The sequence below is a fragment of the Streptomyces sp. NPDC005262 genome (assembly GCF_042872425.1).
Taxonomy (GTDB): domain Bacteria; phylum Actinomycetota; class Actinomycetes; order Streptomycetales; family Streptomycetaceae; genus Streptomyces.
Genome location: NZ_JBIAKK010000021.1, coordinates 1 through 55,250, shown reverse-complemented (window position 1 = coordinate 55,250; position 55,250 = coordinate 1). Strand labels below are relative to the sequence as shown.

Here is a 55,250-nt window from a genome sequence, read left to right as displayed (position 1 = left end):
GCGGGAGGTGCGCGAGGCGCCACTGGTGCAGCGACGTGACGGTCGCTGGCGTCCCGGGAAGCGCCGGGACGGATGCGCCGACGGTTGGCTCGTCCTCCGCCTGGGCGGCTTTGCGGGCCTCCACTGTGACGTCACTACTCGGGCTCTGGTCCACTTCTTGTGGAGCGGTGACGTTCGGTCACGCCAATAGGACGCGCTTGCGAAGGAGTTCGAACCCTGCACGGCCGAACATCTGGCGCTTGAGCATGTTGATGCGGTTGATGTGTCCCTCCACGACACCCGAGTTCCAGGGCTGTGTGAGGCCGGCAGTGACGGCGTCAAGGTCGCGTTCGAGGTGCTGGGCGAACCGGCTGAGACTGGTCAGGTCGGTTGTGGCTCTGGCCGATTCGATCCACTGCGGGAGATGGTCGCCTTGCAGGTGGATGACCATGTGGGCGAAAGAGCGCACGTGCTCGACGAGGGTTGTCAGTTCAGGGCAGTTCGCCAGCGCGGCTTTGAGCTGGAGCTGGTCACTTTCGGACAGGGCGTCGGGGTGCGTGAGGATCCAACGCGTGACGGCACGGGCGGATGGCGGCGGTGGCCCGACCGGCTGGGGCTTGCCACGCAGTACCCGGCTGACGTAGTCGCGGACGCTGTTGTAGCCGCGCGGATAGCCCTGCTCGCAGAGCTCCTCCCACAGTTTCCAGGCGTTGGTGCAGCCTTCCAGCCAGCGCTGGTCGAGGTAGGGCTTGTAGGCGTCAAGCGGGGTCGCACGGCTTTGCCACTGGCCGGTGAACATCTCTTCCGGGGCGGTGGCTCGGGAGAAACGCATAACGGTGTTGAGGGTCACGCCGAGTTGCCGGGCAACGGACCGCTTGCTGTGACCGGCGTCCAGAAGCGCGTGGATGGTGGCGTGCTTGGCGCGGGTGCGTTCGGCGAACCGGTGCCCTGTCGGCCAGGGCGATGACGTGGTCGGATCCGTTTCCTTTGGTGGTTCGTCCGGCGGCGTCGGGGCCGCAGACAGTCGCGATGCCGGTAGACGCACTTCTCCGCAGCCTCGCCGAGGTTGTGCCAGAGGTGCCACCGGTCAGCGACCTGGAAAGCCTGAGGGGCACCGCGGGTGGCGCCTTCGGCGAAGAAGGGAGCGCGGTCGCGGCAGATGATCTCGATGCCGGGGCGCTTGGCAAGCTACGCCGCGAGGGTGTCCGCCTCCCGGTCGGGCAGGAGGTCGATCGGACGCCGTGTCTCAACGTCGACGAGCACAGTTCCGTAGATCCGGCCCCTGGGCTGGGCGTATTCGTCCACGCCGGCCGCGCGAGGCATGGCTGCGGGCGGGTCCGGCAGCGAGGTGACTAGCCTCAGCAGGGTGTTCCCGCTGGCCGGGGCCCCGAAGGTGACCGTCATCCGGGCGCCGGCCCGGCCCGCGAGCGCGAGACCGACCGAGACCAGAGTCGATCGCAGCTGCTCGGTCCGCCGGCCGAACCGGCGGGTCAGGCCGGACACCTGCTCGGCGAAGGTCTTGCGAGGACATGAGTCCTCCATGCAGACGAACCGACGCACCCGTAACGACACCACGACGAACCTGCCGACCGCCGGTAGGTCACGGGGGAAAGCGCAGGTAGGAGCTATGTATTCGTCCTGACCAGCATCCGCATCCCGGGCAGGCCGCCCGGCGGGAAGTTGCACGGGCTTCGATCTGGACGACTTTGTCGGTCATCTCGACCGACTCCACGGACACACCGGCGATCGAGGAGAACGGCAATTCGTCCAGCTGCGGCAGCACTTCGTTCACGGCGAAGGACTGTCGACCACACCACCATCCAGCCAGGCGATTTTCAGGCGAACTTTAGTTGTCGTAGGCGGTCAGTGCGCGCATGGCTGGCTGGCCCGCATGAACCTGGCTCCACTCATCAGGCCGCCTTGGAATCGATCATCTAGGCAACCGGAAGGCGCTCTACTGGCGGACCGCCGAGATCAGTCCGCCGGGCCGCTCCTCGCGCTGCGGTGGGGTGCTGATCGGGCGGCCGTAGGCGGCAGCGCGCTCGTGCAGGGTGTGGCTGTCGGCCTCCCAGCCGTGCCCGGCCAGCCAGCCCACCGGGTCGTCGGGCATCTCCGAGACCCACATGGACGCCGCCGATCCCGGCTCGGCGTCCGCGGCGAAGCGCTCGATCACGCCGCGCGAGCCCAGTGTCAGCCCCATCCGACTGCTTGCCGCCGACTGCGTGCTGATCCGGGCCAGCAGTAGCTCCACCGCGTCCTCGGGTAGATAGATCAGTAGTCCTTCGGCGATCCACGCGGTCGGCATGGCCGGGTCGTGTCCTGCGGCGGCCAGCGCGCCTGGCCAGTCCTCACGCAGATCCACCGGGACGGTGATCCGCTCGCAGCGTGCGACGGCCCGCTCCTGGCGCAGCACCGAAGCCTTGAAGTCCAGTGGCGCGGCGGTGTCGACCTCGAACAGCCGGGTGCCCTCGGGCCAGTCGATCCGGAAGGCCCGGCTGTCCATGCCGGCGCCGAGCAGCACGACCTGCCGGATCCCGGACGCGGAGGCCTGCTGCAACAGGTCGTCGAGGAACTTCGTCCTGATGACGATGGAGTACGACACGGCCAGTCGGCGGCGTCGCGCGGCCTCGTCATCGGGCAGCGGCGAGGAGGGCCACAGGCCGCCGGCGGTGGCGAAGGCCTGTGCCAGTGGGTCGCGGAACAGCGCGTTCTCCCGCTCGGTCTCCAGTGCCCGCACCCTGGCCACCCCCACCGCCGTGGCCCACACTCCCGATGGCTGCACCCGCTCCTGCGCGTTAGTCACCGCGCCAGCCTAGATGATCGATTCCAGGGGCCTGTTGAGGGGAGTGAGCACTCCCGTCGGTCCAGACGCTGTTGCGAACCGTGGGTGTCCGAGGTGCCGTACGGAGTCGTACGGCTCATACACCTGACGGTGCTCGAGCCCGGCGAGTCGGCTCCGACCGGCACCTGGAGCATCGGCCAGGAGACAGTGACTTCGCCTTCGAAAGAGGGTGGGCTGTCTCCCCGCGACTTCCCGCCCGAGGTGAGGGACGTCCTGAGCGTGATGGCAGGATCGCTGGGTGCGGCGGCCTAGGTAGCTTGCGTTACGACAGCCAGGGTCCGGGTTGGGGAAGGGGTGCAGGAGTCGACGGCCGAAGACCGTCTGGCTCGGGGAGTGACCAACGCACCCTGGCTTGGCCGTTGGGCTGCAGCCGCCGGCTCGTGCGCAGCGCGGAGGCGGCACGACGGCGCCGTGTCGGTGGCTCTGAGGTGCCCGAACGCCGTCTCGGCCCCGGTGACGGCGGCCGCAGCGCTGTTATGGCGCGTCCTCGGCCGGGCCCCACGACTCCTGCCATGACCCACCGAACCGGCCTCATCCTCGACTTCGGCGGTGTGTTGACCACACCCCTGTTGCCCTCCGTGCTCGCCTTTGAGCAGCGCGAGGGCCTCGCTCGAGGGGCCTGCGTCACGGCGTTGTACCTCGACGAGGAGGGGGCCCGGCGCACCCACGATCTCGAGCGCGGCGCGATGACTCAGGCGGAATGGAACAGCGCGGCCGCCAGGAGCCTCGGTGTGGCTGCCGGCAACCTCATGGGACGCATCTTCGCGGATTTGCGTCCCGAGGCCGCCATGATCAAGGCCGTAGTCGCCGCCCGGCGGGCCGGTGTGTCGGTGGGGATCCTGTCGAACTCCGTCGGACTCGACCCTTGGAATCTGTATGACGGGTACGACATCGACCAGCTCTGCGACGCTGTGGTGATCTCTGAGCGCCACCGGATGCGCAAGCCCGATCCGGCCATCTTCCAGCTCATGCTGGAGATGCTCGGCAAGCCTGCCGAAACCTGTGTCTTCGTGGACGACACGGAGCAGCACCTCGCGCCGGCAGCGGAGTTGGGGCTGGCAGCCGTCCACGCGAAGGACCCGGAAGAGACGATTGCGCGGCTGGAGGTCCTGCTCGGTGTCCCCTTGGCCTGAGGGGCTGTCGTGCGTTCGAGTCGCCGCGAGCATGCCAGTCGTCGGGCACGGCATGCCGGTCAGAGCCCGGACGCCAGGCGTTGCAGGATCTGCCCAGTCGGCTCGGCGGTGGCATGGCGGTACCCGGTACCGGCCCACAGGTTGATCAGCTCGGGGTCGTCCGCGGCAGCGGCAGCTTTGCGCATCGGGCTGGTCAGGTGGTGCAGTGCGGGATATCCGGCGGGAGCGAGAGCGGTGTAGCGGTCGGTGAAGCCGTTGCGCAGCGCTCTTGCGGGACGGCCTGTGAACGCCCGGGTCACCACGGTCCGGCTCCGTGCCGGGTCGGCCAGCGCGGTCCGGTGCGGTTTGGAGGTACCGGCCTCGTCGGCGCGCAGCAGGACGGTACCGACCATGACCGCCGCGGCTCCGGCAAGCAGCGCCCCGGTCACGTCCGCCGCGGTGGCCACTCCACCTGCGGCGACGAGTGGCAGGCTCACCGCCTGGCGCACCTGTCCCAACAGTTCGGCCAGGGGCACGGGTTCCGGGATGCGCTGCGGCGTCAGCGTGCCGGAGTGCCTTCCTGCCGCCGAGGCCTGCACGGCCAGCAGGTCCGCGCCGGCTTCCGCGGCCTGTCGGGCCTCGGCGGGCGAGGTGACCGTCTGGACGACCACCGTGCCGGCGGCGCGCAGCGCGGCGATCACCGCCGCCTTCGGGATGGCGAAGGTGAAGCTGACGACCGGTACCGGGTCGGACAGCAGCAGGTCGATCTTGTCCGGCCAGTGGTCGTCGTCCTCGACGATCCCGGCTGCCAGGACGTCGACGCCATACGCCCGGGCATCGGATGCGACCCTACGGGCGTAGTGATGGAAGGCGTCTCGGTCGACCGGGACGGGGTTGGGCGCGAACAGATTGACCCCGAAGCCCACGCCGTCGGAGCGAACCGCCGCGATCTGCTCGGCCAGGGCGTCGGCGGTCCGGTAGCCGCCCGCAAGAAACCCGAAGCTGTTCGCCCGGGCCGCCGCGGTGACCAGTGCCGGCGTGGTGGGACCGCCGGCCATCGGAGCGGCGAGGATCGGGGCGCTCACCCCGAGATCGAGCAGCGGCGAAAGCGTCATATGTGTATTCCTCCTGTGGTGGCACCGTGCGCCTTGTCGGGTCCCGTGGGGGGCCGAACCCGGTCCGCGCGCCGCCGGTCGGCTCCCGGCTGCTGCAGATCGAGTGCGGCAGCCGTCGTGTCAGGCGGCGGCCGGCATGTGCGGGCTGCGAGCGCCCAACAGGGCCAGACAGTTCGTCCAGAGCGCGCCGAGCTGGGAGGCGTTGTTGTAGAGCTTGGCGAACAGGACCTGACCCTCAAGCTGTGCGGCCACGGATCGCGCTGCTTCGCGCGTGTCGCTCACCGTGACCTCGCCACGCTCGTGGGCCTCGGTGATGACGGCCTCGACCATCGCGACCTGGTCGTCGAAAATCTGCTGCAGGCGTCTGCGGACGGCTTCGGTCCGGTTGCTCATCTCCAGGGTGAGATTGCCGAACATGCAGCCTGAAACGGTCCCGCAGCTCTGCTGCCCGGCCAACTGTTCGGCCTCCGTCTCTTCGCAGAGTTGTCGCATCCGCTGCAGTGGCTGAGCGTCGCTCTCGAGGATGCGGGCCCAGTCGCTCCGCTGGAGGGCCCACTGCTCGTCGATCACGGCGAGCGCGAGGGCCTCCTTCGACTCGAAGAAGTAATAGAAGCTTCCCTTGGGTACGCCGGCCGTCTCGCAGATCTCGGCCACGCCCAGAGCTGAATAGCCGCGTAGCTCGATGAGCGAGTGCGCGGCACCGAGAATTTTCTCCCTGGCATCACTTTTGCGTCCCACCTGCTTAGTATACGACCGCTCATCTATCTATTACTAGACCGGTCGGCTAGTGAGTCGGGCGCTCCCGCGCCCCGATCCTCGCTCTGTCGATGACGACGAGCGCGTCGCACGCGTCCGCGGAAATTTCGTCGTGGTCGGTGACTGGTTCGTAGGCAGTCGTCACGCTGCCGTGTCCGGGTGTCGCTGCCGAGCCGCCGGACGGTTTCGCCAGGCCTGGTCCAGTGCTCGGCCGAACAGTTCGACGGGCTGCAGGCCGCTCACACCGTACTGCCGGTCCAGCACGAAGCACGGCACACCGCCTGCCCCCAATTCGGCGGCCTGCCGCTCGTCGGCCCGTACCTCCTTGGCGTACACGTCGGCATCGGCGAGCACCTCGCGCACCTCTGCGTCGTCCAGGCCCACTTCGACCGCCAAACTCCGCAGGGTCTCCTTGTCGTGGATCGAGCGCTCTTCTGCGAAGTTCACCTGGAAGGCGAGATTCATCAACTCGACCTGGACGCCGCGGGACTTGGCGAAGTGCAGCAGGCGGTGGAGGTCGAAGGTGTTGCCGTGCACGCGTGCGCCGACCAGGAAACCGAGCCCTTCGGCGCGCGCTTCGGACGCGGCGTACTCCTCTCTTGCGACCTGCTGCCCGCGGGTGCGCCCGTACTGCGCGGCGACGGCGTCGATGATCGGTGTGGTTCCGTCCTCGGCCTTCGGGTTGAGCTCGAATGAACGGTGGACCACCTCGACGTGGTCGCGGTGCTCGAAGGCTGCGAGGGCTCGCTCGAAGCGTGCCTTGCCGATGTAGCACCAGGGGCAGGCGATGTCGGTCCAGATCTCCACGCGCATGTGTCGGTGTCTCCATGGGTGCAGTGGGTCCTTTGGACGCGGAGCCCGCGCCGGGTCGGCAGCGGGGTCCCGTCCGTCCGGACTCGGGTGAGTCGTGTTCCGATCGCGGTGGGACACGTCGAGAGGCGCATGCCGTTCGGTCGGTCGAATGAACAGCGTGTTCCGATCGCCACCGGCTGTGGTCAGCCGACGGCACGTGGGAACGACTGCTGCAGCAGGCCCAGGCCGCCGCCGACGCCGCTGGCGAGATCGACTGGGACGTCGCGGTCGATTCCACCGTCGTGCGGGCTCACCAGCACGCGGCTGGTGCCCGCATCGATCCGCCACCGGCACCCGTGCCAAAGGGGGCCGAAGCAGCAGAACACCAGGGCGAAACGCCCTGGCGAAGCGTTCTTTCCCGCCTGGTGGAGGGGGTGCAGGAGGTGAGGGCCTGGGCCGCTCGCGGGGCGGGTTCACCAGCAAGCTCCACCTGAGCGCCGACGGCTGCTGCCGCCTGCTATCCCTGGTCGTCACTGCGGGGGAGCGGGCAGATTGCACTCAGTTCCAGACGGTGCTGGCAAAGATCCGCGTTCCGCGGGTCGGTCCGGGCTGGCCTCGCACGAAGCCCGACAGCATCACGGCCGACAAGGGCTACAGCAACGGCCCGTGCCGCGAGTACCTGAGGCGCCGGGACATCCCGCACACGATCCCGGAGAAGAGCGACAGCCAGGCCGCCCGCCTGCGCAGAGGTTCACGCGGTGGACGGCCACCCGGCTTCGATGAAGAGCGTTACAAGAAACGCAACACGGTGGAACGGGCGATCAACCGACTCAAGCAGTCCCGAGCGGTGGCCACGCGGTACGAAAAACGCGGTTACGTCTTCCTTGGCACCGTCACCGTAGTGTCGCTGGCCATAAGGCTCCGGTCCTGACAACTGCGAGGCAGGGCAAAACCGCTCGGCCGGTCTGTGAGTGCCGTCTTATGGTTCCGGGATGAGTAACTCTGCTGCGGCTGCTGTCCTCACAACCGCCGACCTGCCTGAAGCGATACGTGCGGTGCGCGCCTTGCTGGACATCGCAGACATCGGTCAGGGAGAGGTCGACTTTGAAGCCGTGATCAGGTCACCGGATGTCCTGGCGCAAGTACGTCACGTACTGCCCGACCTCCAATGGTGGGCGTCGGCTGGCAAGGAGCACGGCTCGTCGGAGGCCGGCGACAACCCTGCAGACTGCCTGCCGATCCAAGTGTTCGACTGGGGTCGTCCGCCAGACCTCGCCGAGCCCTTCATCGCCGCTCTGGGGTCAGATGCCGGAGCTGTTCGGTGGGATCTGGACGCGTGGCCTGCGGTTCCCGAAGCGAGGCTGGAGGCGATCTCGCAGAAGTACGCGTACCTCACGCTGACAGTGAATTCCCGGGACCTCTACCAGGACGATCCGTCGCAGGACCACACCGTCCACGTGCACTCCCGGGACCGGGACGGTGACCAGATCGCCCGTGTCCATTGGCTCGCCGGTCAAGTAGGCGGCCGGTTCACAGGCAGGATGGAGTCGGCGTACCTGTAACCCCTCAGCAAACAGGCAATACCGCCGTCTCCATCTGCCTCTGTCACATGATCGGCCGGACAACTCCTAGTACTCCAGCCGGACTTCGGTGTATGTCCTGGTCAACGGCTTAAGCGTGGGGATTGTAGCGGGGTGGTGCCGGGTGAAGGGCGGATTCGCCCGGCCCGTCCCGCGAACGGATGACCACGTCGGGTGTAGTGACAGCAACGGGGACAGCCATGGCACATTGATGACGTACCTCCCTCAGGGTGGGAACACGGGCTGGAAGAACTGTTCTTACGGATCGGGCACCGCTTCCCCCGTGTCGAGCCCAGACGACGGATGCGGGACTACGTGCGCGGTCTGCTCGGACCCGTGGGGCACAAGAACTCCTGGCAGCTGGCCGAGTTCGCCGGGCAGCACTCCACCCCTGTCGGGCTGCAGAACCTTCTGGCGAAGAGCCGCTGGGAGGCCGACGAGATACGCGACGACCTGCAGGGATACGTCGCCGAACACCTCGGCGCCGACGACGGCATCTTGATCATCGATGACACCGGCTTCGTCAAGAAGGGCATCAGCTCAGTCGGCGTGCAACGGCAGTACTCCGGCACCGCCGGACGCACCGAGAACTGCCAGATCGGTGTCTTCGCCGCCTACGCCACCATCCGCGGTCACGCTCTGGTCGACCGCGAGCTCTACCTCCCCAAGTCCTGGACCGACGACCCCGAACGCTGCCGCACCGCCCGCATCCCCCCACACCGCCCGTTCGCCACCAAGAACGAACTGGCCCGCACCATGGTCCTGCGAGCGCAGGCCGGCCCGCTGCGCGTCGCCTGAGTCGCGGCCGACGCCGCCTACGGACAGGACTCCCGCTTCCGACGCTTTCCGGAAGACGCCGGCCTGTCCTACGTCGTGGCCGTGCCGAAGTCCCAGCAGGTTCACGGCCCCCGCACCGAGCACCTAATCGGCCAGGCCCCCGGCGAGGCATGGCAGCGGCTCTCCTGCGGCGACGGCGCCAAGGGGCCGAGGCTCTACGACTGGGCTGCCGCCCGCCTGCCAGTGGTCTGGGAGTTCGACGGCGGCGAGCCCACTCGGCAGCGCTGGATGCTCGCCCGCCGCAGCATCACCAAGCCCGAAGAGCTCGCCTATTTCCTGGCATCCGCTCCCTTGGACGCGACCGTCGCCGATCTCGTGCGGGTCGCAGGATGCCGCTGGAGGATCGAGGAATGCTTCCAGGGCGCGAAGAACGAATGCGGCCTGGACCAGTACGAAGTCCGCCGCTACGTAGGCTGGCACCGCCACATCACTCTCGCCATGCTCGCCCACGCGTTCCTGGCCGTCGCTGCCGCCCAAGAGCGCGAAAGGGGGGAGCCGGCCACGACACACCCGACCTCGTGGACCTCACCCCGGCCGAGATCCGCCGTCTGCTGGCAGCTACCCACCCACGTCCTGCTCGACAGGACAACCACGCGGTGAAGTGGTCGAGATGGCGCCGCCGACACCAGGCCCGGTCCCGGCGCTGTCACTACACACGCCGCGGTTACTCATTCGCGGGGCATGCCGGGCGAACCCGCCCCGCCCCCGGCACCACCCCGCCAGAAACCTCACGATCAAGCTGTTGACCAGGAGATATACCGGAGCGCGGCTTGGGAACTAGTCAGCTTGATGTGGTCGGTTCGCATCTGAGCCCATTGTCACGGCGGACGGCGAGAGCGTCGTGGAGGCATAGATGACGCGGCTCGGCAGGTGCCCGGCGGGCAACTCGACGCGGTCTGTAATCGGCCTACCGGTGCTGCCAGATCGCCGCAGGAGCGCCATCCCTGGCGTTGCTGTGGTCTTCCCCTGCGTTGAAGAAGAATGCCCAGGTCACGACGCTGTCGCCAGCACGCTGTGTGCCCGGCTCCATCTCGAAGCCGTCACAAAAGACATCTCCGCCGTAGCTGAATCTGATGCCTGTCTCGTACGCGGCGGCGTGCGCCTGCATCTCCTGAGCAAGTTCCGACGGCACACGGCCGATCAGGCGGATGCCCTCGCAGGTGACCTGTGGACCTGTGCGTCCGTCGACGAGCACGTACTCCAGAACACGGTCCCGATCGACCACGTCGAAGTAGCACCTCACAGCCGACTGCCATGAGTACGGCTCCGGCTTGCGGAACTCGGCGACGCGCCAGTCCGCTTCGGTCGCATCCGAAACGGCGGCGAAGCCGTGCCCGGCCATGGCGGCGATGCAGTCCGTCCAGCTCATCCCAAAGTGCAACGGCCCAAGTGCCTACCCCGACACGTACTCCCACTGATCGCGCTCCCCGTCCGGAAGTACTGCCCACAAGTCCTGGTCCATCACATGATGATCACCCCGAGGGGCGCCGGCCTTGCCGCCGGGGTCATGGTGAGGCTGCACTCAGCATCGGCGCGGCGGTCAAACTGCCGCGTGTAGCCGCAGCACTCGTTCGCGGGGCATGCCGGGCAATCCCAGCCGGCCCCGGCACCACCCCACTACACTTCCCAAACCCAAGCCGTTGACCAGGACATACACCAAAGTCCGGCTGGAGTACTAGTTCTCGGCCGATGCCACCAAACGTGATGCCGCGCCCCGAGGGAATTCGTCACCTGTTTGACAGGTGACGACGGTCATGTAACGATCCACGTGAACGCAGTGAAGGGCGCATGCGAGCCGGTCGCTGCGGGGGAGCGCTGTCGCGTCCGGACCGTTTCCGCTGTGTGGAACGGAATCGAGCCGCTCGGCGTTGTGGCCCACGTTCATCAACGCCCGCGACCGGCACCCGGGGTCTTCGGGCGGAAAAGTGTTCCGTCGATCCAAGGATTCCCGTGAAAATGCCCAAAGTATTGAAAACGGTCACGGTCGCGGTGGCCGTTATGACCATTGCCTGCGGATGTTTCCTGCAGGTTTTCTGAGAATGATGGTGGTTGCCGAAGGGTGGCCTATGACGGCCTCTATGCCTTCCGTCGCTACCGAATTCCCGTCACAGAGACAGAAGGGCGCAGCAAAATGATGAATATGCAGAAGGTCGATAAGGACATGGATGTTGACGTGCTGGCCCGTCAGGCCCGGTTCGGCGCCCTGCCCGAGCGCATCCGGCCGGAGGACACGACGGAAGTGGTCCCCGTCATGGCGCGGTATCCGTCGCAAGACCTCTATGACCATGAAAATTCGCTCACCTGCAAGTTCATATAGCAGCTGTCCCATGGCTGCGGCTCCGTGAGACGGCTCTGACTGAAGCGGCCACGGCCTCCTGGCTTCGGGCCGACGTGGTGATAGGTCGATGGGGCTCGGTGACGCCAGGTGGCGTACGAGTCGGGTGCTCCTGCGGCGGTGGGACCGAGATCCCGGGCTCCGGCGGTTGCTGGTGCGGCGGCCCACCGAAGGACAGCAGAAAGGTTGTCTCGTCCGCCGGTCATCGTCCAAGGGCCGGTCAGTTGTCCGGCAAGCCGAAGTGCTGGCGCAGTGCCGGCGTCGGACGCCCGCACGCTATTCATCCAGCTGTTGCTGAGACGCGCCACGGGAGTGGCGCCCACGGCGGTTCGTGCAGATGGGCTGAATATGGAGGCGCCAGGGTGGAACTGAGAGGTGATACGTCGCTCCGCCTGCGACGCGGATGGCGACCGCAGCGGGCCGGGGAACTCCGCCGTGAAGTTCCCGGGCCGCAGCCGTACTGCGCCAAGGCGAAGGATGCGCTTCTTGCCCTCTTGTCCGTCACCTGCCAAACTGGTGACATGATGCATTCCTTTAAGTGCGGCACCCCGGCGCTGGACTTCGTAGGGACGTTGCGGGCGCGGCACAACCCCGAGCCCGTAGAGATGCTCTCGTCGCCGGAGAGTCTCGACGCCTGGTACCGCGAGTCCGGAGTCGTCGACGGCGACACGAACTGTGGGCCGTCCGACGTTGCGGAGGCGGTGGCTCTCCGCGAGGCGATCTATGCGCTCGTCGCTGCCGGGCTGGCGGGGGAGAGCTACCACGCCGACGCGCTCGACCTGCTCAACCGCACGGCGCGCACACCGTCGGCAGTCCCGCAGCTCACCCAGCAGGGCCGCCGGATCGAGGCGACTGCGCAGCAGGCGCTGTCCTCGGTGGCACGAGAGGCAATCCGCGTTCTCACCGGACCGGAAGGGTCGCTGCTCAAGGAGTGCAGCAGGCCTGAGTGCACGCAGATCTACATCGACCGGTCGCATGGAGCCCGACGGGAGTGGTGCGCCATGGATCCGTGCGGAAACAGGGTGAAGGCGGCCGCATACCGTGCCCGCAAGAAGGTGAGCAAGCCGCGGACCTCCGCCACGGCAAAGGTGAGGCCATGAGCCTGCTCTGATGCGGCACGGCAGCGACGCGGTAGGCGACCCTCAAGGCCCCGACGTCCCCATTCCGCCAGGTACGCGCGATCCCAGGGCGGGTACCCACCATGGCTGTGCCTCCCGTTGGCCCGCAAAGTGCACCCGAGGGCCGTCCTTTCCCGCGCAGACGCGCCAACTCGCTGGCATTGCAGGTGAAGCGGAACACGTCCATGCCGTGCCGGACGACGCTATTTTTTGGAATTCGCCGCGTACGCCGAGGCCGGACCGGGTGTCACGCCATCGCGCCGACGCCCCGGTCGCCCGTCGCCGCACCGACGTCTTGGGGTGCGGGCGCCAGAGCGGAGCCAGGAAGTGCAAGGCGCCGCAGCATGCACCCGGCGACGGAGATCCGGACAGCCAACCGCACGATCCAGTACCCCAGCACACAACCGAGGGTATTGACGAGCAGATCGTTGACATCTGCTTGTCGGTAGTTGTTGAAGAGAGCCACACAGAGTACCTGCGACACCTCGATCGCGAGACTGAGAATGGCCCCGTAGGCGACGGCCCGCCGCGTGGAAGTGGCCTTTGGGAAGATCAGAGGGAGCAGCATTCCCAGCGGAACGGTAAGCATCGTGTTGGGTATGGCACTCGGGTCGAGGGTGACCAAGAACAACCAGTTGATCTGGTCGTACCACATGGCTCCGTCCGCCCACTTGCCGTACATGATGTGGAAGGGGAAGAGCGTGAGACCGAGAACGCCTGCGATGTACACCGCTGCCACGATCCGGACGGGCACGAACCGCCATCCCCACGCGGCCCCGCTTTGCCACGCAACGCTTGCACGGCGAGGAAGACGCAAAATAGGGCGATGAGGGGAACGAAGACCGCCCCCGCCTCGAATCGGTAGTTGACATCACCCATGACCTGATTCCTCCAGAGATTCGCGGGCTGGACCTGTGCCGCCAGGTGGTGGCCGAGCGTTCGGCGCGGGCGAGGCAGCGTGCTCCTGCCGGTTGTGGAATGACACACCGTCACCGGCGGCCACGACTCTCCCGGAATCGCGTCGGCTCCGTATCCGGCAAGAGGCAGATCCTCAGCTGCCCACTACGACTTTCGGCCGAGAGGCAGCCCGCTTCACCCCCCGACAGACCGAAGGTACGACCCGTGCTGCGGCAGCGGAACGGCACGTGCAGGTCACCGCCCTGCTGGGGGCCATAGGGTTGATTGCGGAAGGAAACTGATCGGGCGCCAAGGGTTGCTGTGCCGCTCGGTGACGCGCAGGCCTCGGCGGAACAACTGGAACTGGTGGGTGTCGTGGGTCGTCACTCCGGTGCTCTGGACGGCGATCGTGCTGCGGCCGATGGCGGTCGATGTAGTGGACATCAGCGTCATGATCGCGCTGCTCTTCGCCGTGGGATCGACCGCGGTTCTCGGTGCCGGCGCGGCCTGGAGGCTGATCAAGGCGGACCGGCGACGACGGGCGAGGGCATTGCGCCTGGAGCAGCGCACGGAGTTCGCGCGCGACCTGCACGACTTCGTCGCCCACCATGTGACTGGCATCGTCGTTCAGGCGCAGGGAGCGCTGGCGATCGCCGAGCGGCGGCCGGAGTTCGCGGGTGAGCCTGATCGGCGGACGCATCCAAGCGGGCCCGATCAGTGGCGGCGGCTGGGCCGTCGAAGCCGACCTCCCGGCGATCCCGGACCCGGCTGGAGCGACCCGATGACCATCCGGGTGCTGATCGCCGACGACCAGGCCATGGTCCGTGCCGGCTTCGTGATGATCTTGAGCGCTGAGGACGACATCGAGGTCGTCGCCGAAGCCGCGGACGGCCTGCAGGCAGTGGAACTCGCGGAGCGGCACCGCCCCGATGTCGTGCTGATGGACATCCGCATGCCCGGCCTCGACGGCCTCGAAGCGCTGCGCCACCTGCCCCGCGCCGGCACCGTCAGTGCCCCGAAGGTCGTCATCGCCACGACGTTCGACGACGACGAGTATGTCCATCGCGCTCTGCACGACGGTGCCAGCGGATTCCTGATCAAGGACTCCGGTCCCGCCCTGCTCGTCGAGGCGATCCGGGCGGCGGCCTCGGGTGAGGCCCTGGTCAGCCCATCCATCACGGTGCGGCTGCTGCGCGGCCTCAACCGTGCGGTGCCCACCCGCCGCACGGTGCACAGCGCACTGTCGGCCCGCGAGTTGGACCTCGTACGCCTGGTGGCTCGGGGGTTGACCAACGCCGAGATCGCCACCGAACTGTCCATCGCGGTGGGCACCGTCAAGACCCACCTGGGCAACGTGCAGACCAAGTTGTCGGCCCGAAACCGTGTGGAGATCGCTGCCTGGGCCTGGGGAACCGGCCTCGTCGACCGGCAGTGACCACAGAGGGCGCTCCGTGGGAGGCCATAGAGCACACGTGCCTCACCTGCGAATCGTGTCCTCGGCGGGATACGCCTTCTGCCGGAACGCGATCCGGGACGGGGGCGGGTTGAGCCGCCCGCCCGTTCAGCTGAAGTCGACAGAACATCCCGGGTCGGTCCGTGGGCGAGGAGCCGCGTACCTGATCGCAGGCCGACGCCGCTCCCGGTACAGCTGAGTTCTGTGCGAGGTCGTCCAGGGCATCTGGATCAGCCTCGAGATGCGCGCCATCCCTGCAACTCCCTGGTCATTCCCGGTCTTGCCGTGGTCCTGCGCTTTACAGGCCGGTCGTCCGCCGCGACCACGCAGGACAGGGTCCGCGGGGCCACAGGGCCATCAGCGCCTGTTCGACCACTTCGGTCAGGGCCGGATGGACGTACAGCAGGTCCCGGGCGACCTGGTCCGCCGTCAGGCCCGGTGTCATCGCCTGGATCAAGGGCTGAATGAGTGTCGCAGCGTGCGGGCCGGTGATGTGCGCGCCGAGGACCCTACGCCCTCACCAGGTATTCGATCTTGCGACGATGCGGGAGCGCGCGTCCATACGGATGTACCCGAGCCGTGCCCTGGTGAGGCTGACGTCAACGGTGCTTCCCGCCTGCGCGACGGTCGACGCCACTGCGGGACGCATCCTCGGCCGGTAGCCCGCCGCCCGGGCTCAGTGGGGTCGTTGGCCTCGCTCCGTGTGCATGGCGTCTCGTGGCGACGTCCGGCCTCGTGGCGTCTGGTGGGTCATGTGCGCCCCGTGGGGTTCACCGGGGTGGCTCCCCGTCCACCCTGCCGGTTCCTGGACCGGCCGCGAACCTGCGTGAACCAAGCATTCAGACCGCTCGGTAGAGCTGCGTGACCTGAGTCATGAGCCCCTCGCTTGACTGCATCAGACAGACCTGTCTAATCTCTTTTCTGTACTAGACAGACCTGTCTATCCCTGAGGGTGACTCATGAGCCTCACGCCCACCGCGCGCGACGCCGTCGGCACGAACAACCTCGTACGGCGGTCTCGTGTGCGCGCCGCCCACCGGCGAAGGCGGGACCTGGGACCCGGTGCCTCCCTCGTCCTGCTCGCCTCGATCGTCGTGTCGCTGCTGGCCGCGTCAAGCGCGCCGACCCCGCTCTACGCGATCTACCAGCAGCGCTGGGGCTTGTCGCCGATCACCACCACCATCGTCTTCGGCGTCTACGCGCTTGCTGTGCTGGTCTCGCTCCTGGTCCTCGGCAAGATCTCCGACCATGTCGGCCGTCGGCCGGTCCTGCTGGTGGCGCTGACCGGGCAGGTCGCGGCAATGGTCGTCTTCGCCACAGCCGGCGGGGTGGACGCACTGCTGGCCGCCCGTGTCGTCCAGGGCGTGGGCACCGGCGCCGCGATCGGCGCGATCGGCGCCGGCATGCTCGACATCGATCCGCGCAGGGGGGGCTTTCTGAACTCGTTCGCGCCCGCAGTGGGCACTGCTAGCGGTGCCCTGGTCTCCGGGCTGATCGTGCAGTACCTGCCCGTGCCCACCCGCCTCGTCTACTTCGTGCTGCTCGGCATATTTGTCCTGCAGGCGCTCGGCGTGCTCGCTCTGCGCGAGACGGTGAGCCGCAAGCCGGGCGCCCTGGCCAGCATGGCCCCCGAGATCAAGCTGCCCAAGGCCGCCCGCACCCCGGTGGCCATCGCCGCGCCCGTACTGTTTGCGGTGTGGGCACTGGCCGGCTTCTACGGCGCGCTGGGCCCGGCCATCATCCGGACTCTGGTGCACTCCAACTCCGTGGTGTGGGGTGGGCTGCCGCTGTTCGTGCTCGCCGGTTCCGCAGGCCTGGCCGTGCTGGTGCTGCGCGGGGCCTCGACACGCACAGTGATGCTGCTCGCCGCCGGCGCCCTGGTTGCCGGTGTGACGATCACCCTGGTGTCCATCGGCAATGGCACCGGCGGCGCAGCCGCCGCGACCGGGTTCTTCGCGGGCAGCGCGATCGCCGGCTTCGGCTTCGGCAGCGGATTCCAGGGCGGCATCCGCATGGTGATGCCCCAGACGCAGCCGCATGAGCGGGCCGGTGTGCTGTCCCTGCTGTACGTGGTGTCCTACCTGGGCCTGGGCGTCCCCGCGGTGATCGGCGGCGTGCTGGTCGTGCACGGAGGCGGGCTTCTGCAGACCGCCCGGGAGTACGGCATCGCCGTCATCGTGCTGACGGCCGCGGCGCTGGCCGGGCTGTTGCTCAACGGCCGCCGTGCAGAGCCGGTGGCTGTGCTCCGGATGCAGGTCGGCCACACCCCCGAGGCTGCACCCGCCTCGCAGACCGCACACGTGCGGCAAACCGTCGGCTAGAATAGACTGGTCTGTCTGAAAGGGTGATCGTCATGGTGGCCAGGACCGCAACGAAGCCGTCTGTACGGGAGCGCCTGCTCGAGGCCGCGAACGAGCTCTTCTACCGCGAGGGCGTGCAGACCGTCGGCATCGATCGCATCATCGAGCATGCCGGAGTTGCCAAGGCCTCCCTCTACAACACCTACGGGAACAAGGAAAGCCTGGTCTGCGCCTACCTGGAATCCCGCAAAGCGCGCATCCAGGACCGGATCCTCCGGACCCTGACCCGCTTCAGGACTCCCCGTGAACGGCTGCTCGGTGTCTTCGACGCGCTGGGCGAGTCTTTCACCACGCCCCAGTACAACGGCTGCGCGTTCGTACGGGCCACCGCGGAGGCGCCGGACGACAGCTCGATCAGCCGCGCGGCTGACGACTACCGGGCATGGGTGCGCGGCCTGTTCACCGAATTGGCCACGGAGGCCGGGTACGCCGACCCTGAGGGGCTGGCACGCCAACTGCACCTGCTCTACGACGGTGCCGCACTCTCCGCGCGGATGGACCGTGACCCCTCGGCCTCCAGTACCGCCCGCGCCGCTGCCGTCGTCCTGCTCGACGCGGCCTCGCTCATCGAGCCCGTGACCACCGGCCCGGAAAGCTGAATCCCTGACTGTCCGCCGGCGCGGTTGGGCCGGATGCGGCGAAGCCTTGGACGGGACGTGTATACCGTTCGGTCGACCCGCCGATGCGGGCGCCCGCCGAAGGGTCGGACGCTCCTCCGACCTGGCCGTGGGGGAGGGTGCGGCCGGGCGGCTGGGCGGACGAGCAGTTGGCGCCCCGGTGGCCGGGAAGAGCGTCGGTGGATGGCCGGAAGGCTGTGGCGGTCGGAACTTCCGGGTCGGCGTCCTCGAGCCGGCCGCAGGGGCGGCCATGCGCGCGGTCAGGGCTTTCATGTGCGAGTATATGCTCCTATCCTGGGACGGGGAGCTTTGGAGGAGACGATGGCCCCTGCGCCGGTGGATCCGGATGACGCGTGCAACAACCTGGCTCTGCGCAAGGCGGCTCGGTACCTCGGTGCGACGTACGACAAGGCCCTGGCTCCGGTCGGTCTCCGTGCGACTCAGTTGAGCATCCTGCAGAAGCTGAGTGCTCACGGAGAAACGACGATCACCAGTCTCGCCGACATGATCGCCATGGACCGTACGACGCTGGCCTCGAACCTCAAGCCGCTTGCGCGGGAGGGCTTGGTGGCGGTCGAGCCCTCGGTGGCCGACCGCCGGGCGCGAATCGTCACGATCACGCCGCACGGCCTCTCCCGGATGAAGTCGGCGCTGCCGCTGTGGAAAGCCGTACAAGACCGGTTCGAGGACAGTTTCGGAGCCGACGACGCGGCCCGACTGCGCGCATCGCTGAAAGCCGTCCTCGACACCGGCTTCGATCCCTGGGCCGAGTAAGGACGCGACTGTTTCGACGCCGTCGGCGAGTCTGCCCGCGCGCCCGCACGTCGTCGGCGTGTCCCCGTACGCCCTGCGCATGCGGCGGACTTCGGCCCGCGTGGCGCGGGTGCCCCGGCCCGAGTGCGTGGGCCGGGGTATTCGCCGAGGGCATCGGCGGGATCGGTGCGAACCAGCCGCGCCGGGGTGTGGGGGAGTGTGGACCGCGGCGGCAGGCACGTCGTGTTCGGGTGTCACGGCGTGCCGGGCGTCCTGCTCCGGCCGGGGAGCTGTCCCTGCACCGGCCAGGGCCTCCACAGTGAGGGGATCACGGTCGCACCCGGCTTCTGTGCTGTGCGTTCGGTGTCAGGGGAGGTCGGTGCCGTCCTTGCCGTCCCGCAAATGCGAGCACATGCTCATAAGGGGGTGACGGGCATCCACCCACTCTCGGAGACGGTCGGTGCTGCCGGTCACTTCCGGCGCCGGCGGCAGCTTCAGGGCCGCACCTTCACACGCCACATCAGCGTGTGATCACACCCGGATACATCAGTCACCCGGAAGGAGATCGACCGATGGTTGCCAGCAACCCTGTTCCTGTTCGTCGATGGTGGCGTGGGCCGGTGTCCTGCGCGGACGTACCCCTGGACGGCGCGTCGGCCGACGTCGAACGTGGGTTGGCCGTACCTGCACAGACGGTCGAGACGTTCGTCGCCGCGCGCAAGGACTTCCGCCTGGGCAGAGCTGCACCGGGCGGCCCACATCGGCCCGCAACCGACCAGGAACCGTCACCGATCTCTCAAGGAGACGATGCGATGCAATCTGCGCAGGAGAGCCCCGACCCTGCCGAAACGGTGCGCCGCGAGCGGTTCGGCAAGCTGCCGAAGCGAATCCACCCCACGGAGATGGTTGAAGAACGGGCAGCGACGTCGGCGGACCCGGCGGAGAACACCTACAGCTCCGACGAGTGGCTCGTTCGCTACTGTCTGTGAGCTATATCGGCCCGACGGCCCGACAATGGAGAGCTCCCATGCGCATGCCCAACCCCCCCATGGCATTGTCGCTGGCAATGCTCTCGGCCGCCGTTGCCGTGGGCTGCTTCGTCCAGGTCTTCTGACCACCCCGGTGCCGGTGGCTCGGGCCCTGCCACGACCGCCGGCCGGTTCACCCCTGAGTCGGCGCCAGGGACACCCTTCGGGGACGCGTCCCCGACCCGTTGTCCGCGCTGACGACTACCTGTCGCCGATCAGACTGCTCCAGGAGCGCGTTTGCCGGAGACCGGCCCCATCCCGAAGCGTTCGGTGGCCGTGTGGGGCACATGCAAGGGATCTGCCGGTCAGGGCCGGCTGAATTTGTCTATGCAGAAGATGACTTGGGGCTCGCCGTGCCTCCGCAAAAACCCGTTGGCCAACCACGGCGGCCACTGCTACCTTTCCGGAGGCCGTGCGAGAGAACGAGGAGGTGGTACCCGTGAACGCAGTATCGACATCATGGGTGCTCCCCTCCGGGGTCACGGTCGGGCGATAGTTCGTCCGGGAGCGCCGTTCAAGAGCCCTCCCGAAAGGCACGACCATGTACTTCACTTCTGAGCAGCGTCTCGACGACGGCGTCCTCGAGCGCGAATTCACCCTCGGCGAGATCCCCGGCACCCTGTGGACGCCTGGATCCGCCGCACCGGCCCCGCTGATCCTGATGGCCCACAACAACGGCCTGCCCAAGGCGCAACCCCGGCTGGTGGCCCGGGCCCGGCACACCGCGGCGAGCGGCTACGCGGTGGCCACCATCGACGCCGCCGGATGCGGTAACCGGCCCCGTTCCGCCGCCGACGAGCGGGCCCGCGCCGAGTTGCGCCGGGCGATGCAGGCCGGCGAGCCGGTCGACGAGATCTTCGAGTCCTTCATCGGCCCGCTGGTCGAACAGGCGGCCCCGGAATGGCAGATCACCCTGGAAGCCCTCCTTGCGCTGCCCGAGATCGGCGGCCCGGTCGGGTATTCGGGGTGGACCGCCCTCGGTATCCGCCTTGCGGCGGTCGAGCCGCGCATCGCGGCTGCCGGTTTCTTCGCCGGGGGCTACGTGCCCCTCGCCCAGCGCGAGGAGGCCCGGCAGGTCACCATTCCGCTGCTGTTCCTGCTGCAGTGGGACGACGAAGGGAACCCCCGGCAGCGCGCCCTGGACCTGTTCGACGGCTTCGGCAGTAAGGAGAAGACGTTGCACGCCAATCTGGGCGGGCACACCGGCACCCCGTGGTTCGAGGTGGAGGACGGGGACCGGTTCTTCGGCCGGCACCTGAAGTGAGGCCGGGCCAGGGCGGCAACAGACAGTAGGCGGTGCCGGCCACCAGGATGCCGCTCATCGAGGACAGGTCCCGGCCCTCCTCGATGGCGGTGGCCTGCAGATGCACAACCGCCCCGATCGCGGCGGCACCGGCCATCGGCGGTACCGGCCGGTCGGGGCGGCGCTCGGCCACCGCGCCTCCGTCAGCTGGGCCCATGCCGTGCGGCACTCGCCCCATACCTTGCGGATCGCCGGGCAGGCGAGCGACCCGACCACCAGCGCCCGGGCCGGGGCCGGTGGCCAGCAGCAGGTACGCACCGCGGCGTTCAGCATCCCGCGGGGGCGTCGCTGGGCCCGGTGGCCTCGGCTATCCGGCTGACCTCGGTGAACAGGACCTCAGTGGTGGCTCGTACGCGATGACGAAGAACTGGGCCTTGGTCTTTGAACCGTGTCCTATGTGGCAAGTCGGAGAAGCCGTTCCTAAGGGCTGAGGGCCGTCTCATCAGGCACGTCCTGCGTCCCAACGCCCTGCGGCCGTACCCTCGACGGCGGGATCAGCCGCTCCGCGATTATTTACAACCCGTCCGGAACTATCCAACTCCACGTACCCCGCCCCACACCGAGGCCATCGACGCCTCACCCCCGTAGGACACCGTCTCAGGAATCCTGACAAAAGCGGTGGGCTGGACCTGGCCAGCGGTCGGTGTCGTGCACGAGGCCGCCGGGCAAGGGGACGCGGTCAGCCGCGCAATCCCACGGGATAAACCCGGCGACGCAGACGGTCATCCCCGGGATACTGGTCGCCCATGGATGAGGTCAAAGTCGTCGTCGCCCATTCCGAGCGCGCGACCCTGCGCGTCGGCGACGTATTCCTGAAGGTGGACGCCGATCAGGCGCGCATCGACGTGGAGGTCGAGGCGATGGCCCTGGTGCCGGTCCCGACCCCGGAGGTCCTGTGGCGCAAGCCCCCCGTGCTTGCGATCGCCGCGGTCCCGGGGACGGCGCTCGGCCGCCTCGGCGAGCCGTCGACCGCGTCGTCGGCGGCGTGGGCCGCGGCGGGTGCCGCCATCCGGAAGTTGCACGACGCGCCGTTGCCGCCCTTCCCCGGCCGGGGAAGGGGCCTCGACGAGTTGGCGGAGGATCTCGACGGCGAGTGCGAGTGGCTCGTGACGAACGGCGTCCTGCCCGCCGACCTGGTCACCCGCAACCGCCAGGTCGCCGAGGCCGCGCTCCGGCCGTGGACTCCGATGTTCACGCACGGCGACCTGCAGATCACTCACGTGTTCGTCGACGGTGACGAGATCACCGGCATCATCGACTGGTCCGAGGCGGGCCGGGGTGATGCCCTGTTCGACCTCGCCACCTTGACCCTTGGGCACGAGGAGCGCCTCGGTGACGTCGTCGCCGGCTACGGCACCGACGTCGACCTCGACGTGATCCGCGCGTGGTGGTCGTTGCGAAGCCTGCTGGCGGTTCGCTGGCTGGTCGAGCACGGCTTCGACCCGTTCGCGCCGGGCTGTGAGGTCGACGTGCTGAGATCCCGGATGTGAGGCTGCGCGGGCCCTACTGCTGCGAGTGTGTTCTGACGCATCGAGCAGGCCATCTCCTGGGGTGCGTCACCTGCCCTTACTCCCGAGAAGGTGCGGCGCAGACGTCGCCGGCAGATGACGGCGCAGCCGAGGGTGACTCAGCCGTCGCCAGCAGGTCATCCCCGGGCCGACGCCCAGCTCCTTGGGCAGAAACTCCCAGCGGATCCCGGTGTAGAGAACGAACAGGATCCCGCACAGCACCTTGCGGCTATCCAGACGCTTACGACCTGGACGTCGCGTTTTAGGGATTCGTCAGTGTTCGTCGCCTGATGCCCCCAACAGTCGGTCCAGCTCCTTTCCGGCGTCCTCGTACCCGGCGTCGGAGATCCGTTGCAACTCGCGCAGGTCGGCGGTCGCGACCGCACGTCGAGCGAGCAGAAATCCCGCTCGCATGGATCCCTCGTCCAACAGTTCGCTCAGCTCCCCGACCTCGGCAGATGCGTCGGCGAGGTCGGCCAGCCGGTCCAGAGCGGTCGCGTTGCCCTCATCGGCCAGCTCGCGCAGGGTTTCCCGATCGATGTTCGTGTTCGCCATGACGCCATGGTGCAACCCTGCCCCAGGGGAAAGGTCAAGTGGGAAAATGGTCGGGTGATCACCATCGGACAGCTGGCCAGGTACGTCGGAGTATCGACCAAGACCATTCGCGTCTATCACGACAAGGGGCTGCTCCCCGATCCCGACCGCGATGCGTCCGGCTACCGGCGGTACGGCGCGAACGACGCCATCGACCTGATCAAGATCCGTACCCTGGCCGAAGCCGGCGTTCCCCTGGCCCGCATCCGGGAGCTGAGATCGGCGACCGACGAAGAGTTCCAGCAGGCGCTGGGTGAGATCGACGACGAACTCACCGCCCGTATCCACGGCTTGCGAGCGACGCAAGGGCGCCTGCGCCGGCTCGCCGCCGGGCATCTGGCACCACTGCCCACCGAGATCGGCATCCATCTGGAGCACCTGGTCCGCTGGGGGTTCACTCCTCGATGGGTGGATCTGCAACGCGACCTGTGGATCCTTGTGTTTGCCACCTACCCAGACCAAGCGATCACACTGTTCCATGACCAGGCCGAGACCCTGGCGGACCCCGCGCTGCGGATGCTCTTCCTCGAGTACGACCGCGCGCACGACCTCGACGCCGACGATCCCCGCATCGATGATCTCGCCCGTCGGATCATCGAGGCGACAAGAGAACGCTACGGACCCGGTGAGCCGCCCGCGCTGGATGCCGCCTCCGAGATCCCCGCCCTCATCCAGGGCACGGTGAACGCCTCGTCGCCGGCATGGCGGCGACTCGACGTACTCCTGCGCGCAGAACTGGACGTATGACTCGGCGCTACGCACAGAGCCGGCTGTGTGCGGAAGTCATTCAGCGCGCCGTGAACTGCAAGGCAACCATTGCCTGATGCGCCACTCAGGGCTGTCCCGATATCCCTGGCGGGCGCCCGAGGACAGTTACGGCACCTCGCTGCGTTGTCGGAACGCCCGAATACGTCCAGTAGGAGGACACCCCTCCGCCTTGCGATGCACCGCATCTGACGCCGCGCGCTGATCCACCAGGGATTACGGGACAGCCCTTAGCGAAGCGAGCGGGACGCGGCAGCAGCGCGGTAGGGGGCCAGGAACGCGGTCAGCGCCACCAGCATCTCCTCGGGAGCCTCCTCGGCGACCCAGTGGCCGCAGGCGGGAATGACCAGGGACTGCACGTTGCCCGCAGTGAGTTTCATCGTGTTCGCGACACCCTCGCCGACGCTGGCCGCTCCGCCGATCGCCAGGACCGGCATCGGAAGCCTTGTCTTCGCACGCTCCGTGTTCTGGGCAAAGGTGGCATCGAATGCGCGGTACCACCCGAAGCTGCCCCGTAGTGCGTCGCGGTGGGTGGCGAGCGTGTCGACGTAGTACCCGACGGCGTCGTCGGGCAGTTTCCTCGCGGCCTTGGTAGCGAACTGCCAGCCGAAATAGATGTCTTCGCGTCCTCTGACGAGCTGTTCGTTCACATCGTCGACCCGGTTGAAGGGGAAGTGCCACAGCATGTCGTTGGCCGTGGCGGAGCCGAACAGCACCGGTGAGGGAGTGACGCCAGGGACGATGGCCTCGGCGACGGCCAGGCGTTCGATCCGGTCCGGGTGGTCTGCGGCCAGCGCGTAACCGATCGGCATTCCGGTGTCGTGGCCGGCTACGGCGAACTGTTGGTGGCCGAGTGTGTCCATGAGTGCGATGAGGTCGTTGGCGAGGGTGCGGGTGTCGTAGCCGTGATGGGGTTTGTCGGTCAGGCCGATGCCGCGTTGGTCGACGGCGATGACGGTGTATTTGCGGGCGAGTTCGGGCATCAGCAGGCGCCAGGCGTACCAGTTCTGGGGCCAGCCGTGGATCAGCAGCAGCAGCGGCGGTCCGTCGCCTCCGATGACTGCGTGCTGGCGCAGTCCGCCGGCGTGGATGAACTGGCTGGTGAACGTCCTGGCGAACCCGGCCGGGAGGCCTGGAGCCGTGGAGACCGAACCGAAACCTCTCGGCCTGCGCACGGGGGCGGCGACGGCAGGCAGCGCCGACGCGCCGACCAGCGAGACGCCGGCAGCCGCAGCAGCAGACGCAGCCGCACCGCCGACGAAGACGCGTCGGGACAACCCTCGCCGGGCACGGTGTGACGCCGGCTCCGATAGGGGGCCCTGCTGCGAAGGCGGCTCCATGGGAGACATGGTCATGAGAATTTCCTTTCGCGATGTTGCTCGAGCGTCCGGGCGTGGCCAGGACCTCGAAATTCACGAGCATATGCTCGTATTTGTGACCTGCATCGGGATCCGACTGTTGGTCCGCCGGGGTCGCGTCCAGGAGGGTGAAGGGGGTCGGCCGTCATACGGGCAGGTCATCGCCCGTCGCGCGGGTGACCGGCGAGACGTCAGCGGCCGGGGAACCGCTGTGTGATCTCCTGCAGCACCCAGCCGTTGCCGTCCGGGTCGCTGAAGGTGGCGAAGGAGCCGTAGGAGGCGCGGTCGGGGTGCAGGCCGGCAAGCCGCTCCTGGCCCTCGATCCGGTGGGTGACCTCTCCGGCCGCGTGGCCGTGGTAGACCAACCCTGCAGCGTCGTGGAAGACCTCGCTCACCTCGACGCCGCGACCGACGAGCTCCGCGCGGGCCTCCTCGATGTCGGAGACGACGAGGTACAGACCCTGGGTCGAGCCGGGTGCGGCGGAGGTGATCCCTGTGCCGAAGATGATCGAGGACTGGGAGCCGGGCGGCGTGAGGTGCACCGCGCGCCAGCTCCCGCCGGCGGCCTTGTCGAGGTCCAGGCGGAATCCGGCCGCCTCGTAGAAGGCCTTGGCCCGATCGACGTCGGAGACGGGCAGCACGATGAGTTCGAGCTTCAAATCCATGTGACGGACTTTCTTTCTTGAAGTGGGTGAATCGCATTCGCGAGTCACCGGTTCTGTGGGTGTCCGAGGCGCGGGGGCGTCCTTCCGCCATCGGCTCGGTGATGCAATCCGGACGATGCTGATCATTCGGATTCGAGGGGAGCCGTGACGAGAGTTCACGGATCGACTCCCCAGCAGGCTCGGTCCGGTCGTCGAGGCCCTTGAGTCGCGCGTCCGGAGGGCCCAAGTGGCGGGTCGTCGGCGACCGCCACCGTAAGAAGTGCCCACGTAGTGCGGGAGAACGGCTCGAGCGGGATTCGCCGAGGCTCCTCCGTACGGTGTGGTGCGTACTTCGTGGTTACGACCATAAGTGGTTAGCTCGCAACATGCAATGCCTCTTCGTGCTGACTCGAAAAGGAGCTGCGGCAGCAGCGCACCGGGCAACGGGGAAGACCCCGGCAGGCACAAGAAGCACGGGGCTACCCTGCGGGTCCGTACCGACCCCCTCGGAAGACCGGCGGGGGCCCGACCGGTGCCACCTGGCACGGTGCGCGCCATCCGTGACGACCGAGCCACGTCGGGCCCCCCTTTGTCGCTCCCGATCACCGCGACGGGCGGGTGGCCGCACAGGGGATTCGCATGGTGGTGCCGCATGCGACGGCGCGGCGCCGCCGGTCCCCCGGCCAACATCTACGGGTTCCGCTCCACGGCTGGGTCGGAGGTGCCTGCCTCAGGGGAGAGAATTGCCACCGTAACGGTTTCAGGTCTAACGACGGATGGTTCGGTCTTCCGTCGGCCAAGGCCGATGCCCTCGTGCGAGACCAGGCGCAGCCCGCCGAGGCTGGCGCCGTCCTGCAATTCGTCAACACGCACCCCGCGGGCCCCGCCGGTTGCCGGATCACTTCGTAAGCGCCCACGCCCAGGCCATGCACGCATGGCCGCTTGGCGATGTCATGGGCTCGTAGGGCACACGCGTCACGGAGGGCGCCGCGGCCCGTGCACGCGAACTGCGCCGGTCGGCGGCACCCAGGATCGTCCTGCACGGAGTGCGCACAGGCGACTCCCTGCTCAATCAGGTGCCGCAGGCGCGCTCCACTGCTCCGTCTCGGCCCCGGGTTCGACCACCATCCGCACTCAGACGGTGACCATCAGTGGTGGCGCGTGGGGGTCCGACCTTGCCTCGAAACGGATAGGAGCATATGCTCGTATATGCGTGGGGCTTTCCCCGCAGGCGTTCGCCACTCCTGCCACCCTCCGGTCTCTGGCGCTCTGCCCCGCATCCCGCCGGGCCTTTGTTTCCCGCCGGACGCTCCCGGCTTTCCATCCGCTTCGTGCCCGCCTTCGGACCGGCACAGCACCACAGGTCCGATCAACCAGGCATTTTTGAAGGAGATACACCATGACCGTTGTAAAAGCTGCCGCAGTCCAGATCAGTCCCGTGCTCTACAGCCGGGCAGGGACGGTCGAGAAGGTCGTTGTGAAGATCCTCGAACTGGGGGAACGGGGTGTCGAGTTCGCGGTCTTCCCCGAGACCGTTGTTCCTTACTACCCCTACTTCTCCTTCGTTCAGCCGCCCTACACCATGGCCAAAGAGCACTTGCGCCTGCTCGAGCAGGCGGTCACCGTGCCATCCGCCGAGACCGACGCGATCGCCGAAGCCGCCCGGGAAGCTCACATGGTCGTCTCGATCGGTGTCAACGAGCGTGACGGCGGCACCATCTACAACACGCAGCTGTTGTTCGATGCGGACGGCACGCTGATCCAGCGCCGCCGCAAGATCACGCCGACCTATCACGAGCGGATGGTCTGGGGCCAGGGTGACGGTTCGGGCCTGCGTGCGGTGGACAGCGCCGTCGGCCGCATCGGCCAGCTCGCATGCTGGGAGCACTACCTGCCGCTGGCGCGCTATGCCCTGATCGCCGACGGCGAGCAGATCCATGCCGCGATGTATCCCGGCGCTTTCGGCGGCCCGCTGTTCGCCGAGCAGATGGAGGTCAGCATCCGCCAGCATGCGCTGGAGTCGGCCTGCTTCGTGGTCAACGCCACCGCCTGGCTCGATGCCGATCAGCAGGCGCAGATCGCCAAGGACACGGGCGGCCCCGTCGGCGCGCTGTCCGGCGGCTTCTTCACCGCCATCGTCGATCCCGAGGGCCGCATCATCGGCGAGCCGCTCACGTCCGGGGAAGGCGAAGTGATCGCCGACCTGGACTTCGCACAGATCGACCTGCGTAAGCGCCTGATGGATGCGCGAGGCCACTACAGCCGCCCGGAACTGCTCAGCCTGCAGATCGAACGCACGCCGACGGCCAATCTTCACGAGCGCGGCTTCCACCTGCCGGTCCAGACCACCCGGGCGGTTGAGGACGGCCGGTCCCTCGAGGCCCAATAGGCTGGTTTCAGGGAGGCCGGGCGGCGCGGCAACATGCGGGCAGTGACTGTGACGGCTCCGCCCTCCTGGTACCCGGGGCTGGTGCTTTTCACCTCGTGGGGCGCTCTGCAGGACTATGCCCCGCATGACCCGGTCGGACGCGATCTGCAGCCGCTCGCCGACGTTCACGGCACCGACGCGATCTACGGCAGTGGTCCAACTCGCTTGCGAGGACCGGGCGGAGGTCACCGTCTCCACCGCGCACGAGGCCCCCACGCCGCCGTTGTCGATTATGCCGGATGAGGTTGCCATGCCGGCCGCTGGTGGACCGAGCGCGCAGGTACCGGATGACGAGGCTAACGATGCCCAGGGGGCTGACAAGCCTGCAGACCAGGGTATTCGGGCGGTGGGCGCCTTCGGCGACGACGCAACGTCGACTGCTGCACTCGGGAAGCAGACCCAGCCGCCCCGCGGTTCGGCGATGCAGCCTCTTGCTGTCAGCGCTGCGGCACAGACCCCGCCGGTCCGGTCGTTCGACCGGACCGGGCGGGGAGCCTCGTGCGGATCTCTTCCTGGATGCGAAGCGCCTGCACCTCAGCAGCGCCCAGGGATGCCCTCAGGGGGCGATGCCGACACCGTCGATTCGATTCCAGGACTTCTCCTGGGCGGCAGACATCGCAGGCCACTTCAGGCCGCCGGGACGGGGGTTGACCCGTGAGGCATAGGCGGCCGGGTGGAAGTCGGGATCATAGAAGCAGCCGGTGCTGTAGACGTCGTCGAACGCCGGGCAAGAGGCTGCGATGGTCTGCGTGGTGGGCTTCTTGCCGGTACGCACCCACTTGTCGAGTGCTGTGATCGAGTTGGCGTATTCGGCGTTGCTCAGTTCACTGTGCTCGCTCTCCTCGGTGAACGTCTGCACCAGGTACCGGCTTCGGTGCGCGCCTTCGAGGGTGGCGCGGTAGGCCGCCTCGTGCGGCACGAACGCCGTAGGGTCGTCGATCGCGTGCATCGTCAGGACGGGTATCGACACCTTGCCGGTGAGGTCGCTGTCGTAGGACAGATCACGCACGGCAGTCGAGTCGGCCGTGAACCGCTCGACGCCGGCGTTGAGCGCCTTGTCATCGTGTGAACCGGAGTACCGCACACCCTCGTTGTTGAACGGATTGCGGCCGCCGAGGCGGTTGTGCACGATGTCGCGGAAGGTGAATGTCGCGAAGCGCAGATGCGACTCAAGGGTCCGCTCCGGGATCTTCGTGACGGCCAAGATGTCATCGAGGTTGCGCTGCTGCAGTGCGGTCCGCTCCTTCGGGGGCGATGAGTAGCCGGTGCACTCCTGCAGTCGGGCGCGCAAGCCGGTAGTTGTCATCGTCGATGTGGCGCGCAGACCTTCCCACAGAGGGTATTGCGGTTCGGTCGGCCGGGGGTGGTTGTGACAGTAGTACTGGTAGACCACTCGCAGGTCGACGCGGTAGTCGTAGCCGCGCGAGGCACCCGCCAGGACACCGTTGGTCAGCAGGGCGCCGTCGTACGGGCCGTGCTTTGAGCCATATGTCTCGACCACCTTGGCGGCGACGTCCCCACCCCAGGACTGGCCGTGCACATAGGTCCGCTTCGGTTTGCCGAACTCCTTCACGAACAGGCGGCGAACGTCATCGGTGTCCTCGGCGGCCATCCGGGTACCGAAGCCGCCGCGACGATACGACGAGCCGGCCCAGGCATAACCCTCCTTCACCATCACCGACCAGCGGTCCAGGTCGCCGATACTGCGCTCGGGGTCCGAGCTGTCACCGAGGTCGGGGCCGCCGTGGGCATGCACGACGAGCGAACCGTTCCATCTCCTGGGCACGGCAATGGCGTAGTACGCGCCATCGGTGTCCTGGCCGGTGTAGCACGTGGCCGCATCAGTCAGGTTCGCCGGGCATACGGCTGATGCGGGGCGACCTTGACCGGCATGAGCGGTCGGCACCGCTGTGAGGCTGCCGACGACAGCGCCGGTAAGGCACGCTGCCAGCACGACGCGGCGCCTCGTGCTGGAGCGCAGTCGTCGGGGACGGGGGGCGAGGGGTTTCAAGCTGTCCAAGGCGCGGCTCCTGATCCTCATGCGACGCGGAGGGCGTCGCGCGGAGGATGCTAAGGACGGGGCGGTTGGATAGCTACGCTCTTGGCTATTGCGGTCATAGTGTTCGCAGTGGAGTTGTGCTGTGGGGCTCGGTCATTCATCGCTTGGCCGAAAGGCAACTGCCGGTGCGGGTCTGTGACCATGCTCGGGTGACCGTGTCGCTCCCGTACCAGGTGACCCGCCGTCTTCTCTCCGTCCCAGCAGAGCTGTTACGACGAAACTCAGCGGAAGACGCTGAACTTCGCCGTCCTGCGCCACGAAAACGCCGTGCTACGAATGGGGCTGCGCCCCGTTCACCCAGCTCGACCGTCCCGTGGCCGTCGGGCAACCGTCCAGACGTAGACGGGCCATGGGTCGGCAGGCGTCCGACTCGGCCCCGGCAATCCCGGTGCCGGTGTCGGTAAAAAGGGGTTGTACGGGCAGAGGATGCGATTCCGTAACCGTCCAGCGCACGCTCGATCACACGACCTCCCCCGTACGTCACCTGCTCCCCGCGGCAGGGAAGGATGAGTCCACCATCCACCCTGCGGCCTGGGGCACTCTCCCTGCGGGCCTGGTACTCAGAGGATCCACCCTTGATTCACCACCGGACGGCCACCTTGATTCTGGCGCTCTCGGGACTGATGCTTTCGGCCTGCGCCTCGGGCTCACCCACGCGACCGAAAACCGGCCAGCAGGTGGTTCTGGACCGGCTGGCCGCAGCCGACGACACCCCCTACTCGGCCGCAATCAGAGCCGTCACGCAGTCCGGCCCCAGACGACTGCAACTCATGGTCGGACGGATCAACCTCAACGCGCCCTTGACGGGGCGCACGACGGACAAGACCGAGCAGTACACCGAAGACGTCGTGATCACCCAGCAGAAGGTGTACCGGCGTGCAAGCGGCTCCCACGGTGTGTGGCAGGAGTTCCCTGCCTCGGCGGCCGAGGGCGGCATCCCCACGGACCGGCTTCCGGAATACGTGCACCTCATACTCGGCCACGGTGGCTCCGTGCACCGGGGGAGCGAACCCGTCCGTGTGTCGGCCCGCCTTGCCCCGAAAGACATCGAATCGGTCGACAGGACCGTCGGTCGCAACCTGCGCCCCGCCACCGCGATCGACGCCGACGTATGGATCGACAAGGAGGGCCGAATCGTACGAGTACGCCAGGACATCCACTTCGCGTCCGACCCCCACATTCAAAACACGCTCACACTCACCGCTTTCAAGAGCGCCGTATCGGTGAGCGCACCAGCCGCGAAGTGAGCATCCTCCAGGTCACGACAGGGTTTTAAGGCATTACCAGATGGCACCTGAGCAGCTCAGTCGGCCCTTTGAGTGCCACAGCCGGCGTGCAGGGCGCTCCCGGCTGTCCTGTCGCATTGAAGCTGTCGATTGCACTCATTCTCGTTCGTTCTGGCGGATTCTCGTCAGGGTGTGCTCCGAGCGGCGGTATGCGCTTCGTTCGTGGGGTTTGATCCGACCCGGGACGTCAAGGCCGGTCGGCGATGCGGTGCGCCAACCAGGCAAGGGCAGGCGGCATCCGGTACTCGACGGCGTGGTGGCCACCCTCGAACAGCTCGAAATGCACGATGTCGTCGGCCACTCCGACTTCGGTGAGCGCATCGCGGAAGGCCAGTGCGCCCAGGTCGAGGAACCACTCGTCGCGGGTGCCGGCGTCGATCCAGATGCCGCGCTGGGAGCGGAGGGCGTCGGCGTGCGTGGTAGCCATCCGTACCGGATCCCAGGCCAGCCAGCGCTGCCACTCGTTCTCGCGCAGGGCCCCGGTGCGGGGGTCGAAGGGGAGGGTGGGGGAGCCGTCGGGGCCCGGGGAATAGCAGGCGGAGACGCCGAGGATCTCCAGCAGGTTCAGGTCCTCCTCCTTGGTGAAGGCGACCCGTGAGCGGAAATCGTCCCACCAGCGGAAGATGTCGCCGCCGTAGGGCCGCAGTTGGCGGGCCGCGGTGAGGAAATGCGGGTGGTACTGGGCCTCGGACAGCGAGTCGCCGGAGTGGGTGGCGAAGGCGCCGAACAGATCCGGGCGGAGCATCGAGGTGACCGCGGCGCCGAGCCCGCCGCTGGACTTGCCTGCGATGGCTCGGTGGTCGCGCGCGGGGAGCGTGCGATACCGGGCGTCGACGTACGGCACGACCTCCTCGCACAGGTAGGAGTGGTAGCGGCCGGTGCCGGGGGAGTCGATGAACTGGCTGCCGCCGTAGGCGGTCCAGGCGTCCACGAATACCAGCAGCATCCCCGGCGCCTCCCCGCGGGCGAAGATCTCGTCGGCGAGCTCGGGGACCGGCTTCCGGAAGGGCGTGCGGTTGCGCCAGACCGGGAGCGTTCCTGCGTAGCCGAGTAGCAGATACGTGACGGGGTAGCGGCGTTCGGGTGCATCGTCGTAGCCGGGCGGGGTGTAGACCCACAGCGGTCGTTGCGCCGGGTCGTTGAGGGGATTGCCGCGGAGCAGCGCGCTGTCGATGACGTGTTCGTCGAGGCGGCCGGCGAGCGTGAAGGTCGACATGCCCCGGGACAGTACTACGATTTCAAAATATCTGAATGCATAATATCTGGAAGGTAGGGTGACGCCGTGACATCACGGCAATCGGCGGCGGAATCGGCGCAGCCACAGGACTCGATCGACCGGCACATCGCCCGCTGGAGGCGTGAGGTCCCTGGCTTGGTACCGGAGTTGGAGGGCGCCGTCACCCGCATGCAGAAGCTCGTGCGGCACCTGCAGCAAAAGAAGGAGGCCGCCCTGGCGCGGCACGGCCTGAAGCTGTGGGAGTACGAGATCCTGTGGCGCCTCCGCTCGGCGGGAGAGCCCTACCGCATGGCACCTACACGTCTCGCTCAGGGGCTCGGCGTCCACCCCGCGACCCTCACCAACCGCCTCGACCGCCTGCAGTTGGCGGGCCTGATCACTCGCGAGCACGCACCTGAGGATCGCCGCAGCCTTCTTGTCGGCCTGACTCCGCAGGGGGGCGCAACGTGGGCGGCGATGATCGACGACCAGCGGGAGGCCGAGGCCACGCTGCTCGCGCCCCTGGCCGAGAAGGAGTTGGGGCACCTGGCCGCCCTCCTGCGGGTCGTGGCCCTAGCTGTCGAGGAGGACGGCCCGCCCCTCATGCCGCACGTCGACTGAACCTCCAGCACCTCCACTCAGTCGGACCGTTCGACGAGTTCCTCCGCCCCGGAGGAGATCATCGGGACGTCAAGACCGCCCTCAGCCAGTTGAGCGTCTCGGTCCCATGGCCGTTGCTCATCAACAGGGCACTTTCGCGAAAGTCAGGTCGTTTGAGAACGCCGAGGATCAGCGCTCTCGAACGACATGGCATCCGAGTAGGTCAGCAGCTCACTAACTGCCAGATGCAGTGCGACGGACACCCACGGTGCTGTGCTGCCAGCGCCGGTGCGCGCCGCGGCGGGCCCGCCGCGGCGCGAGGACATGCACTTCATGCCGGACTCCACCGCGATGGGTTGCCGTGAACCGGCTCGCACCTGCATGTGCTGCCGCGGGAGAACGCCAACGGGGCGTGGGCCGAGCGGCAGCAGTCCGCCACGCCTTCCTCCGAGGCGACAGGGGCGGCTTCGAGTCTGAGACCAAACGGCTCCGCAGCGGTAACTACGGGCACGACTCCTCGTACTTGACCGCCGTGAACTCGACCGGCTGCCCGCGCAGTGCGACACCAGGGTTGGGGGACTGGGTGCAGACCTGCCAGTTGCTCTCCAGGAACACGATGCGATCACCAGTCGCATCAGTCACAGTGATCGACGTCCCGGAGTCGAGAGCCCCACGTGCGGCCTTCACAGACCTGCCGGTCAGGTTCGGCATCTTGCCGCCCTCGACCTCCGGCTCTTTCTGATCCTTCGCGGGGCAGGCCTCTTCGAGCTTCACGGTGCCGAAGTCCAGCTCGGTGTCGACCGGGACGGTCTTGCCAGGCGCGTAGTTCTGCGAGCAGACCTTCCAGTTCCGGTCGAACGCCTGCAGCCGATCCCGTCCGGCACTGTCATGGGACTTCAGGCTGAAGAAGCCGTCAGCCTGAGCCTTGTCCTGAGCGGACTGCAGTCCCATACCGACGAAGTTCGCGACCGCCTCGCGCTCGACAGGCTTGTCGTCCTTCGCCGACGGTGCCATGGCCGAGCCGGCGATAGAGGGTGTCGGAGCGGCGGGCGGCCGGCTGGTGGTGGCCGAGTCGCAGCCGACCAGGGTTACAGCGGCCATACAGCTGAGCGCGGCGGTAAGTGTGCGCGTGTTCAAGTTGTCCCCCCAAGGGTGGTTCATGGAGAGATGACCGTAGCGGGCCTGCATGGGCGAAGAGAGTCGCATGTTCCGTCGGTGGCGCAGTTGTGACCGGAAGGTCGGAAGGGTGTGTTGGCCTGCCTACTGCGTTGCTCGCGAAGTCCCCCGCCTGGGCGTCTGACTCGGGACGCAGGTCGGGTACCCGTGGCGAGCCCGTATCGCGGGCGCCGCCACCTCGAGGACTGGCCGTCCCGGGGCGCAGCCGACCTGCTGCGCCCCGCCCCGACGGTGGGGGAGTGGCACTGCTGCCGCACCGATCCTGCCGCACCGTCTGCATCCCGGAGAGGTAGGACCATGACGGTCAAGCCGTTGATGGACGGCGCGGCCAACCCCTACAGGCTCAGCAACGATGCCATGCGCTGGACGGCGAGCGAGTCACCGTTGGTTGCTGGGAGGGACAGGCGCTGATGCATCTCCGGCCGGCGTCAGAACCCTCCGCCCATGCGGCCTGAAATCCGGGCGGCGCTGTTCCCCGCCTGACCATGTGGCTCACCTGTCGGTGATCTGGCAGAGCCAGGCAGTGTCCTCCGGGCCCGGCGCGTCGGAGCCGGGCGCGGGCAGCCGTCGGATTTCGCCCGTGCGCAGGGCTACCGTGGCCCGTGGCCGCATCGGCCCGTCGCCCCTGCGTGAGAGCAGGACGAGCTCCCAGACCGTCGCCGTCATCGCGTCGAGCCGGGTGGCGCAGGCTGCGGTGACCTGCCGCGGATCCCGGGTCCGGCCCAGGGACAGATGCGGGGTGAAGTTCTTGGCGGGCCCACTACAGCGCGGGAACCGTTGCTGCAGTACGCGGGACAAGTCCGCCCACGGCGCCTTGCCGGCTGCCGTCGGGTCGAGCCACACGGTGAAGTACGCCCTGTGCCGGAAGGTGCGTACCCCCTCCAGCCGGGCGGTGAAGACCGGCGTCTCGGCCGTCGCCGCGGCGAGCAGCGGAGCCGCCCGCTCGAAGTCGGACTCCGGCACGAACCCGAAGAGCACATTCACGTGCGGCGGCCAGCGGTGGATCTGCGGATCGTAATCCCTGCGGATGTCCTGGATCGGCGGCCACAGCTCCGCAGGCGGGATCCAGGCCACCGCCGTGCGGGCCGTCGGGGACACGTCGAGGACGTCGGCGGGCTGGCACCTGCCGGAGCTCGTGCCGGAACTCAGCTCCGCTTGCCGGTCCCGCACCCGGCCGGCCCGCGACGCGTCGATGCGGTCCACACCCGTGGACCGGTCCCAGACCACCTCGCCGTCCGCCTCGATGAACACCACCCGGTGCCACGGGATGTCGCCCCCGGGCACGAAGGAAGGCAGTGGGATGCGTGTGAGGGCATCTCCGCGCTGACTGATCCCCAGCACGAACCGGGCCGGGTCGAACCGCGGGTCCCAGCGGACCCGGTGATAGATCTCGTCGCTGGTCCGCATCACGCCTCCTCTGCCGCCTTCGCACCTTCTCTTCCTCCAGGGTGCCGCCACCCTGTCGTCGAGGGTTGCTCCGCTCGCACCGCGACGCATCAGGTGCGGTGTGCGTGACAGTGGACCGCAGGGAGAACCGGGAAGCCGAAGGTGAACACCTCCCGCAGGACGAAGGCCGTTCGATGCCCTGGTCACGTCGTCGCGCAGGGTCATGACGTCGGTGAGGAGTTCCGGGTTCGCCGTCGGCGACGCGTCGGAACAGCGGTCGAAGGCCGCTCTCGTCGAGCGCGCTGCCGCAGATTCGTGCCGGCAGAGCGAGGTCGCCGCTCGGTTGCGTAGTCAGAAGGGGCCATGGAGTGTGCCGAGGCGATCGGTCAGCCGCAGGTTCTCGGAGTAGTCGATGGGGCAGGCGATCACGGACACCGTGTCCTCCTCCAGCGCGCGCCGCAGGACGGGAAGCAGCTCGTCGGCCGACTTGATGAGGTGGCCGCGCGCGCCGAAGCTTTCGGCGTAGGCGACCAGGTCGGGGTTGGTGAAGCGGGTGTGGCTGTGGCGGCCGAGTTCCAGCTCCATCTTCCAGGTGATCAGCCCGTACTCCTCATCCACCAGCACGAGAACGGCCAAGGGGATGTGTTCGCGGACGGCCGTCTCCAGTTCCTGGGAGTTCATCAAGAACGAGCCGTCGCCCATCATCGCCAGGACCTTTCGTTCGGGGCGGGCGAGTTTGGCGGCGATCGCACCCGGCAGGGCGAATCCCATGGCGGACAGGCCGTTGGAGACCAGACAGGTGTTCGGCTCGTAGGCCGGATACAGGCGGGCCATCCACATCTTTCCGGCGCCCGTGTCGGCGAGCACGATGTCCTCCCGGTCCAATGCGGCGCGCACATCGGCCACCACGCGCTGCGGCACCAGCGGGCACGCCGCACTGCGCTTCCCGTATTCGAGTTCCTCGGTGAGCAGCAACCGGATGCGCTGATCGGCTGCCGCGCATGGGAAGGTCCCCGGAACGGCGGCCGCGAGCGCGTCGAGCGACTGGGACAGATCGCCCTCGACGCCGACTGTCACCGGATAGTGGGCGTCGACCTCGGCGGGGAATCGGTGCAGGTGCAGGATGCGCTTCTTGCCGTCCGGGTTGATTTTCGCGGGGTCGAACTCCTGCACCTCGTACCCGACGCAGACCAGGACGTCGGCCGCGTCGAAGCCGAAGTTGCTGTAGTCGTGACGCATGAAACCGATCGCACCGAGCGCGTTCGGATGGTCGTCCGGGAAGACGCCTTTGCCGTGGAAGGTGGTCGCGACCGGTAGGTTCAGTTTTTCGGCGAAGCGCACCAGGGCTGCCGAGGCCCCGGCCCTGGCGGCGCCGTGACCGGCCAGCACGACGGGACGACGGGCCGTGGCCAGCGCGTCTGCCGCACGCGCGATCTGCGAGGGGCATGGTGCGTCGGCCCGTACCGTGTCGACCTGCAACGGGGCGAGGGGCCTCGTGGAGTGTGCCGCTTCGATGTCCTCGGGGACCGCCAGGAACACGGCGCCAGGACGCTCGCTCTGCGCGGTCTTGAACGCCTTGCGCATCACCTCCGGCACTGCATCGGGGCTCTGGACACCAGCCGCCCATTGGGTGACGGGAGCGAACATCGAGACGAGTTCGATGACCTGGTGGGACTCCTTGTGGAGCCGGGCCAAGGCACCCTGTGCGGCCAACGCCACGAGCGGTGTGCTGTTGGTCGTCGCGTCCGCGGTGCCCAGCAGCAGATTGATCGCGCCCGGCCCCAGGGTGGCCGAGCAGACACCGGCCCGGCCGGTCAGCCGACCGTACATCTCGGCCATGAAGGACGCTCCTTGCTCATGGCGGACGAGTACATACCGGATGCCGGAGTCGTTGAGCGCGTCGACGAAGCGGATGTTCTCCTCACCGGGGATTCCAAAGACGTACTCCACGCCCTCGGCCTCAAGACAGCGCACCATCAAGTGCGCAACGTCCTCCGTCACGAGTGCGTCGTTCCGCCGGTCGGAGGGGTCTTGTGAGGCCATGGGCACAACGTAGGCACGCTGCGGGGGCCCCGGCGAGCCGGCGCCACGCACGGGTGACCGCGTTCCTCTTGATGCCGCGGAGCACTCGGCTGCCAGGAGGAGTCGGCGGCCGAGCGCGTCGCCGGCGTCACGACCTCAGGTTGTTCAGGCGCATCACCGCCAGGCCGGCCCGGCGCGGGTCGTCCCTGAGATGGGCGTGGGCGGAGGCAAGGACGGCGTCGAGGTTGCGGACGTACAGCGGACGGCGTCCGATGAGCGGCAGCGGCGACTTGCCGGCTGGTGCACAGGACACGGTCCGACCAGGATTCTGCGGACCGCCTGCAGTGACCACGACACCGGCGGATCTGCGGGCGCGCCTGGTGCCGCCGCATATGCGCCAAACGCGGAATCGCCTCCCGCGCCGAGCTCAGAGCCGCGCTCACCGACGACTTGGACGCCTCAGAGCCGACGGAGTGAGTGCGCGCGCATCCTGGACGCGCGTAGCCGGAGAGCCGGAGGCTACGTCGACGACGGAACCCGCCCCGTGCCCCTGGGACCTGAGCGGTGCATGCTCCAGTGCGCGAGCGGTAGCAGGGCGTCCACCAGTGCCTGGCCGTCCGGGGACAGCTGATAGCGGACTTGCACGGGCGTAGTGGGGATGACGGTGCGCTCGATGAGACCCGCGGCCTCGAGTTCCTTCAGGCGCTGGGAGAGCAGTCGGTCGGAGATCCCGTCGATCATGGCCCGGTACTCGCCGAAGCGCCGGGCTCCACGGTCGGCGGCCTGCAGTACCCCACTGCTTTGCCGCTGGGGTGGTCCGGCGGACCGTAGATGCATGACCGACTACGGACACCCACTTTCCTTCGGAGTGAGCCTCGATCCCTCCGCCGGGGCCTGGGCGCAGACCCGGCGCCTCGCGCGGACGGCGGAGGACTCGGGCTTGGACTACCTCGCCTTCCAGGACCACCCCTATCAGCCCGGCCACTTCGACACGTGGATCCTGATCACGCATCTGTCCGCGGCCACCGACCGCATCTCCTTCCTCACCGACGTCGCCGACCTGCAGTTGCGTCCGCCGGTGATGCTCGCCGTCGCCGGCCGGTTGGCCGACGGCTGGATCTCTCCGCTGAACATCTACGTCCCGCCGCATCGCCGGTCGTACGCTCCTACCGCCTCACCCGTGCGGTCTCCGCTCCGTCACGTCCCTTCACCCAGGCGGTCGTGCACGGTCAGCGTTCAGTCGACCGCAGGTGATGAGCCCGTGATCGGTGTCGGTGACGCCGTGTGCACGTTCAGGTCCGGACGCGGCCTGAGGGCGAGGACCGGCGTTCCGGGCTGCGGCGGTGGCGGGGTGAGCTGGGCCTGGGGAAGCTTCGGCGGGGTGGTCTGCTGGAAGTTGACCTGGTCGAAGTTGACCAGGCCGGTCCTCTCCAGGACGGTGATGTGATCGAGAACGGTGTCGTTGGCCAGATCGGCCAGCTGGCGTACCAGGGTGTTTTCGGTGCTCGCGCGGATCTTGGCGATGGCCGGGAAGATCTGCCCGTGGGTCACGCGCATGATGTTGACCGCGGTGGAGTCGAATTCTTTGCCGTTCTTCGAGTCGGCGGTCGCCACGAACTGCTGCTGCTGCGGAGTCGCCTGATTGGGGAGGGTGATGTTCAGCTCGAGGGCAATCCTTCGGCATAGCTCGTCGAGGCCGGCATGCCCGACGACCAGATGCGCGCCGACCTCTTTCATGCCCGCTGTCGTGCCCCGCTGCATCGCAAGTTCACCAAGGGGGTACTCCCACAGCCCGGCCGAGCGGACCTTGACCACGAAGTCCCGATCGGCCTCGGTCAGCGGGCCGTACCGGGTGTTGGCGATGATGCGGGATGTGGACGTGGTCGCGTTCTGCACGCCGATCATGGCGGGATAGGCGAGCGCAGCGAGGGTCAGGATCAGCGCACCGACCACAAGGGCGGTTCCTATCCAGTTGCGCGAGTTGGGCATGCTGCCTCCAGGCGTGAGCGGTTCTGCACGCCAGGGGGTACGGACAGGTCAGGGGGATTCACCATTGCTCTGGGTAAAACTTGCATCCTGCTATGTGTTGTGCCTCATATGGCGGCCAGGCGGACGGCGCAGGGCGACGACGGCGAGCTGAAGTTCCTGCCCGTCGTCTCCGAGCCGGCCCGCATCAACCTGAACCGGAGCGCCGCCCGCAACGGTCGGCCCGACCAGGGCCGCCGTGTCCGACGGGCCATTCGGGCAGCCCAGCGCGGTGCGCACCAGTCTGGAGCTCGCAGTACGGTGATCGTGCGGGGAAGGCGTCCACAGCCGTGCCGGCTCCCGGTCTGCCGGGAGGTGCCCTATGTCGATCGATCCAGAGCGGCCGGAAGAGGCAGCCGGGCGCGTCGCCGCCGGCTCCAGAATGGGGCCCCTCGCCGAACCCCACCGGTAGAAACAGACCAGTCCCAGCGCGCAACCGCGGACGACAAGGGGTACCAGCATCAGCGAGTGGACGCGGTCCTCCAGCGCGTAGGGGCCGGGTAGGGCTCCCGCTGAACACGGCCGGTACCACTGGCCGGTCAGCCTGAGAGCCTGATGAGTGTGTGGGCGGAGCATGGATGGGCGACTGCTCTTTGGAGCTGCCGCTTTGGTGGTGGCGTTCAACTAAGCTCCTCCGCGTCCGTGTCCGTCTCCAGTGCTCCCACACGGTGTCACTACCGATTACGGGAGAGAGCCGTTCGCGCCTACCTTCAGGAGATCGTCTATGTGCTCCGGGTCGCGGACGAGATGATTCCTCAGGTTGACGGGTGGGGCCAGTGCGCCAGGCCGCCGGTCGAGGGAGCGTGTTGCGTTGCCTCTTCTGGTGATGGATGGATCTCGTAAGCCTTACGCAGGCCGCTGATGTCGAAGACCCTGACTATCCGGCCGGAGGTGGCCGCGATCCGCAGTGAGCCTTCGTGTTCGCGGATGCGCTTCGTGACCGCCACGACCATGCCAAGCCCCATCGAGTCCAGGAAGGGTACGAAGCTCAGATCAAGGACGAAGTGGCGGTGTCCCTCGTCGACGAGCTTGATTACTGCTTCACGGACCACGGGGGAGGTATGGGCGTCCACGTCGCCGTCGATCTCGACCACGGTCCAGCCGTTCACCACGTCGTAGCTGACGCTCATGCGCTCGGTGCGGATGATGTTCGTTCGCACAATCATCCTCCTCACATCTCGGGGGTGCAGGGTCTCCCAGCATGGCGCGACACGAGGGAATGGGCTCGTCCGCGCCGCGCCGACGGATCAGCATCGCGAGGTTCTGGGCAGCGGGCTACCCCGCCCGCTTTCGCAGCACGGCCACGTTCCCTGCGTCTGGATCACCCATGAGCACGAACAGTTCCGGCCGCTCGTCCGTCCCCGCGACCTCCCACCTCAGCTGCGCGCCCTTGCAGTCGGGGATGGTCAGGGCCACGCCTGCCCGGAGGCCGTAGTCCGCCTGTTCAGGCTCCCACGTCCCATGCCCAGAACAGCGATCCACGACGTCGAACCCGTCGTGGACCGGCAGCTTCCTCGCCATTACCGAGCCCTGCTCGCCGAGTTCCAGGCGGACGCCGTCGCCCGCCCACTCTCCGATGTAGTCGGCGCGCTCAAGGGCCGGCGGCTGGTACGTCGACGAGGTGCCTCCGACGAAGAAGGTGGCGATCACCGCGACCGCGATCGGCCCCAGCGCCCACTGCCGCACCTTGGCCCTCGGTACCTGCCGCATCCGCGCGAACACCGCCACCCCACGGGCAGCACCCCGGCGGCCGCGATCCAGCCGAACGTGGCGGCGTACGAGGTGCCGACGAGCAGGGAGATCGGAACGGCGTACCCGGCCGCGAGCAGACCCACTGCCGGCAGGGCCCACCATGGCGCGGAGATCCGGGTGCGCACGCCCGCGGTGTTCGAGGCCATCATCACCGGCGTCGTGAAGAGGAGGCTGTGAGCAAAGCCCAGCAAAACCGCGATGAACGGACCGAGGACGCACATGACGGCCAGCCAGAAGAGCAGGGCGATGCCACCGCCGTAACCCCGGCCGTAGGGCTCTTCCGCAAGCATGGCGAGCTGCGCGTACAGCGCCGCGCAGATGAGCTGTGCTCCCCCCACGACCTCCGCACCTGGTGCGATGCCGCTCCAGCCATCTGTGCGCCTCAGTTCCGTTGTGCCCACCTGGTTCAACACGACGAGCGCCCCCCTGGACGTCAATTGAACACGTTCAATTGACGTGGACCCTACACCTCTCTCACACCCGACGCACCGTTGGCCTCAATCGCTCCCGCGATGGGATACGCAGGGATGGAGGCCACCGTCGTCCGATACGTCAGGCCAGTCGGATCTCCCAAGCTGTGTGGTGAGTGGGCGACGCAGTGACGCGGACCCGGGAGCGCGCGAACCTGTCCTCATTTGAGTCCGAGCAGCTCGGCGAGTGCGCGCGGGTCAGACGCGCCCGGATGCTCGACCAACCGCTTGGGTCCCGGATAAGCACCCCATATCCGGGACCCAGGAATCGGCCTATCTCCGGCTAACGGAGGCTTTCGTGACAGGGCGCCAGGTAACTGTCAGCGGCCCGCACGGCTCGCTCCGGCGTCCCGGCGGGAGACATACGACGCCGACACCCGAGCCGCCCTCGGCCTTTGGCGGAGCCTCAGTGACACCGGTAGGTTCTGCGCGGTGACCTTGATGGAGACGCAGGGCCTTGTGTCGATGAGCGGCGAGGCGCAGCTACGTTGGGTGGCGCCGGGGGACACGACTCGGCAGCCGCCCGTGGTCATGCTCCATGGCGGTCCGGGTGCGTCAGGCAGAACCGGCTCGCCAGGGTCGGTGATTGGCGTACCGGGCACCGAGCGGAGCGCGACCACCGCATGTCCGCAGCGCAGCAGGAGCGGTTCCGCGAGTTGGGGGAGTTGCCGCGCCGCACGGAGGAGCAGGAAGTCGAGCCGCTCACGCTGGCTCGGTTCACCGACCACGCCGACCTCGAGCGCGGGTGGCACTGGGCCGCGCAGGGTGCCCGGCAGCGTCGCACGATCAACTGGGCCATGCACGGTGAGCTCGGCAGGGATGGACGCGCGGACCCGCTCGATGAGCATCTTGCCGAGCTGTACGCGTGCCTGCCCGCGCGAGGCGAAGCCGTGCGCGCCTCTTCCTGTTTCCGCACGCGGGCAAGCGTGGCTGTAGTTTCAAAAGCTTGTATTGCCGCAGAACGCGATCATGTCGTCCATTACGACCCGTACATTCCGGATGAAACCATGACCGTCTCAAGGTGCGCGCCCCGCAGACCGGCCGGTCCTTCCAGGAATCCCTCCTCGAGCTCATCACCCGCGAGGCACAGAAACCCACCCTGGCGGAAACGGCCTAACGCACCCAGCGGTACGCCCAGCCCTATGCGAGGAGCACTTCCCAATGACCGTCAATGTTGACCTGCCCGACCACATAAGCGCAAGCTGCACCGAGCTCGGCGACGGTGTCCTGTACGCGGTCAAGACCTTGGTTCGGCAGCTGGCCGACGATCCACGCCTGGGCGAGCGCGCCGGCAGGCTCGGCATGTACGCGGCGACGATCGCCAGCGACACCTTCGATGCGTGTCCACCCCTGATCGTGCGCTACGCCTACGGTCCGCCCCTGCTGGACGTAGACCGGATCGAGATCCGAGACATCGAGGCGACCGGGCCACTCCCCGACGCCGGCGACGAGCAGGCCCTCGCGGCCGTGCCGGATCCCCGTATGGAGCAGATCGCCGCGCGACAGGTGACCGAGGCATGGCGGCGGATCACCAGCTGGCTTGAGCAGCACGCGCCCGCTAGCCATGCGGCGCTGCTGCCCGGCGCGTCCACGTACGAGATCGCCGCGCTGGAGCAGGCACTTGGGGTACGTGTACCCGTGGAGCTGCGGGCCTTGTGGCCACTGTGCGCGGGAGGCAAGGACACCCCGGGGGCGGGTGTGATGCCCGACTACGGCTGGGCGTTGATGCCGTTGGGCACGGTGGCCACGTCCTACCGGTGGCATACGGAAAACCAGCGGGAGCTCGGAGTCGGGTGGGGCGTTGAAGGCGCGATGGTATGGAAGCCGTCATGGATTCCGTTCTGCTCATGGTCGGTGACCGACACCAGCGTTGGCCTGTTCATCGACGCCGAGACGGGCAAGGTCGGGCACTGGGACGACACGACCGTGCGCACCGTCGTGGACCAGACGTTGAGCATGCTGCTGGAGGAGACGGCCGACAAGCTGGAGAATCCGCAGCTGGCCACCGGCTACCTGCCGGGGCTGATCGGCGGCAGGCTGGTGTGGGGGCCGCCGCTCGCCGCGGATGAGGCTGCCCTGTGGGAGCGGTTCACCGGCTGACGTGCGGGAACGCGGAAGGGGGTGAACAGGTGGTGGCCCGTCCACCCCCTCTTTTGCCCTGTCCGAGGGCTAGGCGGTGCTAGACCTTACGCCAGATGCAGGTCGTCGCCGTCCCCGAGCAGTGGTTGAAGCCGGGGGTGTCGACGAAGAACCCGTCATCGTCCAGTAGCCGCCACACGCTGGGCTGGAGTTTGCTGAACGCACCCTGGTTCTGCGCGGAGTCGATCGCCGCCCGTCCGCAGCGTTCGGTGCCTTCGGGACCGTTGGTCGCGGTGCGGGTGTCGGCGAACAGACCGAACGACGTCGACCCGTCACCGACGCCGTTGAACGCCCAGTCCGTGTACAGCTGGGCGCACTTGATGCCGTCGGTGACCTGGTTGACGCCGCGCGCGCCTACGGCCGCATTGGCACCGTCGTCGGTCCGACCAGGTCGTCTCGTACAGGCTGCCGTCGAAGGCGTTGGTGTGGAACATGTACTGCGTGCGGGGCTCTGCCGGGACTCCGCGCTGCGGTCGAACAGCAGGTCCAGGGACTTCGTCCGACCCGCGGCCGTCGGATGGTTCAGGGAGGCGCTTGTAGATGCTGGGGGATGCCTGGAGGCCGCGACGGTTGGCGCGGTCGGTGGCGGCGAACTGCCTCCATGTGCGGCGAGTGCCGATGCCAACCCGCCGGCGAGGGCGGCCAGCAACGTCGAGCCCGTTCAGGCAGTGAGGTGGTTTCCTTGCTTTCCAGGGCTACCGGCTCGGCACCGAGAGGCCGGTGAGGCGCTCGGCCTCGGTCCACAGACGTTCCGCGACGGTCTTGTCCTGGGCGCTGCGCGGCAGGGTGGTGACCTTGGTCGGGCCGACCATGGACCAGCGTGGGCCGTAGTAGCCGCCGGGCGTGGCGTCGGGGCTGGTTGCCGCGTACAGCAGGGGTTCTGCGCCCTGTTCGGGTCCCTGGGACGGCACGATCTTGTACAGCAGTGATTCGAGCAGGCCGGGCCGCCCGCCGTTCAGGGTGGGGCCGGAGGTCATCAGGTTGGTTCGGGTGTAGCCGGGGTGCGCGCCGGCCGACAGCAGGGGCCAGCCGTGCTGGGCGGCGAGGTCGGCGAGGTGGAGCATCATCAGCATGTCGGCGAGCTTGGACTGGGCGTAGGCCCGGGTGGGGCTGTAGCGGCGGGTGGACTGCAGGTCCTCGAAGTCGATGCGCGCCCGGTTGGCGGTGCCGCTGCTCATCGTGGCCACCCGCGGGGCGGGGGCGGCCAGCAGCAGCGGCAGCAGGCGGACGGTGAGGGCGAACGGTCCGAGGAAGTTGCTGCCCAGCTGAAGCTCGAACCCGTCCGGCGTCTCGATGCGCCGGGGCACGTTCATGACTCCAGCGTTGTTCAGCAGCAGGTCCAGGGGCCTGCCGTCGGAGATCAACTCGTCGGCGAAGTCACGGACCGAGGTGAGGTCGGCCAGGTCCAGGCGGCGGATCTCGACCTGTGTGCCGGGGTGCGCGGCGAGGATCTCGTGCCGGGCCTGCTCTCCCTTGGCCGGCGTGCGCACGGCGAGCACCACGCGAGCTCCGGCTCCAGTCAGCCGCTTGGCGGCCTCTTTGCCGGTGCCGCTGTTCGCGCCGGTCACCACGGCGAGCTTTCCGCGCTGGTCAGGAACCTGGTACATGACGAACCCCATTAAGTACTGCCGGTATCTTGTTTCGGCCCCACCGTAACGCACCGCCGGTATCCAAGCAAAGTACTGCCGGTTTGTAAGATGGGGAGGTGACCTTCCAACGTGCCCGCACCGATGAACAGCGCAGCCAGCGTCGACGCCAGATCCTGGACACCGCGGCCGCGATGCTGACCGAGATGTCGGTCGCGAAGCTGAGCCTGAACGAACTGAGCCGCCGCGTCGGCCTGGCGAAGGTGAACGTGCTGCGCTACTTCGAATCCCGCGAGGCCGTACTGCTGGACCTGCTCGACACCGAGGTCAAGGACTGGATTGCCGAGCTGGAGCACCTGCCTCCGGCCGGCAAGGGCACCGCGAGAGAGCGCGGGGACCTGCTGGCCGACATTCTGGCCACCTCAATGGCGCGGCGGCCGGTGCTGTGCGACCTGCTCAGCGCCCAGGGCGGGGTCCTGGAGCACAACATCTCCACCGAAGTCGGCATCCGGCACAAGCACGCGGCCCGGCAGTCACTTCAGGTCCTGGCCCAGCTCGTGCTGCGACACCTTCCTGAACTCGGCACCGAAGGCGCCGCCGCTCTGGTGGAATCGACCTTGTTGATGGCCATGACAGCCTGGCAGTGCAGTCGCCCCCCGGAGGCGATGCTGGCGGTCTACGCCTCTGACCCGGCCCTGGCGGCCATGCGTCTGGACTTCACCGACTTGGTCCGCCGCACCACGGCCGTCACCGCCTCCGGCCTGCTGGTCCGCCGAGGTAGTCAGGCCGCCGCCCCAGCCTCCTGAGCGTCGAGCACGTTGCATTTCGAGCTGCAAGTGCTGCTCGTCTCGCTGATGCCTCAGTCCCGCCTATAGCCAGGCAGAAGCGTTAAGTCGCCTGGGACACCGTGCGCCTGAGACACCCGTACAGGTCACATGACGCCATCCAGCACCGCGCCCGGCCGCAGCGCCATGCTGGCCAGGGGCAGGTCCATCCAGCACGGCGTGACGACCCTCCCGGACCGGGCATGATCACGCTGTCATCGGTGCGCCGCAGCACGACTCGATGCCCGTCGTTCTCCAGACTTTGGTGTGTCTCATGAGACAACAGCTCGCTGTCCGGATCACTCCAAAGAGATCGAGCACCGGAGGCGCGGCTCGTGTCAGGATGCTCGGCATGTCTGGTCGCGCGTTGAGCTTCGGAGTGGTGGCGGAAGCATACGAACGGTTCCGGCCGGGGTATCCGGAAGAGCTGTTCGACATGGTGATGGCATACGCGGGCCATCCGGTCCGGACTGCCCTCGAGATCGGCGCTGGGACAGGCAAAGCAACCCGGCTGTTCGGTCAACGGGGGGTGCCGGTCACCGCTACCGATCCTGACGGGTCCATGCTCGCCGAGCTGCGCAAGCACGTGCCGGCGAACGTCAGGACGGTGCAAGCCGCGTTCGAGGACCTGCGACCCGGTGAGCGGTACGGGCTGGTCTACGCGGCAGCAGCGCTGCATTGGACGAACCCGGAGGGTCGGTGGTCACGCATGGCCGCGCTGCTGGAGCCGGGTGGCGTGTTCGCCTCGTGCGGCGGCCCGTTCCGACTGGCTGACCCAGCTGTGGAGGACGCCGTTCGCGCGGCGCGAGCACCGTTCTTGGAGAGCGACGAGATTCCGTCCCCGGACGGGACGCCTCCGGGCCACCCCATGCAGTGGCCGGGTACGGAGCTGCAGCGGTCTGATTTGTTCACCGGCGTTCAGCAGTCCGTGATCGAACGGCGCGTGACGATGAGCGCTCGCGACTACGTTGGTCACCTCTCCACCATCTCGGCTTATCTCGTCTTGCCGACCGCGGAGCGATCGCAGGTATTCAGCCAGATCATGCAGGTACTGCCGGGCAGAGTCGAGATGGCCGCCGACATCACCGTCCATCTCGCGCGTCGGCGCTACGAGGATTGATCACGTCACCTCGCCATGTCAGCCCGTCGCCCCAGGACTGGTTCCGAGCCACAATCACTGCCGTGGGGCGTGTGCCCGGTCGGGCGGGATGACGGCGGCTGAGCGTTGAGCGGTCTGCTCAGGCCCGGACGGTCTGCTCGTGCACGGCGAAGAGGAGGTTCTGCATCGCTTCCTGCGACGCGCCGGCGTTGCCGTGATCGAGTGCGGCAAGAGCCGCGGCCGCCGCCCTGCGCACCGGGTGCGGCAGCGCTTCCTCCGCTGCGACCGCGTACGAGCGGGTGCGGCGTGCTGCGCGCTCCTGTGGTGTGACGGCGCCCGGGCCCGAGACCGGGAACACCGCAGCCTCGTAGGCGGCCATGTGGGCAAGGACCATGTGCGCGATGCCGTCGGCGTAGCCCTGCAGCGCCGCGTCCTGCCGGGACTGAGTGAGGCGTCCGACGAAGCGGCCACGGACCAGGAAGCTACTCAGCAGTGTGCCGAACGCTATGGAGGCGGCAGCGACAGCGGCGCCGACAGGGCCACCCAGGACGTAGCCGCCTGCTGCGCCCAGGACTGTCGTCGTCACGGTGGCCACGATCGCCGCCATGGGTATGCGGGCCTGCGGCGTCTGGGGGGTCATGAGGGGAATTGTGTCACCCGCATGGCCGAGTGCGGGCAGCCGGTGGGCGGGGGCCCGCCGAGTGCTCGGCCGTCAGCCTGCTGCCAACGGCGCAGTGCCGACCGATGGGCAGCGCCGAGCTGGCTGCCGTCCGCGGCGGCTGCACGGAATCCGCCACACGATCCCGGAGAATACCGACAGCCAGGCCGCCCGCCTGCGCAAGGGCTCGCACGGCGGACGGCCACCCGGGTTCGACGAAGACCGCTGGAAGAAGCGCATGCCTGCGCCTGGGGCGTCGAACTCCCCGTGGACCTGTACGACGACCTCCTCGCCGGCCCGTCCCGCGCCCAGGCCGCCGAACTGCCCGGGCTCCCCGCCCACCATCTCCCCAGCCTCGTGGCCGATGCCGATACCCGGGTGCGGGCCGCCGGCTTCGCCCGGTGGGACGACCTCGCCGCGCCGCTGCGGGAGCGGCTGCTGGCCGACACCGACGACGTGGTGCGTACGGCGGCGCTGCTTGGCCATCACACCGGCGTCCCCATGCCTCGCGAGGTCTTCACCGTGCTGCCCGAGCCCCGGCGAGCGCTCGAACAGTGCCGTCTCGCGCCCGGGTTGGAGGCGGAGCTGGTCCGGGGCGGGGACGCGGAGGTACGCCGGGCGCTGGCCGCCAACCCACGGCTCGGCGCGCACAGTGTCGCCGTCCTGGCGCAGGACTCCTACGACGGCATCCGCTCGGTGGTGCCGCTGCGACCTGACCTCACCGAGGAGCAGCGTGCCGCGGTGCGCTACGACTTCGACCCGGCGTCGATGTCGCGCACTGTGCCCTGGATCGAGAGCCTGCACGGCGACACCGACGCGATGCGCCGCCTGGCCGTATCGTCCCATCCGCTCATCCGCCGCAGCGTGGCCCGTGCCCGGCATCTTCCATCGGACGTCGTGGGGCGTCTGGCCAGGGACGAGGACCGGACGGTCCGCCTGTTCCTTGCCGAGTCGTGCGACGACGCGCCGGCCGAGATGCTGCTGGAGATCTGGCGCTGGTGGGACGGCAGCTTCAGTTACCCCGGCCGCCCCCGCAGCCACCCCAACTTCCCCCGCACGGGCCTGCTGCGCTACGTCGGCGACCCTGCCGGGCGGATGCGCCGCCTGGCCCTGGACGATCCGGAGTCCACGCCTGCCGACGTCGCGCGTCTCGCCCGCGATCACGAAGCCGAGGTGCGCTGCCGCGCGGCTGAGGACCCCCGGCTGTCACCGGCCGACGCCGTGCGGCTGCTGAACGACCCGGCCGACTACGTGCGCGGGACCGCGATACGCAATCCGCAGCTGCCGGCCCGCGTCCTTGCCGGGCTGCTGCACGACAGCGCCACGGCATGCGCGGCGGTCGCCCAACCCGGCGATCCCGATCCCCGTCCTGCATCGCATCCTGGCCGCGGCAGTCGGGGCGGCCTGACGCTGAACTCCGGCACGCCCCAGCCAGCACAGCGGTGCGTACGCAGTGCCAGGTGCGTGCTGCCGAGGGTCTCGACCAGGCCTTACGACAGGTGTCTCGCCGAGACGACAGTTGGCGGGACGAGTCACACCCGCCCGCTCCTAGCTCCGCACCCGGCCGTGGCCGGCCGACATCAGTGCGCTCGCCGCTGTCCGCCCCAGACCGTCCACGGAGCCTGTCACCAGGACTCGGCTCATGAGATTGCACCATTTTCAGTTCGTCGTGGGTTGGTGGTGTGCGGGCGCCGCGGTCTCGTGCGTGGCGGCCCAGGAGGCGAGCAGGCGCAGGCCCTCTTCGGCTGCCGAGCCGGGTTCGGCGGCGTAGATGGTCAGGGTGAGGCCGGGCTCGGCAGCGAGTTCCAGGCCCTCGAAGGCGAGCGTGAGCTCCCCGATAATTTCATGGTGGAAGCGCTTGGTGCCGGTGCCGTGGTGGCGGACGTTGTGCGCGCCCCAGCGGGTACGGAACTCCTCGCTGCGGGTGGACAGTTCACCGACGAGGTCGTGCAGCTCCTTGTCGTAGGGGTTGCGCCCCGCTTCGGTACGCAGGATGGCGACAGCGACGTCGGCGAACAGGTCCCAGTCCGGGTAGAAGCGCCGGGAGGCGGGGTCGAGGAACTGGAAGCGCGCGAGATTGCCCTGGTTGCCGGGAGTGGCGTAGACGTCGCGGTAGAAGGCCCGTGCCAGCTGGTTGGTGGCCAGGACGTCCATACGTCCGTTGCGTACGAACGCCGGCCCGGCGGTGATGGCATCCAGGGTCCACTGCAGGCTGTGGTGAACCTTCTGAGGCCCCTTGGTGCGCCGTCTGGGGCGGGTGAGCGCATCAGTGCCGTCGGCCGCATGGGCCAGATTCAGCAGATGTGCGCGCTCGGCGTCGTCCAGTTGCAGAACCCGGGCGACCGCCTCCAGAACCATCGGGGAGGCACCGGCAAGGTTTCCGCGCTCGAGCTTGGCGTAGTACTCCACGCTCATGTCAGCAAGCGCCGCGACCTCACTGCGGCGCAGTCCCGGCACACGGCGGCGGGAGCCGGCGGGCAGTCCGGCCTGCTCCGGGCTGATCTTGGCGCGCCGCGAGGTCAGGAACTCGCGGACCTCATCACGGTTGTCCATGCCTCGACCGTAAGGCCCCCGCACCGTCGGAGCGATGTACTGCCAGTACACCCCTCACCAGTGACTCGCTGCGCACGTCAAAGCGCGGTCTCCTGGATGACGTGGCCTCCCAGCTCATGGGCTGCCCGACCCTCTGCACACGGGCACGAGCGGCCCGCCCCTCAATACGTTAGGAACCCTTCTCATGCGCGGAGCAGTGATCCACGCCCCCGGCGACGTGCGCTTCGAGACACTTGACGACCCGAAGATCCTCGAGCCCACCGACGCGATCATCCGGACCGCTGTCACCTGCGTGTGCGGCTCGGACCTGTGGCCCTACCGGGGCGCGGAGCCGACGGAGCACGCTCACCCGATGGGGCACGAGTACGTCGGCTTCGTCGAGGAGGTCGGAGCCGAGGTCACCGCGGTCAAGCCCGGCCAGTTCGTCGTCGGGTCGTTCGCCACCTCGGACAACACCTGTGCGAATTGCCGCAACGGCTTCCAGTCCAACTGCCTGAACCGCGAGTTCATGTCCACCTGCCAGGCCGACTACGTCCGGATCCCCAACGCCCAGGGCACCCTCGTCGCCACCGACGGCACCCCGGACGAGAAGTACTGGGCCGGGCTGCTGGCCGTCTCCGACGTCATGGGCACCGGCTGGTGGGCCGCGGATGCCGCCGAGGTGAAGCCCGGCTCCACCGCAGTCGTCGTCGGCGACGGCGCCGTCGGCCTGTGCGGGGTGATCGCTGCCAAGGAGAGGGGTGCGGAGCGGATCATCGCCATGAGCCGTCACGCCTCCCGGCAGAAGCTGGCGCGCGAGTTCGGAGCCACCGACATCGTCACCGAGCGAGGCGAGGAAGGCGTGGCCCGGGTCAAGGAGCTGACCGGCGGGATCGGCGCGGACAGCGTGCTGGAGTGCGTCGGCACGGCGCAGGCGATGCAGCAGGCCCTGCATTCGGCGCGGCCGGGCGGCAACGTCGGCTTCGTCGGCGTTCCGCACGAGGTGGCCGTCGACGGCCAGGAACTGTTCTTCTCCCACGTCGGGCTGCGCGGCGGGCCCGCGCCTGTGCGCCGTTACCTGCCCGACCTCATCGACCGCGTACTGACCGGAAGCATCGACCCCGGCAAGGTCTTCGACCTCACCCTCCCGCTGGACCAGGTCGCCGAGGGCTACAAGGCGATGGACGAGCGCCGCGCCATCAAGAGCCTCCTCAAGCCGTGACCCTGCCCTTCCCTCACGCGCCTCGCCCGTGCCGGCCGAGTCCGCATCGACACCGCCCGACAGCTGCCACGGCGTCCATGACACTGATCGAATCGACAGGAAGCACCATGGAATTCATCAAGCCCCAGTCCACCAGCAAGGCACCGGCCGACTGGTTCACCGGAGACGTGTGGTGGGACGTCATTGTCGCCGGCCAGGAGCCGTCCCGGATGCGCGCGAACCTCGTCCGCTTCGCACCCGGAGCCCGGACGAACTGGCACGCGCACGCCGTCGGCCAGACACTGCACGTCGTCTCCGGCATCGCCCTCATCGGCACCCGCGACGGCACGATCCTGGAGGCCCACCCCGGCGAGACCGTCAGCTGCCCGCCCGGCGAGGAGCACTGGCACGGTGCCGTCCCCGACCGCTTCATGGAACACATCGCCATGTGGGAAGGCACCGGCGACGGCAGCCTCGAGACCCGGTGGGCCGAGCCCGTCACCGACCTGCAGTACAACGGCCCGCGCAGCCGCAACCAGTAGCAACCATCAGAACCCGGCCGTGGACTTCCCTCACCCATGGCCGGGCAGGGTGCCTCAGAAGGTGAGGACGATTCGGCCGCGGAGGCCGCCGGCTTCGAGCAACTGGTGGGCCTCGGTGGCCTGGTCCGGGGGCAGGGTCTTGGCTACCCGCGGGGTGAGGCGGCCTTCGTCGGCGAGCTGTCGGATGCGGTCCAGCTTGTCGTGTTCGCGGGCGTAGCGAGGGACGAACGTCGCGCGGCTCTCGATGCCCCGCTCCCAGTTGCCTTCGCTGCCGGCGCGTGAGGAGACGATCCGTCCGCCGTCGCGTACGACCGGATCCCGCCCGCCGAGACGTCCGCGCGGCCGTTTCACAAGGCGCTTCCGTCCGCGGACTACGTGGAGGTCGAGGGTGCCCGCACGGCCTGCTGTAAACCCACGCGGAGGAGGTCGACACCGCACTCCTCGCCCTCCTGCGGAAGCAACCTCACGCCTCAGCTCCCCAACCTGCGGACCGAGGTCGTCGTCGTGGTCGCCGGAGAAGGAAGGACGCAACAGCACTCGCCGCTACCGCTCACCGGATACGGCGGCCGCCCGGCGGCGGTATGGGGGCGGCCTGCACGAAGGTGAAGCCCCGGCTGGACGGGGAAGCCAGCCGGAACCGTGAGGTTGGGCCTGCGGAGCGCGTCCCCTCTCGCCCCCCATGAGTAACGAGGCCCGGCGACGCTGTCACTCCCGCCATGCACGCAGCGACCGCTGACGTGGTAGCGGCGGGTAGCCCAGCTTGAACTGTGAGTTCTCGGCCTGAGTCCTTCTTGTGTCTCGCGGACGCCGAGGGCGCACGATGCCACCGAGTCAGCGTCTCCTGAGATCCGTCTCTGGGGTTGGGATCAGGAGGGTTGCCGGTCCTAGCAGTGGGGGAGGAGCGGTCAGGCTGTCGCATACGTAGACCGTGAGGTGAGGGGAGAGGCGGATTCCGTCTGCTGCCCGACGGGCACGCTTGCGGTCGCGACGAGTGCCACAGCCTGGCTTCGTGGGGTGCAGCGCTCTGCGCACGGGCTGCCAGTCTGTGGTCTTCACTGCAAGCGCGGCGATCGCCAGGTGACGCCAGTCCTCCGGTCGGCCCTTTTGGACGAGGTCCAGGGCGTCCAGCACCTCGGACGGGATGCCTGACGTCGGACGGCTCGGAGAGGGCGAGCCCGGGGCATCAACGTGCGTATAGAACGCGTTGACCGCCTCACTGCTGGTGTCGAGGTACACGAGTTCGCCTGCGGGCGGCTCGACAGGCTGAACGCGGTGTTCCAGCCAGGCCGCCAGGGCATCTGCCTCGACGAAAACAGTGGGCCCCTTGGCCTTGGCCATGGCAGCGCGGGTGCGGGCGTAGGCGTAGAACACTGCCGGGTGACGCAGGACGTCTGCCACCATCATCAGATCCGTGAGCGTGACCAGCCAGCTCCCATCGTCTGGGGCGGCGCCGCGTTTGCCGCCATCAGGAAGGTGTGTGGCGAACGGATCCACGCGGTCGAGCGTGACGATCACCGACACCGCGGTAGGGAGATGGTCCGGCAGGGGCAGATGGCGCTTGTGTCGGTCCCGGAAGTCCCTTCCACCGCCGTCGAGGTAGGCAATGGTGCGCGCGTTCTGCGTGAGGGCCTTGTCGACGAACTCGCGTGTCTTCTTCTTCACTCGGTCCGGCGCAGCCCTGCGGGCTGGGTCGGTGAAACGTCCCCCCTTGGCCTCGACCGCAAGTACGGCACCGGGCATGGCCATGAGGACGTCGACGTCCGGGTTCCCAGCCTCCGGATAGATGACGCCGGGGTGGGTGCACTCGTCCCCGAAAACCGAAGCCAGGGTGCGTCGGGCCTGTTCCTCGCAGAAGTCCTGGCGTCGCTTGTCGAACTGCTTCAAGAGGTCCGGATGAGCGAGGCAGGCGTCTGCGGCCCAGTCGAGTGCCTCGTGCAGGAAGTCGCCCGGGCGAGCCCACAGGCCCCGCGTGTCTCCCAGGCCGATGATCGGGCGACGACGTAGCGTGTTGGTGTCGCTCAGTTCGCGAAGGCCTGGTTGGCTGCCCAGCTGCGTCGTCAGCGAGGCGACCAGGCGGGTGTTGAGGCGTTCGGCCAGCAGCCCGGGCAGGTCGTCTTCGACAGGGGCTGCCCCGAACGTTGCCACCCCAGCGGAGTGAACGAGTGCCAACTGTGAGCGGTGCGCCTTGTCCGTGGAGGCCTTGAGCGCGGCGAGAACGTCCTGAAGTGCGTCCACGGCCTGGTTGATCCGCGTGGCTCTCAAGGAGTGATACGCGTCAGCCGCATCCAGGGCATGGTGAAGTGCGAAACCGAGGGCTTTTCGAGCCTGGCCGGCCAGTGGGGCGGTTATGCCTTCGATAATGGGTCGTAGGTGTGCGGGGTAACCCTGCATCCGGTCGAATCGCCGCTCTAGAGATCTTTAATCGTGGGCGTTACTGAGATTTGAGATCCAGCTCCGGGTGGACATGCCGGACGTGGTCGCTCGATGACGTCCGCGATGTCAC

Annotated in this window: 52 protein-coding genes and 7 pseudogenes; 25 read left to right on the top strand and 34 right to left on the bottom strand. The window is 68.1% G+C overall.

All coding sequences use genetic code 11. The features are described 5' to 3' along the window. Positions 1-178: 178 nt before the first annotated feature. From ACFYP5_RS34655 to ACFYP5_RS34635, 5 genes are all read right to left on the bottom strand, one after another. The gene (locus ACFYP5_RS34655) at positions 179-778 is read right to left on the bottom strand and encodes a transposase (protein WP_389043258.1); all 600 of its coding nucleotides are present in this window, start codon (positions 776-778) and stop codon (positions 179-181) included. Between the two features lie 47 nt (positions 779-825). Next, positions 826-1,140 carry a hypothetical protein gene (locus ACFYP5_RS34650; RefSeq protein WP_389043256.1) on the bottom strand — a complete coding sequence of 105 codons (315 nt, stop codon included), beginning with the start codon at positions 1,138-1,140 and terminating at the stop codon, positions 826-828. Between the two features lie 27 nt (positions 1,141-1,167). Continuing rightward, positions 1,168-1,521 carry a hypothetical protein gene (locus ACFYP5_RS34645; protein ID WP_389043170.1) on the bottom strand — a complete coding sequence of 118 codons (354 nt, stop codon included), beginning with the start codon at positions 1,519-1,521 and terminating at the stop codon, positions 1,168-1,170. A 58-nt stretch (positions 1,522-1,579) separates the two neighbouring features. Continuing rightward, the gene (locus ACFYP5_RS34640; protein WP_389043168.1) at positions 1,580-1,771 is read right to left on the bottom strand and encodes a hypothetical protein; all 192 of its coding nucleotides are present in this window, start codon (positions 1,769-1,771) and stop codon (positions 1,580-1,582) included. Between the two features lie 162 nt (positions 1,772-1,933). Next, positions 1,934-2,782, bottom strand: coding sequence for a class I SAM-dependent methyltransferase (locus ACFYP5_RS34635; protein WP_389043166.1), 849 nt, complete (start codon positions 2,780-2,782; stop codon positions 1,934-1,936). A gap of 551 nt (positions 2,783-3,333) precedes the next feature. On the opposite strand from ACFYP5_RS34635, the gene ACFYP5_RS34630 reads away from it, so the two are divergent. Further along, entirely contained in the window at positions 3,334-3,954 is a 621-nt protein-coding gene (locus ACFYP5_RS34630; protein ID WP_389043164.1) for an HAD family hydrolase, read from the top strand. Positions 3,955-4,013: 59 nt separating this feature from the next. Here the strand turns inward: ACFYP5_RS34630 and ACFYP5_RS34625 are convergent, their stop codons facing one another. From ACFYP5_RS34625 to ACFYP5_RS34615, 3 genes are all read right to left on the bottom strand, one after another. Then, a complete protein-coding gene (locus tag ACFYP5_RS34625; protein WP_389043162.1) occupies positions 4,014-5,048 on the bottom strand; it encodes a nitronate monooxygenase in 1,035 nt (344 codons plus the stop codon). A 120-nt stretch (positions 5,049-5,168) separates the two neighbouring features. After that, positions 5,169-5,786, bottom strand: coding sequence for a TetR/AcrR family transcriptional regulator (locus tag ACFYP5_RS34620; protein WP_389043161.1), 618 nt, complete (start codon positions 5,784-5,786; stop codon positions 5,169-5,171). 159 nt (positions 5,787-5,945) lie between these two features. Continuing rightward, complete coding sequence (locus ACFYP5_RS34615) at positions 5,946-6,617, bottom strand: DsbA family oxidoreductase (protein ID WP_389043159.1); 672 nt, start codon at positions 6,615-6,617, stop codon at positions 5,946-5,948. A 148-nt stretch (positions 6,618-6,765) separates the two neighbouring features. Between ACFYP5_RS34615 and ACFYP5_RS34610 the strand changes: the two genes are divergently transcribed. From ACFYP5_RS34610 to ACFYP5_RS34600, 3 genes and pseudogenes are all read left to right on the top strand, one after another. Beyond that, the gene (locus ACFYP5_RS34610) at positions 6,766-7,527 is read left to right on the top strand and encodes an IS5 family transposase (protein WP_389043158.1); all 762 of its coding nucleotides are present in this window, start codon (positions 6,766-6,768) and stop codon (positions 7,525-7,527) included. A gap of 61 nt (positions 7,528-7,588) precedes the next feature. Beyond that, positions 7,589-8,158, top strand: coding sequence for a hypothetical protein (locus ACFYP5_RS34605; protein WP_389043156.1), 570 nt, complete (start codon positions 7,589-7,591; stop codon positions 8,156-8,158). A gap of 225 nt (positions 8,159-8,383) precedes the next feature. After that, positions 8,384-9,613, top strand: a pseudogene (locus tag ACFYP5_RS34600) (IS701 family transposase). A 307-nt stretch (positions 9,614-9,920) separates the two neighbouring features. Here the strand turns inward: ACFYP5_RS34600 and ACFYP5_RS34595 are convergent. Then, positions 9,921-10,355, bottom strand: a complete 435-nt coding sequence (locus tag ACFYP5_RS34595; RefSeq protein WP_389043155.1) for a hypothetical protein — start codon at positions 10,353-10,355, stop codon at positions 9,921-9,923. 717 nt (positions 10,356-11,072) lie between these two features. Between ACFYP5_RS34595 and ACFYP5_RS34590 the strand changes: the two genes are divergently transcribed. Then, positions 11,073-11,330: a hypothetical protein gene (locus ACFYP5_RS34590; RefSeq protein ID WP_389043154.1), complete on the top strand. Its 258-nt coding sequence runs from the start codon at positions 11,073-11,075 to the stop codon at positions 11,328-11,330. Between the two features lie 542 nt (positions 11,331-11,872). Next, positions 11,873-12,448: a CGNR zinc finger domain-containing protein gene (locus ACFYP5_RS34585; protein ID WP_389043253.1), complete on the top strand. Its 576-nt coding sequence runs from the start codon at positions 11,873-11,875 to the stop codon at positions 12,446-12,448. A 265-nt stretch (positions 12,449-12,713) separates the two neighbouring features. On the opposite strand, the gene ACFYP5_RS34580 is transcribed toward ACFYP5_RS34585, so the two are convergent. Continuing rightward, a complete protein-coding gene (locus tag ACFYP5_RS34580) occupies positions 12,714-13,220 on the bottom strand; it encodes a VanZ family protein (protein ID WP_389043152.1) in 507 nt (168 codons plus the stop codon). A 564-nt stretch (positions 13,221-13,784) separates the two neighbouring features. On the opposite strand from ACFYP5_RS34580, the pseudogene ACFYP5_RS34575 reads away from it, so the two are divergent. Together ACFYP5_RS34575 and ACFYP5_RS34570 are read left to right on the top strand one after the other, a co-directional pair. Further along, a pseudogene (locus tag ACFYP5_RS34575) lies at positions 13,785-14,027 on the top strand (histidine kinase); the annotation flags it as partial. A 117-nt stretch (positions 14,028-14,144) separates the two neighbouring features. Next, on the top strand, positions 14,145-14,798 hold the full coding sequence (locus tag ACFYP5_RS34570; RefSeq protein ID WP_389043251.1) for a response regulator: 654 nt from the start codon (positions 14,145-14,147) through the stop codon (positions 14,796-14,798). Between the two features lie 316 nt (positions 14,799-15,114). On the opposite strand, the pseudogene ACFYP5_RS34565 reads toward ACFYP5_RS34570, so the two are convergent. Further along, positions 15,115-15,315 (bottom strand): annotated as a pseudogene (locus ACFYP5_RS34565) (hypothetical protein); the annotation flags it as partial. A 460-nt stretch (positions 15,316-15,775) separates the two neighbouring features. Between ACFYP5_RS34565 and ACFYP5_RS34560 the strand changes: the two are divergent. The 5 genes from ACFYP5_RS34560 to ACFYP5_RS34540 all read left to right on the top strand — a co-directional run bounded on the left by ACFYP5_RS34560 (position 15,776) and on the right by ACFYP5_RS34540 (position 20,838). Then, positions 15,776-17,137 carry an MFS transporter gene (locus tag ACFYP5_RS34560; RefSeq protein WP_389043151.1) on the top strand — a complete coding sequence of 454 codons (1,362 nt, stop codon included), beginning with the start codon at positions 15,776-15,778 and terminating at the stop codon, positions 17,135-17,137. 32 nt (positions 17,138-17,169) lie between these two features. Beyond that, a complete protein-coding gene (locus tag ACFYP5_RS34555; RefSeq protein WP_389043149.1) occupies positions 17,170-17,775 on the top strand; it encodes a TetR/AcrR family transcriptional regulator in 606 nt (201 codons plus the stop codon). A 339-nt stretch (positions 17,776-18,114) separates the two neighbouring features. Continuing rightward, entirely contained in the window at positions 18,115-18,567 is a 453-nt protein-coding gene (locus ACFYP5_RS34550) for a MarR family winged helix-turn-helix transcriptional regulator (RefSeq protein WP_389043148.1), read from the top strand. 551 nt (positions 18,568-19,118) lie between these two features. Next, positions 19,119-19,535 carry a hypothetical protein gene (locus tag ACFYP5_RS34545; RefSeq protein WP_389043146.1) on the top strand — a complete coding sequence of 139 codons (417 nt, stop codon included), beginning with the start codon at positions 19,119-19,121 and terminating at the stop codon, positions 19,533-19,535. A 580-nt stretch (positions 19,536-20,115) separates the two neighbouring features. After that, positions 20,116-20,838 carry a dienelactone hydrolase family protein gene (locus tag ACFYP5_RS34540; RefSeq protein ID WP_389043144.1) on the top strand — a complete coding sequence of 241 codons (723 nt, stop codon included), beginning with the start codon at positions 20,116-20,118 and terminating at the stop codon, positions 20,836-20,838. 474 nt (positions 20,839-21,312) lie between these two features. On the opposite strand, the pseudogene ACFYP5_RS34535 reads toward ACFYP5_RS34540, so the two are convergent. Then, positions 21,313-21,435: pseudogene (locus tag ACFYP5_RS34535) on the bottom strand (IS5/IS1182 family transposase); the annotation flags it as partial. A gap of 188 nt (positions 21,436-21,623) precedes the next feature. Here ACFYP5_RS34535 and ACFYP5_RS34530 point away from each other — a divergent pair. Continuing rightward, complete coding sequence (locus tag ACFYP5_RS34530; RefSeq protein ID WP_389043142.1) at positions 21,624-22,367, top strand: phosphotransferase family protein; 744 nt, start codon at positions 21,624-21,626, stop codon at positions 22,365-22,367. Between the two features lie 135 nt (positions 22,368-22,502). Here the strand turns inward: ACFYP5_RS34530 and ACFYP5_RS34525 are convergent. Then, a pseudogene (locus tag ACFYP5_RS34525) lies at positions 22,503-22,643 on the bottom strand (transposase); the annotation flags it as partial. Between the two features lie 15 nt (positions 22,644-22,658). After that, entirely contained in the window at positions 22,659-22,940 is a 282-nt protein-coding gene (locus ACFYP5_RS34520) for a hypothetical protein (protein WP_389043141.1), read from the bottom strand. 54 nt (positions 22,941-22,994) lie between these two features. Between ACFYP5_RS34520 and ACFYP5_RS34515 the strand changes: the two genes are divergently transcribed. Beyond that, entirely contained in the window at positions 22,995-23,726 is a 732-nt protein-coding gene (locus tag ACFYP5_RS34515) for a MerR family transcriptional regulator (protein ID WP_389043140.1), read from the top strand. A gap of 248 nt (positions 23,727-23,974) precedes the next feature. Here the strand turns inward: ACFYP5_RS34515 and ACFYP5_RS34510 are convergent, their stop codons facing one another. Together ACFYP5_RS34510 and ACFYP5_RS34505 are read right to left on the bottom strand one after the other, a co-directional pair. Next, the gene (locus tag ACFYP5_RS34510; RefSeq protein ID WP_389043139.1) at positions 23,975-25,099 is read right to left on the bottom strand and encodes an alpha/beta fold hydrolase; all 1,125 of its coding nucleotides are present in this window, start codon (positions 25,097-25,099) and stop codon (positions 23,975-23,977) included. Between the two features lie 194 nt (positions 25,100-25,293). Beyond that, positions 25,294-25,767, bottom strand: coding sequence for a VOC family protein (locus ACFYP5_RS34505; protein ID WP_389043137.1), 474 nt, complete (start codon positions 25,765-25,767; stop codon positions 25,294-25,296). 1,378 nt (positions 25,768-27,145) lie between these two features. Between ACFYP5_RS34505 and ACFYP5_RS34500 the strand changes: the two genes are divergently transcribed. Beyond that, complete coding sequence (locus ACFYP5_RS34500; protein WP_389043135.1) at positions 27,146-28,135, top strand: nitrilase-related carbon-nitrogen hydrolase; 990 nt, start codon at positions 27,146-27,148, stop codon at positions 28,133-28,135. A 595-nt stretch (positions 28,136-28,730) separates the two neighbouring features. On the opposite strand, the gene ACFYP5_RS34495 is transcribed toward ACFYP5_RS34500, so the two are convergent. After that, positions 28,731-30,215: a hypothetical protein gene (locus tag ACFYP5_RS34495; protein WP_389043133.1), complete on the bottom strand. Its 1,485-nt coding sequence runs from the start codon at positions 30,213-30,215 to the stop codon at positions 28,731-28,733. 593 nt (positions 30,216-30,808) lie between these two features. Here ACFYP5_RS34495 and ACFYP5_RS34490 point away from each other — a divergent pair. Beyond that, on the top strand, positions 30,809-31,480 hold the full coding sequence (locus ACFYP5_RS34490) for a hypothetical protein (RefSeq protein ID WP_389043132.1): 672 nt from the start codon (positions 30,809-30,811) through the stop codon (positions 31,478-31,480). 226 nt (positions 31,481-31,706) lie between these two features. Here the strand turns inward: ACFYP5_RS34490 and ACFYP5_RS34485 are convergent, their stop codons facing one another. Beyond that, complete coding sequence (locus tag ACFYP5_RS34485) at positions 31,707-32,735, bottom strand: alpha/beta hydrolase (protein ID WP_389043130.1); 1,029 nt, start codon at positions 32,733-32,735, stop codon at positions 31,707-31,709. 66 nt (positions 32,736-32,801) lie between these two features. On the opposite strand from ACFYP5_RS34485, the gene ACFYP5_RS34480 reads away from it, so the two are divergent. Next, a complete protein-coding gene (locus ACFYP5_RS34480; RefSeq protein ID WP_389043129.1) occupies positions 32,802-33,356 on the top strand; it encodes a MarR family winged helix-turn-helix transcriptional regulator in 555 nt (184 codons plus the stop codon). 480 nt (positions 33,357-33,836) lie between these two features. On the opposite strand, the gene ACFYP5_RS34475 is transcribed toward ACFYP5_RS34480, so the two are convergent. The 5 genes from ACFYP5_RS34475 to ACFYP5_RS34455 all read right to left on the bottom strand — a co-directional run bounded on the left by ACFYP5_RS34475 (position 33,837) and on the right by ACFYP5_RS34455 (position 38,756). Continuing rightward, positions 33,837-34,436, bottom strand: a complete 600-nt coding sequence (locus ACFYP5_RS34475; protein ID WP_389043127.1) for a hypothetical protein — start codon at positions 34,434-34,436, stop codon at positions 33,837-33,839. A 567-nt stretch (positions 34,437-35,003) separates the two neighbouring features. After that, positions 35,004-35,918, bottom strand: coding sequence for an RNA repair domain-containing protein (locus tag ACFYP5_RS34470; RefSeq protein WP_389043125.1), 915 nt, complete (start codon positions 35,916-35,918; stop codon positions 35,004-35,006). A gap of 330 nt (positions 35,919-36,248) precedes the next feature. Continuing rightward, complete coding sequence (locus tag ACFYP5_RS34465; RefSeq protein WP_389043124.1) at positions 36,249-37,940, bottom strand: acetolactate synthase large subunit; 1,692 nt, start codon at positions 37,938-37,940, stop codon at positions 36,249-36,251. 127 nt (positions 37,941-38,067) lie between these two features. Further along, positions 38,068-38,232 (bottom strand): hypothetical protein, encoded by a 165-nt coding sequence (locus ACFYP5_RS34460; RefSeq protein WP_389043122.1) that lies wholly within the window; start codon positions 38,230-38,232, stop codon positions 38,068-38,070. Between the two features lie 206 nt (positions 38,233-38,438). After that, a complete protein-coding gene (locus ACFYP5_RS34455) occupies positions 38,439-38,756 on the bottom strand; it encodes a winged helix-turn-helix transcriptional regulator (RefSeq protein ID WP_389043120.1) in 318 nt (105 codons plus the stop codon). Between ACFYP5_RS34455 and ACFYP5_RS34450 the strand changes: the two are divergent. Further along, a pseudogene (locus tag ACFYP5_RS34450) lies at positions 38,659-38,997 on the top strand (LLM class flavin-dependent oxidoreductase); the annotation flags it as partial. The gene ACFYP5_RS34455 and the pseudogene ACFYP5_RS34450 sit on opposite strands and share 98 nt — an antisense overlap. A 158-nt stretch (positions 38,998-39,155) precedes the next feature. On the opposite strand, the gene ACFYP5_RS34445 reads toward ACFYP5_RS34450, so the two are convergent. From ACFYP5_RS34445 to ACFYP5_RS34430, 4 genes are all read right to left on the bottom strand, one after another. Then, positions 39,156-39,908 (bottom strand): DUF4142 domain-containing protein, encoded by a 753-nt coding sequence (locus ACFYP5_RS34445; RefSeq protein ID WP_389043118.1) that lies wholly within the window; start codon positions 39,906-39,908, stop codon positions 39,156-39,158. Between the two features lie 791 nt (positions 39,909-40,699). Further along, positions 40,700-41,104, bottom strand: coding sequence for an STAS domain-containing protein (locus ACFYP5_RS34440; protein ID WP_389043117.1), 405 nt, complete (start codon positions 41,102-41,104; stop codon positions 40,700-40,702). 115 nt (positions 41,105-41,219) lie between these two features. Further along, entirely contained in the window at positions 41,220-41,594 is a 375-nt protein-coding gene (locus tag ACFYP5_RS34435) for a hypothetical protein (RefSeq protein ID WP_389043116.1), read from the bottom strand. Next, the gene (locus tag ACFYP5_RS34430) at positions 41,591-42,034 is read right to left on the bottom strand and encodes a hypothetical protein (RefSeq protein ID WP_389043114.1); all 444 of its coding nucleotides are present in this window, start codon (positions 42,032-42,034) and stop codon (positions 41,591-41,593) included. The genes ACFYP5_RS34435 and ACFYP5_RS34430 overlap by 4 nt, the downstream gene beginning before the upstream one ends. Before the next feature lie 1,293 nt (positions 42,035-43,327). Here ACFYP5_RS34430 and ACFYP5_RS34425 point away from each other — a divergent pair. Beyond that, entirely contained in the window at positions 43,328-44,266 is a 939-nt protein-coding gene (locus ACFYP5_RS34425; protein WP_389043113.1) for an SMI1/KNR4 family protein, read from the top strand. A 79-nt stretch (positions 44,267-44,345) separates the two neighbouring features. Here the strand turns inward: ACFYP5_RS34425 and ACFYP5_RS34420 are convergent, their stop codons facing one another. Together ACFYP5_RS34420 and ACFYP5_RS34415 are read right to left on the bottom strand one after the other, a co-directional pair. Continuing rightward, positions 44,346-44,930, bottom strand: a complete 585-nt coding sequence (locus ACFYP5_RS34420; protein ID WP_389043112.1) for a hypothetical protein — start codon at positions 44,928-44,930, stop codon at positions 44,346-44,348. A gap of 70 nt (positions 44,931-45,000) precedes the next feature. Further along, positions 45,001-45,912: an SDR family oxidoreductase gene (locus tag ACFYP5_RS34415; protein ID WP_389043110.1), complete on the bottom strand. Its 912-nt coding sequence runs from the start codon at positions 45,910-45,912 to the stop codon at positions 45,001-45,003. 98 nt (positions 45,913-46,010) lie between these two features. On the opposite strand from ACFYP5_RS34415, the gene ACFYP5_RS34410 reads away from it, so the two are divergent. Beyond that, positions 46,011-46,697: a TetR/AcrR family transcriptional regulator gene (locus ACFYP5_RS34410; RefSeq protein ID WP_389043109.1), complete on the top strand. Its 687-nt coding sequence runs from the start codon at positions 46,011-46,013 to the stop codon at positions 46,695-46,697. A 370-nt stretch (positions 46,698-47,067) separates the two neighbouring features. Further along, positions 47,068-47,835, top strand: a complete 768-nt coding sequence (locus tag ACFYP5_RS34405; RefSeq protein WP_389043107.1) for a class I SAM-dependent methyltransferase — start codon at positions 47,068-47,070, stop codon at positions 47,833-47,835. A gap of 118 nt (positions 47,836-47,953) precedes the next feature. Here ACFYP5_RS34405 and ACFYP5_RS34400 read toward each other — a convergent pair whose 3' ends face one another. From ACFYP5_RS34400 to ACFYP5_RS34390, 3 genes are all read right to left on the bottom strand, one after another. Further along, positions 47,954-48,454 (bottom strand): hypothetical protein, encoded by a 501-nt coding sequence (locus ACFYP5_RS34400; protein WP_389043106.1) that lies wholly within the window; start codon positions 48,452-48,454, stop codon positions 47,954-47,956. A 72-nt stretch (positions 48,455-48,526) separates the two neighbouring features. Continuing rightward, complete coding sequence (locus ACFYP5_RS34395) at positions 48,527-49,318, bottom strand: hypothetical protein (protein WP_389043104.1); 792 nt, start codon at positions 49,316-49,318, stop codon at positions 48,527-48,529. Between the two features lie 813 nt (positions 49,319-50,131). After that, a complete protein-coding gene (locus ACFYP5_RS34390) occupies positions 50,132-51,025 on the bottom strand; it encodes a helix-turn-helix transcriptional regulator (protein WP_389043103.1) in 894 nt (297 codons plus the stop codon). 184 nt (positions 51,026-51,209) lie between these two features. Between ACFYP5_RS34390 and ACFYP5_RS34385 the strand changes: the two genes are divergently transcribed. Next, complete coding sequence (locus ACFYP5_RS34385) at positions 51,210-52,226, top strand: zinc-dependent alcohol dehydrogenase family protein (RefSeq protein ID WP_389043101.1); 1,017 nt, start codon at positions 51,210-51,212, stop codon at positions 52,224-52,226. A 107-nt stretch (positions 52,227-52,333) separates the two neighbouring features. After that, on the top strand, positions 52,334-52,747 hold the full coding sequence (locus ACFYP5_RS34380; protein ID WP_389043099.1) for a cupin domain-containing protein: 414 nt from the start codon (positions 52,334-52,336) through the stop codon (positions 52,745-52,747). Positions 52,748-52,801: 54 nt separating this feature from the next. Here ACFYP5_RS34380 and ACFYP5_RS34375 read toward each other — a convergent pair whose 3' ends face one another. Then, positions 52,802-53,098, bottom strand: coding sequence for a zinc-binding dehydrogenase (locus tag ACFYP5_RS34375; protein ID WP_389043097.1), 297 nt, complete (start codon positions 53,096-53,098; stop codon positions 52,802-52,804). Here ACFYP5_RS34375 and ACFYP5_RS34370 point away from each other — a divergent pair. After that, positions 53,057-53,157: pseudogene (locus tag ACFYP5_RS34370) on the top strand (alpha/beta hydrolase); the annotation flags it as partial. The gene ACFYP5_RS34375 and the pseudogene ACFYP5_RS34370 sit on opposite strands and share 42 nt — an antisense overlap. A 421-nt stretch (positions 53,158-53,578) precedes the next feature. Here ACFYP5_RS34370 and ACFYP5_RS34365 read toward each other — a convergent pair. After that, a complete protein-coding gene (locus ACFYP5_RS34365; RefSeq protein ID WP_389043095.1) occupies positions 53,579-55,138 on the bottom strand; it encodes a hypothetical protein in 1,560 nt (519 codons plus the stop codon). Positions 55,139-55,250 lie beyond the last annotated feature (112 nt).

Excerpts from the sequence above, each read along its gene's own strand:
- ACFYP5_RS34630 (WP_389043164.1), top strand. The coding sequence starts at position 3,334 with ATGACCCACCGAACCGGCCTCATCCTCGACTTCGGCGGTGTGTTGACC.
- ACFYP5_RS34615 (WP_389043159.1), bottom strand. The coding sequence starts at position 6,617 with ATGCGCGTGGAGATCTGGACCGACATCGCCTGCCCCTGGTGCTACATC.
- ACFYP5_RS34550 (WP_389043148.1), top strand. The coding sequence starts at position 18,115 with ATGGCCCCTGCGCCGGTGGATCCGGATGACGCGTGCAACAACCTGGCT.
- ACFYP5_RS34560 (WP_389043151.1), top strand. The coding sequence starts at position 15,776 with ATGAGCCTCACGCCCACCGCGCGCGACGCCGTCGGCACGAACAACCTC.
- ACFYP5_RS34385 (WP_389043101.1), top strand. The coding sequence starts at position 51,210 with ATGCGCGGAGCAGTGATCCACGCCCCCGGCGACGTGCGCTTCGAGACA.
- ACFYP5_RS34610 (WP_389043158.1), top strand. The coding sequence starts at position 6,766 with ATGAACAGCGTGTTCCGATCGCCACCGGCTGTGGTCAGCCGACGGCAC.
- ACFYP5_RS34380 (WP_389043099.1), top strand. The coding sequence starts at position 52,334 with ATGGAATTCATCAAGCCCCAGTCCACCAGCAAGGCACCGGCCGACTGG.
- ACFYP5_RS34530 (WP_389043142.1), top strand. The coding sequence starts at position 21,624 with ATGGATGAGGTCAAAGTCGTCGTCGCCCATTCCGAGCGCGCGACCCTG.
- ACFYP5_RS34485 (WP_389043130.1), bottom strand. The coding sequence starts at position 32,735 with ATGTCGACCTTCACGCTCGCCGGCCGCCTCGACGAACACGTCATCGAC.
- ACFYP5_RS34595 (WP_389043155.1), bottom strand. The coding sequence starts at position 10,355 with ATGGCCGGGCACGGCTTCGCCGCCGTTTCGGATGCGACCGAAGCGGAC.
- ACFYP5_RS34455 (WP_389043120.1), bottom strand. The coding sequence starts at position 38,756 with ATGCATCTACGGTCCGCCGGACCACCCCAGCGGCAAAGCAGTGGGGTA.
- ACFYP5_RS34470 (WP_389043125.1), bottom strand. The coding sequence starts at position 35,918 with ATGCGGACCAGCGACGAGATCTATCACCGGGTCCGCTGGGACCCGCGG.
- ACFYP5_RS34500 (WP_389043135.1), top strand. The coding sequence starts at position 27,146 with ATGACCGTTGTAAAAGCTGCCGCAGTCCAGATCAGTCCCGTGCTCTAC.
- ACFYP5_RS34605 (WP_389043156.1), top strand. The coding sequence starts at position 7,589 with ATGAGTAACTCTGCTGCGGCTGCTGTCCTCACAACCGCCGACCTGCCT.
- ACFYP5_RS34655 (WP_389043258.1), bottom strand. The coding sequence starts at position 778 with ATGTTCACCGGCCAGTGGCAAAGCCGTGCGACCCCGCTTGACGCCTAC.
- ACFYP5_RS34365 (WP_389043095.1), bottom strand. The coding sequence starts at position 55,138 with ATGCAGGGTTACCCCGCACACCTACGACCCATTATCGAAGGCATAACC.
- ACFYP5_RS34425 (WP_389043113.1), top strand. The coding sequence starts at position 43,328 with ATGACCGTCAATGTTGACCTGCCCGACCACATAAGCGCAAGCTGCACC.
- ACFYP5_RS34405 (WP_389043107.1), top strand. The coding sequence starts at position 47,068 with ATGTCTGGTCGCGCGTTGAGCTTCGGAGTGGTGGCGGAAGCATACGAA.
- ACFYP5_RS34400 (WP_389043106.1), bottom strand. The coding sequence starts at position 48,454 with ATGACCCCCCAGACGCCGCAGGCCCGCATACCCATGGCGGCGATCGTG.
- ACFYP5_RS34625 (WP_389043162.1), bottom strand. The coding sequence starts at position 5,048 with ATGACGCTTTCGCCGCTGCTCGATCTCGGGGTGAGCGCCCCGATCCTC.
- ACFYP5_RS34505 (WP_389043137.1), bottom strand. The coding sequence starts at position 25,767 with ATGGATTTGAAGCTCGAACTCATCGTGCTGCCCGTCTCCGACGTCGAT.
- ACFYP5_RS34415 (WP_389043110.1), bottom strand. The coding sequence starts at position 45,912 with ATGTACCAGGTTCCTGACCAGCGCGGAAAGCTCGCCGTGGTGACCGGC.
- ACFYP5_RS34555 (WP_389043149.1), top strand. The coding sequence starts at position 17,170 with ATGGTGGCCAGGACCGCAACGAAGCCGTCTGTACGGGAGCGCCTGCTC.
- ACFYP5_RS34395 (WP_389043104.1), bottom strand. The coding sequence starts at position 49,318 with ATGGGACGATACGGCCAGGCGGCGCATCGCGTCGGTGTCGCCGTGCAG.
- ACFYP5_RS34445 (WP_389043118.1), bottom strand. The coding sequence starts at position 39,908 with ATGCCCAACTCGCGCAACTGGATAGGAACCGCCCTTGTGGTCGGTGCG.
- ACFYP5_RS34540 (WP_389043144.1), top strand. The coding sequence starts at position 20,116 with ATGTACTTCACTTCTGAGCAGCGTCTCGACGACGGCGTCCTCGAGCGC.
- ACFYP5_RS34465 (WP_389043124.1), bottom strand. The coding sequence starts at position 37,940 with ATGGCCTCACAAGACCCCTCCGACCGGCGGAACGACGCACTCGTGACG.
- ACFYP5_RS34495 (WP_389043133.1), bottom strand. The coding sequence starts at position 30,215 with ATGAGGATCAGGAGCCGCGCCTTGGACAGCTTGAAACCCCTCGCCCCC.
- ACFYP5_RS34475 (WP_389043127.1), bottom strand. The coding sequence starts at position 34,436 with ATGGCCGCTGTAACCCTGGTCGGCTGCGACTCGGCCACCACCAGCCGG.
- ACFYP5_RS34585 (WP_389043253.1), top strand. The coding sequence starts at position 11,873 with ATGCATTCCTTTAAGTGCGGCACCCCGGCGCTGGACTTCGTAGGGACG.
- ACFYP5_RS34545 (WP_389043146.1), top strand. The coding sequence starts at position 19,119 with ATGGTTGCCAGCAACCCTGTTCCTGTTCGTCGATGGTGGCGTGGGCCG.
- ACFYP5_RS34390 (WP_389043103.1), bottom strand. The coding sequence starts at position 51,025 with ATGGACAACCGTGATGAGGTCCGCGAGTTCCTGACCTCGCGGCGCGCC.
- ACFYP5_RS34645 (WP_389043170.1), bottom strand. The coding sequence starts at position 1,521 with ATGGAGGACTCATGTCCTCGCAAGACCTTCGCCGAGCAGGTGTCCGGC.
- ACFYP5_RS34510 (WP_389043139.1), bottom strand. The coding sequence starts at position 25,099 with ATGACCATGTCTCCCATGGAGCCGCCTTCGCAGCAGGGCCCCCTATCG.
- ACFYP5_RS34520 (WP_389043141.1), bottom strand. The coding sequence starts at position 22,940 with ATGGCGAACACGAACATCGATCGGGAAACCCTGCGCGAGCTGGCCGAT.
- ACFYP5_RS34570 (WP_389043251.1), top strand. The coding sequence starts at position 14,145 with ATGACCATCCGGGTGCTGATCGCCGACGACCAGGCCATGGTCCGTGCC.